Consider the following 56623-nt stretch of genomic DNA (forward strand, 5'->3'; position numbering starts at 1 on the left):
CTACCTGGTCGACCAGGACGCCGCGGAGATCATGGCCAAGGAGGCCATCGATGCCGTGCTCGATCTGGAGAAGATGGGCCTGCCGTTCAACCGGACGCCCGAAGGCAAGATCGACCAGCGGCGTTTCGGTGGCCACACCCGTGACCACGGCAAGGCGCCCGTGCGTCGTGCGTGCTACGCGGCCGACCGCACCGGCCACATGATCCTCCAGACGCTGTACCAGAACTGCGTCAAGCACGACGTGGAGTTCTTCAACGAGTTCTACGTGCTGGACCTGATCCTGTCCGAGGGCTCCAATGGTCCCATCGCGACCGGTGTGGTGGCCTACGAGCTGGCCACCGGCGAGCTGCACGTCTTCCACGCGAAGTCGATCGTGTTCGCCACCGGTGGTTCGGGTCGTATGTACAAGACCACCTCCAATGCCCACACCCTCACCGGTGACGGCATGGCGATCGTGTTCCGCAAGGGACTTCCGCTGGAGGACATGGAGTTCCACCAGTTCCACCCGACAGGTCTCGCGGGCCTGGGCATCCTGATCTCGGAGGCCGTGCGTGGTGAGGGCGGCATTCTGCGTAATGCCTCCGGTGAGCGCTTCATGGAGCGCTACGCGCCGACCATCAAGGACCTGGCGCCGCGTGACATCGTCGCGCGTTCCATGGTGCTCGAGGTGCGCGAAGGCCGTGGCGCGGGTCCGAACAAGGACTACGTGCTCATCGACGTCACCCACCTCGGCGCGGACGTGCTGGAGGAGAAGCTCCCGGATATCACCGAGTTCTCGCGCACCTACCTGGGCGTGGACCCGGTCGTGGAGCCGGTGCCGGTCATGCCGACCTGTCACTACGTGATGGGTGGCATCCCGACCCGTATCCGCGGTGAGGTGCTGCGCAACAACACCGATATCGTCCCGGGCCTGTACGCCGCCGGTGAGTGCGCCTGTGTCTCCGTGCACGGCGCCAACCGTCTGGGTACCAACTCGCTGCTCGACATCAACGTGTTCGGCCGTCGCGCCGGCATCGCGGCCGCCGAGTACGCGCAGCGCGCCGACTTCGTGGAAATGCCGGAGAACCCGGCGCAGATGGTGCAGGACTGGCTGGCCGGGCTGCTGTCGGACCACGGCAACGAGCGCGTCGCCGATATCCGCACCGAGTTGCAGAACGCGATGGACGACAAGGCCGGTGTGTACCGCACCGAGGAGTCGCTGAAGTCGATGCTCGAGGAGATCCAGGTGCTCAAGGAGCGCTACTCGCGGATCACCGTGCAGGACAAGGGCAAGCGCTACAACAGCGACCTGCTCGAGGCCGTCGAGCTCGGCTTCCTGCTGGAGCTGGCCGAGGTGACGGTGGCGGGTGCGGTGAACCGCAAGGAATCCCGCGGCGGCCACGCACGCGAGGACTACCCGGATCGCGACGACGTCAACTTCATGCGCCACACCATGGCGTACAAGACGAGCCCGGAGCTCATCTCCGAAATCCGTCTCGACTACAAGCCGGTCGTGCAGACCCGTTACGAGCCGATGGAGCGTAAGTACTGATGACTGCCACACTCGACCAGGCGGCTCCGCAGAAGCCCGCTCCGGTGCCGGACGGCTCGACCATGATCACGGTCAAGGTCGCCCGCTTCAACCCGGACGACGACAAGGGCGCGCACTGGGACGAATTCAAGGTGCCGGTGCTCCCCACCGACCGGTTCCTGAACGTGCTGATCTACATCAAGTCCTACCTGGACGGCACGCTCACCTTCCGTCGCTCCTGCGCGCACGGCGTCTGCGGCTCGGATGCCATGCGCATCAACGGCGTCAACCGTCTGGCCTGCAAGATCCTCATGAAGGACATGCTGCCCAAGAACGGCAAGGACATCACCATCACCGTCGAACCGATCCGCGGCCTGCCGCAGGAGAAGGACCTCGTGGTGAACATGGAGCCGTTCTTCGATGCCTTCAAGGCGGTCAAGCCGTACCTGATCACCTCCGGCAACGAGCCCACCTACGAGCGCATCCAGTCCCAGCACGACCGCGCCCGTTTCGATGACACCACCAAGTGCATCCTGTGTGCCTGCTGCACCACCTCCTGCCCCGTGTACTGGAGCGACGGCAGCTACTTCGGCCCGGCCGCGATCGTGAACGCGCACCGCTTCATCTTCGACAGCCGTGACGAGGGCGCCCGCGAGCGTCTCGACATCCTCAACGACGTCGAGGGTGTGTGGCGCTGCCGCACCACCTTCAACTGCACCGACGCGTGCCCCCGTGGCATCGAGGTCACCAAGGCGATCCAGGAAGTCAAGCGCGCCCTGCTCTTCGCGCGCTAGACCGGCTCCCGGGACTCGAAAGCCGCCCCCGTCTTCGGATGGGGGCGGCTTTCGTTCTGCCCGGCTATGGTTCGGACGTGGATGCGAGGGGGCGGCGATGGTGAAACGGGCCGGCGGGATGTGGGCGCGGCTGTTGCTGGCCGCGGTATTCGCCGTGAGCGGCTGCGGAATCGCGGGCAGCGCTTCGGATACCGGGCTGGAGCGGTTTTATGGGCAGCGGGTGGAGTGGGGGTCTTGCGAGGGGTTCGCGGGGGCCGAGGGGTTGGCGGAGTGGGGGTTGTCGTGTGCGCGGGTGCGGGTGCCGTTGGATTATGCGGATCTCGGGGGTGCGACCGCGGAGATCGCGGTGTCGCGGTTGGCGGCGCGGGGGACGAAAGTCGGGTCGTTGCTGACCAATCCGGGTGGACCGGGTGGGGCGGGGTTGACGCGGCCGTTGTTGCTTGCGGCTTCGCCGGTTTCGGAGCAGTTCGATGTGATCGGGATCGATGTGCGGGGAGTGGGGGCTTCGACGCCGAAGGTGGTGTGCCGGACGGCGGAGGAGTTCGCGGCGGAGCGGAACGATGCGGACCTGGATTATTCGGCGGCGGGAATCGCGGCTACCGAGCAGCGGCGGAAGGAATTCGTCGCCAAGTGTGTGGAGCGCACGGGGGTCGAGGTGCTGTCGCATATCGGGACCCGGGAGACGGCGCGGGATATGGATGTGATCCGGGCTGCGTTGGGGGACAAGAAGATGACGTATCTGGGGTCGTCGTACGGGACGCGGATCGGGTCGACCATGGCCGAGCTGTTCCCGGAGCGGATCCGGGCGATGGTGCTCGACGGCGGGATCGACGCGACCGCGGATATCGATGACGCGGAGCGGCGGCCGGCGGCCATGCAGCGGGCCTTCGACGCCTATGCCGCCTGGTGTGTGCGGACGGCGGGCTGCCCACTCGGCACCGATGACGCTCGGGCGACGGAAGCCTTTCGCGCCCTGGTGAATCCGCTGCGGGACCGGCCGGCCACGGGGGTGGGGCGGACGCTGGGATACAAGGACGCGGTGAGCGCGGTGAAGGTGCTGCTCTACAGCCCACTCTCCTGGCAGACCATCAACACCGGATTGGCCGAACTGGCTCGTGGGCGCGGCGACATCCTTTTGTACTGGGCCGATTTCGCCGCCACCGGCACCGCGGACCGGGATCTGCAAAAGGCGGTGCTGTGCCGTGAGGAGCACATCGCCACCGATCCGGCCACGGCCGCCGAACTCGACCGTCGCACTCGCGCGGCCGCGCCCGCCTTCGACGACGGCCGCTCCACCGGCCGAGTTTCCTTGGACGCCTGCGCTTTCTGGCCGGTGCCCGCCGCCTGGCTCCCCCATCAGCCGAAGATCTCACACCTGCCCAAGGTGGTCGTGGTAGCCGCGACCGGAGACCCCGTCGCCCCCTACGACGGCAGCGTGGCTCTGGCACGTGAACTCGGCGGGGACCTGATCACCTACGAAGACCACCGGCACGGGGTGGTCGGTGTCGGCTCGACCTGCGTGGACGAAGCCGTGGCCCGCTACCTGAACGTCCTGACCCCGCCCCCGGCCGGGCTGCGCTGTCCCGCGGCTTGACCGGTTCGGACCGCTCTCCGGCCTGGACGATGCGGTGACTCAAGCGTCTTTCTCGGAGTCATGGTGCGGGGCAAGGGATTCCCAGGACCAGGTCAGGGTTCCCGCGGCCAGGTCGGCGACTATGCCTTCGACATAACGTAATTCGGCCGCGTTGACGGCGCGCAGGTATTCGTCTTCCAGTACGACCACGCGCGGCAGGTGCAGCTGCTGGGCCTGCGCGGCGTCCGCTTCCATCTCCTCGGCTTGTGCGCGTAGCGCTTTCGCACGCCGCTCCAGCTCGACGCGCGCGCCGTCGGGGCCGAGCAGCATCAGGAAGGACAGGGCGGCGGGGAACTCGGGGAACTCGTTGCGCGGCTTGGAGATCATGTCGGCCAGCCAGGCGCCGCAGGCGGTGCGGCCGGCATCGGTGATCTCGTAGACGGTGCGTTCGGGGTACTGCTGATCGCGGCCGGTTTCGCGGACCGCGACCAGACCGGCCTCCTGAAGCCGGGCGATCGTCTTGTAGAGCTGGGCGCGCGCGCCCACATTGACGACCTTGTCCTTGCCCCATTCCTTGATACGGCGCTGGATGGCGTACGGGTGCATCGGCTCCAGGTGCAGTATCCCGAGCACCGCCACGGCCAGGGGGGAGCTCTTGATCTGCGTCGATGCCGTCATACCCCCATCCTACTAGGTTTCCGAAAACTAGATTCATGCAAACTAGTTGCCAAGAAACTAGTCTCTGTGCCACCATTGAGGAGCAGGCGAACTCGACCACACCGAATCCGAAAGGACCGAGGCGATGCACACCACCAAGCCCGTGAGAATCCACGTCGACCACGACAGCACCAAGCACCTGGGCGACTGGACCGACGCCGACCGCTTCGACGTCAAGGCCCGCTACGGCACGACCGTCATCGACCTGCGCTCGCCGCGCATCGCAGGCGACGCCGAGATCGTGATTCACGCCGACCTCGACCACGCCATGGTCAAACTGCTGGTGCCGGACGACGCCGTCATCGACCAGTCGGAGCTGGAGTGGACCGGTCGCGGCCGGGTCAAGGACTTCGCCCGGCCCGCGCACGCCGCCGGCCGCGTCATCCGGCTCACCGGCACCGCGAAGACGAGCGAGTTCCGCGTGCATCGCGCCGGTATCGCCGTGCTGTCGGCATTGTTCAGCCGTGAGTTCTTCGAAGACGCCAAGCGCGCCCGCAAGCAGGGCCGCACCCCGACGCTGGCCGACCCGGCGCACGCCCCACGCTGACTTCCGGCGTATCGTCCTCGGCTGCAACCGATTTCGATACCGGCGGAACGAACAGCACAGCACCGCCGCCCCGCGGTGCGCAACGGATCGCCCGCGTCATCGGACGCGGGCGAACCTCGCATTGCCCGGTGCATGATCGGAGCGCGAGCGGGTATCGCCGCCAGCGGTGCTGGGCGTAGCCTGAACAAGACCAGGGCCTACCTATCGAGAGGAGGCCCGGGATGGAATCCACCGATCTGATCGTGGTCGGCGCGTCGGCCGGTGGGGTCGAGGCGCTACGTGAATTCGTGCGCGGACTACCCGGGGATATCGCGGCCGCGGTACTGGTGGTGCTGCATATGCCACCGCACGGGGTGAGCGCACTCGCGCCGATCCTCGGCCGGGCCGGGCCGTTGCCGGCGGTGCCGGCGCAGGACGGCATGCCGCTGGAGAACGGCCGCATCCACGCCGCCGTCCCGGATCACCATCTACTGGTCCGGGATTCGCGAATCATGTTGTCGCACGGCCCTTCCGAGAACGGGCACCGGCCGGGAGTGGACGCCCTGTTCCGTTCCGCGGCGGTCGAGTGGGGCCCCCGGGTGACGGGGGTGGTGCTCTCCGGTTCCCTGGACGACGGCACCGCCGGCCTGATGCTGATCAAACGCCAGGGCGGCCTGGCCGCGGTGCAGGATCCGGAGGAGGCGTTGTATCGCGGCATGCCCGACAGCGCCCTGGCCCATGTCGCGGTGGATCTGGTGCTGCCCGCCCGCGAACTCGGGGGCGCGGTGGCGGACCTGTTGAAGGAGCGCGGCACGCTGCCCCCGCCGCCGCCGCTCTCGGAAATGGATCGAATCGAGGCGAAGATCGATGCCGGTTCGCATACCGGCCGAGATGGGGTGGAGGCCATGGCATCGCCGTCCGGATTGAGCTGCCCCGACTGCAACGGCTCGCTCTACACCTTCGGCAACGGCCTGCGCTACCGCTGCCGGGTCGGGCACGCCTGGTCGGCCGAGGCGCTGCTGACCGAACAGCAGCTCGAGGTGGAGAAGGCGCTCTGGTCGGCACTGCGCGCATTGCAGGAGAAGCAGCAGCTGGCCGAGCGCATGCGCACCGACGCCAAGCGTTTCGGCGACGACGGCTTGGCGCGGCGCTACGCCGACCAGGGATCCGAACACGGGCATGCTGCGGAAGTTATCCGGAAGCTGCTGGTCGGGCGTGGAATCGAGGGTTCCGGCTAGTAGGTTGTGCGCTGTGGACCAGGAAAATGCGCCCCGCCCCGCGCACGGCTTCGAGGAGATCCTCCGGTATCTCAAGGAGGCTCGCGGTTTCGACTTCACCGGGTACAAGCGCAGCAGCCTGATGCGCCGGGTGGACCGGCGCCTGGCGCAGCTCGGCGTAGCGGACTACGTCGAGTATCTCGATGTGCTGCAAGCCAACTCGGATGAGTTCGCCGCGCTGTTCAACACCATCCTGATCAATGTCACCGGCTTCTTCCGCGATGCCGACGCCTGGGAGTACCTGCAAAGCCAGGTGGTGCAGACCATGCTGGCCGAGCGCGGCCCGGAGGAGCCGGTGCGGGTGTGGTGCGCGGGCTGCGCCTCCGGGGAGGAGGCGTACGGGCTGGCCATCGTGCTGGCCGAGGTGCTCGGCATCGACGAGTTCCGGCAGCGGGTGAAGATCTACGCCACCGATGTGGACGAGGAGGCGCTGGCCACCGCGCGGCACGCGGTGTACAGCGAGAAAGAGGTGCAACCGCTGGGGCAGGACCTGATCGCACGCTATTTCGAGCCGGTCGGCGGCCGCTATTCGTTCCGCAAGGATCTGCGCCGTTCGGTCATCTTCGGCCGCAACGACCTGGTGCAGGACGCCCCGATCTCCCGGATCGACCTGCTGGCCTGCCGCAACACCCTGATGTACTTCAACGCCGAGACCCAGACCAAGATCCTGGACAAATTCCATTTCGCCCTGGCCCCACGGGGAATGCTGTTCCTGGGCAAGGCGGAGATGCTGCTCTCGCACAGCCGCATCTTCGATCCGGTGGACCTCAAACGCCGGGTGTTCCGCAAGGTGCCGACCTCCCGGGTGGATGTCGGTTCGGTGTTCGGCCGCGCGTTCATGCCGGACCGCCGGGATCTGGAACAGGTGGAGACGTTGCGCAGCATGGCCTTCTCGACCGGCCCGGTATCGCAGGTGGTGCTGAACGGTGACGATGTGGTGGCCCTCGCCAATCAGCAGGCGAAGCACCTGTTCGGCCTGAGCGATCGCGATATCGGCCGCCCGCTGCGGGATCTGGAGCTGTCGTACCGGCCGGTGGAGTTGCGCGGCTATATCGATCAGGTGCGAACCGAGCGACGCGCGCTGCGCATCAAGGACATCGAATGGCAGCGCGGTCCGGGCGAGGTGCTGGCGCTGGAGGTGCACGTCAGCCCGCTGATCGCCGATGACGTGGCGCTCGGCGTCTCGCTGGTCTTCCACGATGTGACCGCCACCCGGCGGCTGCTGACCGAGTTGAATCGCGCCAACCAGCAACGGGAATCGGCCTACGAGGAGCTCCAGTCCACCAACGAGGAGCTGGAGACCACCAACGAGGAACTCCAGTCCACGGTGGAGGAGCTGGAGACCACCAACGAGGAATTGCAGTCCACCAACGAGGAATTGGAGACCACGAACGAGGAGCTGCAATCCACCAATGACGAGCTCCAGACCATCAATCACGAATTGCGCGAGCGCAGTGCCGAACTCGACGAGGTGAACGAGTTCTTCGCCGCCGTCATGGGTTCCTGGTCGGCCGGGGTGGCCGTGGTCGACAGCTCCATGCGCATCGTGGTGTGGAACAGCGGGGCCGAGAACCTGTGGGGCATGCGCTCGGACGAGGCCGAGGGTGAGCATCTGCTCAATCTGGATATCGGATTGCCGGTGGCGGAGCTGCGGCCGATCGTGCGCCCGGCGCTCAGCGATCCGGCGTACCGGGCCGAGGTCAAGATCGATGGCGTGAACCGGCGCGGGCGCGGCATCACCGTGCGCGTGGTCTGCACCTCGCTGCGCGATCGCGCCGGTGCACCCAGCGGGGCCATCCTGGTGATGGAGCCCTGCAACGGCGGCGACCCGGAAGCCGGTGCGGCGCAGGCCCTTTGATATCAGTGCGACAGGCGTCGCGAGGTGGGCAGCACCGCCCACACCACTTTGCCGACGGGCCGGCGCGGCGCACAGCCCCAGGTGCGGGCCAGCCGCGCCACCACGTGCAGCCCGTAGAGCCGCGGTGAACCCGGGGTCGGCTCGCGCAGCACGGCCTCGCGTGGATCGGCGTCGGCGACCGCGACGGTGAACAGGTCCTCGCGCATTTCCAGCCGCAGTTCGAGATCCGCGTCCGCCCGGCTGTGCAGGAAGGCGTTCTCGACCAGCTCGGTGACGATCAGCAGCGCGTCGCCGCGGATATCGGGCAGTTCCCAGCGTTCGCACACCTGCTCGACGACGCGGCGGGCGCGCTGGGCGCTGTCGGCGGCGCTCGGCAGCTCCACACTGACCCGGCGGCGTGCCGGCGGGGTGCCGACCGTCGCGAGGGCCTGCGACAGCGAAGGGTAGACGGGCACGAAGCGGCGCACGGCGCTGGCACGCAATCGAGCGAACCGGTCGTCATCGTGCATCACGAGCAGAATCGGGACCCCGGGCCAATCGCCGACGCGGATCCAGGCGCTGGTGAATGCGGTGTACAGCGGTTCCGAGGCGATGACCAGGTCGTCGAGTACGACGATGACCGCCCGCGGTTCGTCGACCGCGAACTTCACCAGATCATCGATGAATCTCCGATAGACGCCCGCATCCAATTCGCCGCGCGGGCTGACCACCGCACAGCCCTGCGTTTCGACCCGATCCCAGTGGATCTCCGGCCCACCCGGCGCTTTCCCCACCAACATCACTTCCGCAAAGTATTCGCGCACCGACCGCGGCGTCCCGCATGACCGCGGTGGCTCGCACCGGGAAATGGCAACCAGAGCGCCGGTTCCCTGCCATCCCGCCGACGGCTTTGTCGCGCGGGCAATTCGAAAAATCCTCGGTCGTGCCGTCGAATGTACCGGCCGTCTTTCACCGATTCACCCGGCCCACGCTGATGACTTACCCCGCCGGGCGGAGAGCAATCGGAATTCGATCATCGGGATGTGGCGGGGTGGCTCGGGCGGGCGGTGATCGGCGGGGCCGGGCGCGGTTTCCGATGTTGTGCCCATTGCATAGCCGCACCGGAATACACGCCTGTCACCAAGACCCATCCACCGGCTCAACTAGGCAGATTGCCCAGCCGTGCGCGGGTTCGTTGTCTAGCTCACAATGCGGTGATTGCATCGAGGTATGTTCACCGAAGCTCAGCTGTACTCCCCCGTCAGCAAGGGGGCTGACGGCGACGTGACCGTGCATCTGAGCGACGAGCATCCCGGTGTGCACGATCCGGCGTACCGCGCCCGCCGCAATGCCATTGCCGCTCTCGCACTGAACTACCGAACCGGCGAACCGGTCCCGCACATCGAATACACCGCGGAAGAAGAGCAAGTCTGGCGAATTGTCGCCGCCGAATTGGCCCGTAAGCGGGAGCGTTACGCGTGCGCCGAGGTGATCGAGGCGGCGGACCGGCTGAGCTTACCCGCCGATCACATTCCGCAATTGTCCGAGGTCTCCGCGAAATTGGTGCCGCTCACCGGATTCCGCTATGTGCCCGCCGCCGGACTGGTGCCGTTGCGTGAATTCTTCGGGTCCTTCGCCGACCGGATCTTCCACTCCACTCAGTACATTCGGCACCATTCGGCCCCGTTGTACACACCGGAGCCGGACGCGGTGCACGAAATCCTCGGGCACGCCAACCAATTGGCCAGCCCCCGGTTCGCCGCCCTGTACGAGACGGTGGGCGCGGCGGTCGCCCGGATCAGCACCGAAACGGCGCTCAAATTCCTGGCCGACGTGTTCTGGTTCTCGATGGAATTCGGCGTCCTCCGCGAACACGGCGAAGTCCGTTGTTACGGAGCCGGATTGCTCTCCTCGTACGGGGAGATCGAGGAGTTCCGGGCGGCCGAGCTGCGGCCGTTGAACATTCGGGAGATGGGCACCCGGGCCTACGACATCACCCACTATCAGCCGGTGCTGTACTGCGCGGAGTCCGTCGACGAGATCGAAGAGGTGGTGGGCGGGTTCTTCGCCACCATGACCGACGATTCGGTGGCGGAGCTGGTGGAAACCGTCTAGATCGGCAGGCCCGCGGCCAGGAAGTCGAGCACCCGCGTGATCTGGCCCTCGCCGTAGGGGTCGTCGTCCATCAGCACGAACATGGCTCCGGTGATCGCCCCGGCGAAGGCCCGCAGTTCGAAATCGTCGGTGGCGCGGCCGGTGTAGCGGGCTCCGATCTCGACCATGATCTGGGTATTGCGTTCCAGCTCCCGGGCGATCACGCCGCGTAGTTCCGGCACCGCCCGGATGAGGGCCATGCGTTCCCGTTCGAAGTCGAACTCCTCCTCCGATACCTCGGCCAGCGCATCGAGGGTGGCCTGGCGGATCGCCGCCAGCAGCGGCATACCCGGCGGCTGCCTGTCGATCGCCCGGAACATGTACGGGTCCAGATCGTCGGCCAGCACCACCTGCTCCTTGGACGGGAAGTATCGGAAGAAGGTGCTGGGCGAGATCTCGGCGGCCTCCGCGATCTGCTCCACGGTGGTCTCGTTGTACCCCTGTTCCCGGAAAAGGCGGAACGCCTCGGTGCGAATGGTGCGCCGAGTGCGTTCCTTCTTCCGCTCCCGCAGCGTGGGCTTCGGCCGGGACGCGGATTCCGCGGCGATCAAGGCGTTGGTGGACTCAGCCGACATGCACCGATTGTGCAGCATCGGCCTCGGGCTCCGGTGCCGCCGGCTGCCGGGTGCGCAGCGCGGCCAAGGCGGTCGCGGCTGCGCAGGCGGCGGCACAGACCCAGAGCATGGCGCTCATACCGTCGACGAAGGCGCTCTGCACGTGGTGCAGGACCGCCGGGTCGCCGAGCTTGCGGGCCACTCCGACACCGGCATTGACGCCGTCGGCGATCGGGTCGTGGTTCAGCTCGCCCAGGCTCGACCGGTACCGCGTGGACAGCACCGTGCCCAGCACCGCGACGCCGATGGTGCCCGACGCCTGCCGAAGCGCTTGCAGCAGCGCCGATCCCGATCCGGCGCGGTCCGCGGTCAGTTCGCCCATGGCCAGCCCCATGGCGGCCGGCATCACCAGGCCCATACCGAAACCGAGCAGCGCGATGGCCACCGCCGCGAACCAGTACGCGCCGTCCACGGTGATCAGCGCGCCCAGCCCGAGCCCGAGCGCCAGCACCGCGAAGCCGGTGGTCAGCACCGCCCGCAGCCCCGCCTTGGGCAGCACCTTGTCGACGATGCGGGAGCCCACGGCCAGTCCGCCGATGAGCGGCAGCAGGCGCAGCCCGCTGCCCAGGGCGTCGGCGCCCAGCACCGCCTGGAAGTACTGCGGCATGGTGAAGAGCAGGCCGAACATCGCGAAGTTCACGATCACCAGATAGACGGTGCCCCAGCGGAATCCGGGGGCGGCGAAGAGCCCGACGTCGATGAGCGGCTGGGCGGTACGGCGCTGCCACAGCAGGAACGCGCCGAGCACCAGCACCCCGGCCGCCACGGCGGCCCAGCCGAGACCGTTGCCCCAGCCCCTCTCACCGAGCCGGATGAAACCGTAAGTGAGCCCGAGCATTCCGGTGGCGGACAACGCCACACCCGGCAGGTCGATACGGAAGTCGTTGTCGCTGCGGGATTCCGGGACCAGCAGGGCGACGGCGGTCGCGCCGATGACGACCATCGGCACATTGAGCAGGAACACCGAACCCCACCAGAAGTGCTGGAGCAGCCAGCCGCCCACGATCGGGCCGAGCGGCAGTCCGATGGCGGTGGAGGTGATCCAGACGGTCAGTGCGCGTTGCCGTTGCGCCGGATCCGGGAAGAGTCCGGGCAGCACGGCCATGGACAGCGGCATCATGGCCGCGGCCGCCACGCCGAGCACGACGCGGGCCGCGATGAGCTGGCCCGAGGAGGCCGCGAAGGCGCAGGCGAGGGAGGCCGCGCCGAACAGCAGCAGCGCGGCGAGCAGGAACTTCTTCCGGCCGTAGCGGTCGCCGAGCGCGCCCGCGGGCAGCATGACGGCGGCCAGGGCCAGGGTGTACGCGCTGCTGAACCATTGCAGCGCGGCGGTGTCGGCGTGCAGGTCGACGGCGAGCGTGGGCAGGGCGACGGTGAGCACGGTGACATCGAGGCCGATGGTCAGCATGGCCACGGCCAGTGCGCCGAGGGCCAGCCAGCGGCGCACTCCGGGATCATTCATGACAGTTCCAATCAAGTGGTTGTTACTCGATAATGAGAGAGTCTCTCATTTGCAATCAACTGTCAATTCTTGACGCGACATGAAACTTGCGGCCTGCTACCGTGCACCGGATCGTTTTTGAATGTGCCGACCCCGCAACGGGTCTGGGATCGTGAGGCTCGAAATGACAACTGAAGCAACCGAACCCGTCGTCGCCCCCTTGCACCTGCAAGGACGCGATGCCGTGATCGCCGCCGCCGCCCCGGAGGACTGGCGCGAGGGCGCCCCCGATTACCACTTGAGCGCGCAGGTGATTCCGGTCGAGCGCTCCACCCAGCACGCCCCGGATTCGCTGGAGCACATCGTCGAAGAGCTCGTGAAGGTCTTCGAGATGGAGGTCTCGCACAAGAAGGATCCGGCCAAGTGGGTGTCGCTGGTGGCCGAGCACTACCGCGGCCGGGTCAACGGCGGGCCGTGGCAGGACGCCGAGGAGTTCGCCCGCATCGGCTCCTACAACATCCTGATCGGTGAGAACCCCTACTACGACGTCGCGGGCGAGACCTTCGAGTCCTCGCACCACATCTTCCACACCGCCTTCCCCGGCGGGTTCTTCTGGGAGGTCCTCGAAGTCCTCGCGGGCCCGCCGACCGTCACCTTCAAATGGCGGCACTGGGGTCGCTACACCGGCGAGTACAAGGGCCACCACCCCACCGGCGAGCTGATCGAGATGACCGGCATCACCATCGCCAAGGTCTCCGAGGATCTGCGCATCCTGGAGCTGGAGCACTTCTACGACAACAACAAGCTGCTCGGCCCGCTCGCCCACGGTTGCCCGGTCCAGCACCGGAGCTGATCACACTCGCGCGGCGGGTCGCATTTAAGCTCATGATCGATGAGCATCCGCAGGAGTAACCGCGCCTCGCTTCGCATCGCCGCCGTGGTGGCGGTGGGCCTGTCCGGCTTCGCCGGAATTTCGATCGCACCGCTACCCGGTGCGGCGTACGGCCAACCGTCCACCACGACAACGCCTTTCACCACCCCGAATACCGACGGGTGCCCGCAGAAGACCACTCCCCCGCCGCCCATCGACACCTCCGAGGTGCCCGCGCCGGGCCAGAGCGCGCCCGCGCCGCTGCCGGTGCCGAGCTCGCCGATCGGCGGCAAGGATCTGGGCGGCTGCGGGCTGGTGCTGCCCAAGGGCGCGCCCGCGGTACCGGAGGGGATCTCGGCCACCGCGTGGATGGTCTCGGATCTGGACACCGGGAAGGTGCTGGCCGCCAAGGACCCGCACGGGCGGTACCGGCCGGCCTCCACCATCAAGGTGCTGCTCGCGGATGTGGCGCTGCGCGTGCTGGATCTGAACAAGACGGTGACCGGGACGCAGGATGACGCGAACGCCGACGGCACCCGGGTGGGGATCGGGCCGGGCGGGAAGTACACCAACCGGCAGCTGTTCCAGGCGTTGATCATGGCCTCCGGAAACGATGCGGCGCATGCCATCGCGACGCAGCTGGGCGGGGAGGAGGCCGCAGTCGCCAAGATGAACGAGCGCGCGAAAGCGTTGCAGGCGTTGGATACTCGCGCCGCCACTCCGTCCGGGCTGGACGGGCCGGGGATGAGCACCTCGGCCTACGATCTGTCCGCCATCTTCCGCGATGCCATGACGCTGCCCTTGTTCGCCGAGTTGATCCACACCGAGGAAGTGCAGTTCCCGGGATTTCCGGCGGACCCGAAAGACCCCGAGGACAAGGATCATCCGGGATATCCGATCGCCAACGACAATCACCTGCTGTACGAGTACGACGGGGCGATCGGCGGCAAGACCGGGTTCACCGACGATGCCCGGCAGACGTTCGTGGCGGCGGCCCAGCGCAACGGTCGCCGGCTGGTGGTGACCCTGCTGAAGGCCGATGTGCGGCCCTTCCGCCCGTTCGAGCAGGCGGCCAAGCTCCTGGACTACGGGTTCGCGCTGCCGTCCGGTTCGAACGTGGGCGCGCTGCCCAGCGGTTCCGACAAGCCCGGCAGCGCTCCGGAAACCGTTGTGGCGCTTGCCAGCCCGCCGCAGTCGACCGGCGGGGAGGCGAGCGGACCGAGCTCGGACCATCACGATCTGCGCATCACCCTGATGGTCGGCGGCGTGATCCTGGTGCTGGTTTTACTGGCCGGTGCGCGGCGGCTGAATCGCCGCCGCTGAACCTGCGGCCGTTGCGGGTCAGCGGCGGCGCAATGCCGAAACCAGCGCTCCCGCAACCGCTCCCACCATTGCACCGGTGCCCAGCAGCACCGCTCCCACCCCGGCCGTGACCGCCGGACCCGCCACCCGGGGTTCGATGACGGCCGGGGCGGGCGGCGGAATATCGGCCGGCACTTCGTTTTCCGCGGCGGTGGCGGCCCAGGCGGTGGCGAACAGGATGATTCGCGCGGTGATGTAGCTGAAGACCATCAGGCCGATGATCGGGCCGAAGACCGCGCCCGCGGGGCCGGTGACCACCGATTTCAAGATGATCGAGGCCAGCTGTTTGAACGCCTCGAAGGCGATGGCCGCCAGCAGCGCCGCCCGCGCGGCACTGCGGAAGGTGACCGGATGGCGCGGCATGCGGGCGATGATCCACACCAGCACGGCCCAGTTCGCCCCGATCGCCAGCAGCAGCGACAGCAGGGTGAGCAGCACTGTGATCCAAGGCGATTCGGTGATGCCGTAGTTCTTCAGCAGCGTGCGGATCAGCCCGCTGGAGGCCAGCACCGACAGGCCGATCGAGACGCCGATGGCCAGGAACAAGCCCAGCAGCGCCAGCAGATCCGACAGCTTGCTGACCACGAAATTGCGCGGCTGGGCGGGCTGGTCCCACTGTTCGGTGAGCGCGGCGCGCAGGTTCGCGATCCAGCCCAGACCGGCGTACGCGCCGGTGAACAAACCGATAACGCCTACGCCGGTGCGCGATTCCACCGCCTGGTCGATCAGGTCGTTGACCGAATCACCCGCCGAGCCGGGAATGTTCTCGACGATCTTGTCCTGAATGTCGGTGAGCCACTCCGGGTTCCGCGCCAGCACGAAGCCGGCCACCGCGAAACCCACCATCAGCAGCGGAAACAGCGACAGCACCGTGAAATAGGTGATGCCCGCGGCGTAATAGTCGCCGCGCCGGCGCTGATACCGGCCCGCCGCGCGCACCACATGGTCGAGCCACGGCCGCCGCTGGATCTGCCTCTCGATCCACGCCTTGACCGACCCGACGATCTTGCCGAACAACCCGCACACCTCCGCACTTCGGCGCGGCGGCGACCGGATCAGCGGGCCAGGAACCCGACCCGGTCGTACACCTGCGCTAGCGTCTTCCCGGAAACCTCTCGGGCCCGCTCCGCGCCGGCGGCGAGGATGCGGTCGAGTTCGCCCTGGTCGGACATGTATTCTTCCACCTTCGCGCGCAGCGGAGTGACGAACTCGACGAGCGCGTCGGCGGTATCCGACTTGAGGTCACCGTAGCCTTTACCGGCGTAATCCTGTTCGAGCGTGACGATCGGGGTGTCGGTGAGCGAGCTGAGAATCACCAGCAAATTGCTCACGCCCGGCTTGGTCTCCGGATCGTATTTGATCTCGCGCTCGGTGTCGGTGACGGCGGAGCGGATCTTCTTGGCCGAGACCTTGGGATCGTCGAGCAGGTTGAGCAGGCCGGCGTCGGTATTGGCCGACTTGCTCATCTTCGAGGTCGGATCCTGTAGGTCGTAGATCTTGGCGGTGCCGGTGGTCATGTACGGCTCCGGCACCAGGAAGGTCTTCTTGTAGCGAGTGTTGAAGCGCTGCGCCAGGTTTCGGGTCAGCTCCAGGTGCTGGCGCTGATCCTCGCCGACCGGCACCAGGTTGGCGCGGTAGAGCAGGATGTCGGCGGCCATCAGCACCGGGTAGGTGAACAGGCCCACGGTCGCGTTGTCCGCGCCCTGGCGGACCGACTTGTCCTTGAACTGGGTCATGCGGCTGGCCTCGCCGAAGCCGGTGATGCAGTTCAGCACCCAGGCCAGCTCGGCGTGCTCGGGGACCTGGGACTGCACGAACAGGGTGGATTTCTTGGGGTCCACGCCGAGGGCGAACAGCTGGGCGGCTGACAGCTTGGTGCGCTTGCGCAGTTCCTTCGGGTCCTGCGCCACCGTGATGGCGTGCAGGTCCGGAATGAAGTAGAAGGCGTCGTAATCGTCCTGGAGACGCACCCAGTTCTGAAGTGCGCCAAGGTAATTGCCGAGGTGGAACGAATCACTGGTCGGCTGGATCCCCGACAGGACCCGCTGCTTGCGTTCGGCGGCTGGTACAGGACTCGACATGCCCCGATCTTCGCATGTCGGTTACGCGGAGTGTCGGTCCACCCGGTTGCGCGGGTCCACGCCCGGCATGCTCGGCTTGCCGGCGCCCACGAGCTGCTGTTCGCGGCGGGTGGCGAGCTTGTAGAGGGGATAGCTGGGGCCGGTCATCGGACGGGTGAGCGGGCTGCCCACCAGCGGTGGTTCCAGATGCGCGGTTCGCACCGCCCGCGCGAGTCCGCGGAAGGCGAGTTCTTCCTTGATGCCCCAGTTCAGCCGGTACATCTCCCGCACCCGCTCGGGCAGGCTGCCCTGCACCAGCAGGGCGAAACCGGACATGGCCTGCTGCAAGGGCAATGGCAGCGGATGCGCGACCCGCTGGCCCATCAGATATCCGCCGACCAGCCGGGCTTCGTCGGTGAGGAAGGGTTCGTCCGAGGCCAGATACCCGTCGAAGTACGCCCGGAATTCGCGATAGGTGGGCGGCGCGGCCTCGCGCCGCATCCCGAACAGCTCACCCCATCGGATGTAATCCTGGTACAGCCCTTCGCGTTCGGTCGCGGTCAGCCTGCGCACCAGCAGATCGTGCATGACCTCGGCGGAATCGAAGGTGAATGCCATGGTCATGAACATCAGGTGCGGATCGTGCGCCGAGTAATCGGTCCCCGCCGGATTCCGCTCCCCCGCGTCCTCGGGCAGCTTCCCCTGTACCGGTGCATGCCGTTTACGTGTGAAGGCCCGCGCCCGATCGGCCTCGTCCCGGGTGCCCAGCGAAACCGCCTCGAACAACCGCCCGGTCAACGCGAGCCGGGTGTAGGGCGTGGTCCGATGCTGCGTGTTCTCCGCCGTTCCCACATACAGCAGCGGATGCACGGCCCCGATCACCAACGCCCGCTGCCCGTAGGTCAGCCCGACCGCCCGCCGGCGCATGACGCGCCTGATCATCGAGTCCTCACCGAAGTAACCGGCCTGCGCAGGCATCGTTGCCTCCCAAATACAGCTGTGACGCACGTCCCAGCACATCTGAAAACAGAGTCCCCCACCATCCCCATTCTGGCAACCCCTACTACCAGAATTGCTGCCATGCCAGAATCGATCCGTGACCGGCCAACGGACCTACGGCGGCATCTCCGCCGAAGAACGCCGCACCCAACGCCGCGCGGCCCTGCTCGACGCCGCCCTCGACATCCTCGGCACCCAGCCCCTGGAGAAACTCACCGTCGCCGCCCTCTGCACCCGCGCCGGCCTCAACGAGCGCTACTACTACGAGAACTTCGACAGCCGCGAAGCGGTCCTGTCCGCCGTCTTCGACGCCATCGCCGAAGAACTCGCCTCCGCCCTGATAGTCGCCGTCCAATCGGCCCCCTCCGACACCCGCGCCAAAGCCCACGCCGCCATCACCGCCGGCATCCACGTCCTCACCGACGACCCCCGCAAAGCCCGGGTAGCCCTCCTCGTCTCCTCCGCCACCCCCGAATTACGAACCCGCACTACCCACACCATCCGAGCCTTCGCCAACCTGGTCGCCGCCGAAGGCATCGACTTCTACGGCCTCACCGCCGCCGACCCCGACCCCGTCATCAACTTCCGAGCCACCTACCTCGTAGGCGGCCTGGTCCAAACCCTCACCACCTGGCTCCAAGGCGACCTCCCCATGACCCGGGACGCCTTGATAGACCAAACCACAGACGTTTTCGTCCTCCTCGCCGAAGACCTCGCCCGCCGATACTGATCGGTTGGACTGCCGCCGCGCGGCTGGATATCGTCGCCCCGAGGAACGGAGCGGGGGGCGATGAATCAATCGACGCGGGCGGCTACGCCATCGGAAGCGGTGCTGGTGTCCGCAACGGTTGTCGCGGACACGGATTCGGGATTGCGGCTGAGCCGGGCGGCGGCGGTGGCGCGATGGCGGTCACCGGCGTCCCTGGGGTTCGTCGCGGCGGTTCCGTTGATTCTGATGGGCCGGCAGATCTTCAATGTCGTGTCGGCCGCCAGCCGTTCGGACGCCTGGGTCACAAAGCTGATCGGACTGTATTTCGGACTGCTGGCCGTCACGGTCGTCATCGGGTTACTGCTGACCGTCGTGCAGATGTTTCTGCGTAATCGCAGGGTTATGGCGTATGCCTCGCCCGGTGCCGCGATGTCGATTCGCTACCTGCGGGATTCGATGGAAATCGGATTGGCGACCGGGACCACCGTGATCGCCTACGACCAGGTCCGGGATTTCTTCGCCCTCGGCGGAACGGTGTTTCTGCGGGCACGGGGCGCGCACGGCGTGGCATTGCCGCGTCAATTGTTTCCGGAGCCGGCGCTGGAGCTGATCGGGCGGCGCCCGGAGGGAGGCGGAGCCGGGGGACGGCGAGCGCTGGTCCTCGGTGGCGCGGTGGTGGTTGCGGCGCTCGTGGCTTCGCTGGGGATATTGATTCCGAACTATCACCACAGCAACGCGGTCGGCGCCACACCCACTGTGCGCAAGCGGATTCCGCTCGAGGTGCCCTCCTTCGCCTTCGCCGCGTACGCGGACACCGTGTATGCGGCCGCATGGGATGACAATGTCCGGTTCATCGATACTCGTACCGGGTCGGTGACGGCCACGATTCGGGTCGGTTCCAGCGCGTACGGAATGGCATTCGATCCGGCGACCCATCGGCTGTATGTGTCGAGCAACGGGGAGAGTGCCACCGAGGGCAGGATCACCGTGATCGACACCGACACGAAGTCCGTCAGCGCCACGATTCCGTTCGTGCAGCGGGTGTGGAAACTCGCGATCGACGCTGCGGCGCAACGCCTTTACTTCGGAGAGATCGGCGATCGCTCGACATCGGATCCTCGGGACTCGATCGGGGTCATCGATACCGCGTCGAACAGCGTGGTCGGCTCGATATCCGTCCCCGGCGATGCCTACGACATGGTGATCGACCCGGCCACCCATGTCGTGTACCTCGGATTCGAAAGACGCGCTTCGGTTTACGTCATCGACGGTGCGCGGATGGCGGTGACGGCCACGATCCCGTTCGGCGATCGGATTCGCGGGCTGGCGCTCGATGCGGCGGCGCACACCCTGTATGCGATCGGCGACGAGAAATCGAGTTCGGTCGACGAATTCCGAGTTCTGAAAACGATCGACACCGCGAGCGGAACGATTCGATCCACCGTGCGGCTGTCGGAGTCGGCGTGGGGCGTCGCGATCGATACCGCCGACCACAGTCTCTATATCGCCGAGCAGACCCAAGGCCAGGGCGATCAGAATCCACGTAAAGGGTGGGTGCGCGTGCTGGATACCCGGACCAGCGCGGTCACCGCATCGGTCACCTTCGCTTCGGGCGATGCCGTCGGCACGGTGGAAGGCGTGATCCTCGATCCCGTCACCCATCGCGTCTATGCGATCGAAGCCGATGCCATCCACCAGATTTCGCGCTGAGCGGTGCTGGTCAGCGAACCACGGCGGTCACTTCGGAAGCGGAAGAGGCCAAGTATGCGTGCGATTCGCCGACGGTGAAAGGCAGATCCGGTGAGGGGTCGTCGACGATCCGGGACCATCGGGGATTGCCGGTGCGGGCGTCTATGGCGCGCAGAGTGTTCGCGGCCAGGAAATAGCAGGCTCCGGAGTCGAGGTAGCCGGCGGCATTGTGGGCTTCGGCTTTGTCGGAGACGGTGAGGGTCCACAGGACCGTGGCTTCGGCGCCCGGGCGGAGGGCTTGGAGTTTGGTGCCGTCGCAGCGGTAGTAGGTGTCCGCGGCCGAGAAGACGGCATCGGCGGGAGTGGCCAGCTCGGCCGTTTTCCAGAGGAGTGCACCGGTTTTCGGGTCCAGGCCGGAGATGGTGCGGGAACCGTCGGCGGCGAGGATGACGCCGGAGACGAAGCCGGTGCCGATGGTGGTGGAGTGGATGGCGGAGTCGTCTTGTCTCGACCAGGCTGTCGCGCCGTTGTTTTCGATATCCAGGGCGAGGAGGTCGCTGCCGTTGTCACGGGAGCTGTAGATCAGCGAGCCGGCGGGCGGGATGTACAGGGAGGTGTTCTCGGTGGGACAGGCGACGGTCCACCGGACGGTGCGCGCGGAGGCATCGACGGCCGCGATTTCCCGGTGGCCGGATCGGCTGGAAATAATGAGGTAGACGATGCCGTCACGGCTGCCGTGGACGCCCACCAGGGTGGTGTCGCCGGGGGCGTCGAACGACCATTTGCGTTGGCCGGAAACCACATCCAGGGCGATGACGCGCTCACCGTCGGGCTCGGTGCCGCAGGCGTAGACGATGCCGTCGTCTGTAAAACCCATCGCGCCGGGACCGACTATCGGGGTCTGCCACAGTTTCTTGCCGGTCTCGGCATCGATGCCGGTGATACCCGCGCTGGTTCCCGCGAGCACCACCCCCTTGCCGTAGCGCAGGGCCAGGAGCTGTTCGTTCTCCAGCCCGTAACGCCAGGCGATGGTCCCCGAAGCGGAGGTCTCGCCCACCGCCGCGACCGGGCCACAGGATGTCGCGGAGAGGCCGCCTGCCAGCAGAAAAGCACTGTTGATCAGTAGTTTTCGACGGCTGAGCAGTGAAACTGCAACAGGTTCTAGCACGGCCTGACTATATGAGGGCCACCCGCATACGCAGTCCCATTTCGCCGAATTGCCTGATCCTGACGGTCAATCGGCGAGCGTCAAAGCGACCGCGTCGAGCCCGGGCGGAGTGGCGTCCTGAAGCACCACCCGGAACACCACGCCCTGCTTCGCCCAAGCCGCCGCCGCATCGGTCATGGCCTCGGCGAACCAGCCGCGATCACCGGGCTCTTCGTCCAGCAGCAGCGCGGCATTGCGCACCACGACCACATACCCCCGCGCCGCCCCGACGAATTCGTCCAGATCGCGCAGACATTCATCGAACGCATCCTTGTTCTCCCCGAAGTAATAGGGGAACTGGAACGCGGCCGCGAATTCGTCGAACACCTCCGCGACCGTCCGCATACGACGGCCACGAACTTCACGGGCCAGATAGTCCGACGGAATGCGACCACGAACACCAGAGAACTCGGCCGCCCCGATCGGCAGGACCCCCAGCACCGAGGCGGGCGCGGCAGCGCCGACACCGGAATCAGCTGAGGCGGAGAGGAACTGCGAAAGCGACATGGGCTTCGACATCAGCGCATCCTCGTAAAAGTCCGGTAGTGGTCGGCGGTGTACCAGGCGGTCCCGTCGGACCCGGTGACAATCCGCTCGGCATCCCGATCCTGCCCGCGCTTCTTCGGATTGACGTCCCATTCCTGATAGGTGATGCGTTTCCCCGCGGAATCCTGAGTGGGCAGCGTCCGGTCGCGATTCATCCAGGTGTCACCGCCCTTGGTGCCGGGCGCACCGGCGGAATCCGGCCAGCGGCCCGCGTCGATCTCGGCGAGCGTCGCATAAGCCTTGTCCGGCACCCCGGGCGCACGCGAAGCGACCGCCCCGCCACCGGGTTTGGCGGTCGCCGCGGGCGACTTCGCATCGGTTCCCGGTTTCGGTGCCGTAGAGGTAGCGGTCGCCTTGGTGTTCGAGGGTGCCGCGTTGTCCTTGTCACCACCGCGCGACACGAGCACGGCGACCAGCAGCATGGCGACCGCGACGCCCAGCAACAACCAGGCGCGCAGCTTCGGGGAGATCTTCACTTGCGCTCGAAGCGATCGGTCATGACAGACGAATCTACGTCACCGGCGTGACAGCTTGCCGCCGCCGGACCGGAGCGGCGGTGTCTCGGCGTCAGACCGCGCGCAGGCGAGTGCGGCTCGCATAGACGTGCTCGGCGATCAGCGTGGCGATGCGATCCGGCGCTTCCAGCATCGGCACATGCCCGACGTCGTGCACCAGGATGCGATCGGACCAATCCGGTAGCTCCTCCAGGAACCGCCGCGCGTACACCCGGTTGGGGATCACCCGATCGTGTTCGCACATGAGCAGCCGGACAGGCGTTTTCAGCGTGGACAGGTCCTCCAGCGCCGGATACCGCAGCGACCCGGCCAGCATCGGCAGCATGGCCTTGCAGTTCATGGCCGAGGTGATGGCCGCTTCGATACCGCGGCGTGGTGCGTTGCTCCCGTTCTTGCTCAGGATCATCGCCACCGCCTGCCGCACCGGCGCGCTGAACGCGATGGCGTGCGGCAGATGCTTGCCGATCTCCACGAACGGCACCAGCGACAGGAATTTGGCCCCGACCCGGAACTGGATCAGCGAAGGCGATTGCCAGCCGCCCGCCGGCGCGATAGCGGTGAGCGTGCGGGCGCGTCCCCGCCGGGCCAATTCGAACCCAACCCAGCCGCCGAGCGAATTGCCCGCGATATGGCAGGTGCGCCAGCCCAATTCGTCCAGCTGGTCCTCGACCCGGTCGGCAAGGGTACTGACATCGAGATACCAGCCCTCGAAATCGGGTCCGCCCCAATGCCCGGTGAAGGCCGGAGCGAACACCTCGCAATGCCCGGCCATGCGTTGCGCCACCTGCTCCCAGCAGTGCGGCGACATCATGAACCCGTGCAATAGGAGCAGCGGGTCTCCGGACCCGGTGTGAATCGCCTTCATGGGCGCGAGCGGGGGTGTGGGCGGTGTGGTGCCTGACGTCATCGTCGTCACCCCTTCCTGGACCTCGATGTCCGCGGAGAAGTGTGGATGACCGCATTGTACGGTCGTAGGGTGGCCAATATCCTGAGTACAGTCAACGTGAACGGGGTCCGTGCGGCGGCAGGTAAGGGACTGCTGCCCTGGCTAGCGGCCACCGAAGCCGATTTCATCTGCCTTCAAGAGACCCGCGCGACCGACGAGCAAACCCGTAGCGCGCTGGCTCCCGCCCTGGATGCCGGCTGGATTCTCAGCCACGCCGAACCGGGCGTGAAGGGCCGCGCGGGCGTCGCCATCCTCTCCCGCCGCGAACCGGAAGCCGTCCGGGTCGGCGTCGGCATGGAGATCGACGGAACCTGGACCCCGGTAACCGAATTCGCGGAGACCGGCCGCTACATCGAAGCCGACTTCGGCGATCTCACCGTCGCCAGCGTCTACGTCCACACCGGCGAAGCCGACACCCCCATGCAGGACGAGAAGTACCGCTTCCTCGACGCCGTCGGCGCCCGCATGACCGCCATCACCCGAGATTTCGTGATCAGCGGCGACTGGAACATCGGCCACACCGAGCTCGACATCAAGAACTGGAAGGGCAATCTCAAGAACGCCGGCTTCCTCCCCGGCGAACGCGCCTGGGTCTCCTCGATGCTCGAAGCCGGCTACCGCGACGTGGTCCGCGACCTCCACCCCGGCATCCCCGGCCCGTACTCCTGGCACTCCTACCGCGGCCGCGCCTTCGACAACGACGCCGGCTGGCGCATCGACTACCAGCTGGCCCGCGGCGAAATCGCAACCCGCGCCAAACAAGCCGTCGTCGAACGCGCCGCCACCTACGCCGAGCGCTGGTCCGACCACGCCCCCGTGACGGTCCAGTACCGCTGAATCCCCTCACGATCCCCGGCGCGGTCGCAATGCGCCGGGGGATCATCGTGCATAGGTCTCTTCCGGATGGACCGTCACCACATCCAGCTGCCGCACCAAAGCCTCCGGAATCTGCCCACTTTCGAAATGCTCAGGTCCCGGAACGATGACCGCCTCGGCATCCAACCGGCTGGCCTGCGCTCTCAACCGCGCCAATGGCGGCCGCCCCGACCGCGGGTCGAAAACGACGATCCCCGCGAAGTCGTACCCCAGCCGCTCGGCGAGGCAACGGATCCGACTCTCGTCCCAAAGCTGAGCTACCCCGGACACATCGACCCGCAAGTAGCCGAGACACGTTGGCTTGTAACGCATTACCGACGCGAACATTCGAACAAAGATGAGTGCCCGCAGCTTTTCGCTGCGGACAGCGGCTACGTAGTGGTCGCTTGGAAGACGGATCGGACTGAAATCGTGGAGATTCCACATGCTTTGCTGGGGTTCCTCGAAAAGAACACCTACTTGGACGTGCACCTGAGCGATACCGGCCGGGGTACCTTCGCACTTACCGGCAAACCGGTGACGGACCCGGGTTCGTTCGAGACCTCACGGCACGACAGGTATCCGTGAGTCGCCTACGGGTGCTTACGGTTCCGCACAGAGAACGGTCGCTCACCTGGCGGGGCGGCGGTAAGTACTGATCCCGAGCTGGTGTCCTACTGCCAGCGGACCAGAGAGCGTCTCTGGGCGCTGGCTACACCGTTGGCAGAATACGTGCGGTGACCAGTTCGGTTCAGGAGCAGCGGGAAGCTCTCGGTAAGCGACTCCGTGAGATGGGTGAGCAGGCCCTCTACACCAGCAGGAAATGAAATCTCTTGTCGCGCACATTCGGCACTGATCAAGTCATGATCGGCCAGCTGGACAGGCTGTACTCGATTCTCGGTATGCCACGCGTAACCCTGGGCATGCCGGCCAGTCCGTGACCGGCGATGCTGCCCGCGCACTGATCCGCAGGGCTCTCGAAGAGCGGAGCGAATAGCCTTCCGGGGCACGGGATCGGCCGGGCGGATGCACCAGGCCGATCCCGGCATTGCGACTACTGCGCGAGCAGGCCCTTGGCGACGTGCGTCACCTGGATCTCGTTGCTGCCCGCGTAGATCATCAGGGACTTGGCGTCGCGGGCCAGCTGTTCGACGTGGTACTCGGACATGTAGCCGTTGCCGCCGAACAATTGCACCGCTTCCATGGCGACCTCGGTGGCGATCTCCGAGCAGTACAGCTTCATGGCGGAGGCCTCGGCCAGCGTGGGCGGTTTGCCGGCGCGGGAACGTTCCAAGGCCATGAAGACCATGTTCTGCACGTTGATTCGGGCTACTTCCATTTTGGCCAGTTTGAGCTGTACCAGTTGGAAGCGGCCGATCTCCTGGCCCCAGAGTTTGCGGTTCCTGGCGTAATCCACACAGCGCCGGTGGCATTCGTTCACGATGCCCAGCGCCATGAAGGCGACGCCGATGCGTTCGGCGGTGAAACTCGAGCGGGCGCTTTCCCGGCCGTCGCCGCCCTTGTGCTCCTCGGTCTCACCGAGCAGGCGGTCTTTGCCCAAACGCACATTGTCGAAGAACAGTTCGCCGGTGGGTGAGGCGTGCAGGCCCATCTTCTTGAAGGGCTTGCCCTGGGTGAAGCCCTCCATGCCCTTGTCGAGCACGAAGGTCAGCACCTTGCGATCGCGTTTGTCGGCGCCGTCGCCCTCGTCGAGCTTGGCGTAGACGACCACGGTGTCGGCGTAGGGGCCGTTGGTGATGAAGGTCTTCTGGCCGTTGAGGATGTAGTCCTCACCGTCGCGGCGCACGTAGGTCTTCATGCCGCCGAAGGCATCCGAGCCCGAGTCGGGTTCGGTGATGGCCCAGGCCGCCACCTTCTTCATGGTCACGATATCCGCCACCCAGCGTTCCTTCTGGGCGAGCGTGCCGCGCCCGAGGATGGTGGTGGCGCCGAGACCGATGCTCACGCCCATGGCGGTGACCAGGCCCATGCAGACCCCGGACAATTCGCTGACCAGCACCGCCATCAGCGATTCCTGGCCGGAGAAGGCGCCGTCTCCGCCGCCGGACTTCCTCTCCGGCAACGGTTCTCCCGCCGCCAGTGCTTCCTCCCGCTTACGCTGCCTGGCCAGCAGTTCGGTGACCGACTCCTCCCCCAGGACGTCGATCCCGAACTCGCTGAACAGCTTCCGGATGATCGGGTACGGCAGCATCTCGCCGCTGTCCAGGGCATCCAGGTGCGGGCGGATCTCCTTGTCGATGAAACCGCGCACCGCGCCGCGGATCATTTCATCGGTCTCGGACCATTCGAACATCGTTGTTCTCCAACCTGATTCAGGGCAGGCGCGCGCCGATATCGTCGACGGTCCACGGGCCTTCGGTTTCGATGGTCTTCACGTCGTGCCAGCCCGCCAGCTCCGAGATGGCCCCGCCCTGCACCGCGAAGACCTTGCCGGTGATCGGGCACTTCTCGGTGGCCAGGTAGGCGACCAGCGGGGAGATATTGGCGGGGCTGAAGGCATCGAACTCGCCCTCCTCCAGGCTCGCCTCCTGCGCCTTCATCATGTCGCCCATGCCCGGGGTGGCCAGGGTGAGCCGGGTGCGGGCGATGGGCGCGATGGCGTTCACGCGCACCCCGTAGCGAGCCAGTTCGTCCGCCGCGACCAGGGTGAGCGCGGCGATACCGGCCTTGGCCGCGCCGTAGTTGCCCTGCCCGGCATTGGGCACGGTGGTGCCGGACGCGGAGGCGGTGTTGACGACCGCGGCATTGGGCTGATTGCCCGCCTTGGACTGTTCCTTCCAGTACCCGGCGGCGTGACGCAGGACGGCGGCGTGGCCTTTGAGGTGCACGGCCACGACCGCATCCCATTGCGCCTCGTCCATGCCCGCGATGAAGGCGTCGCGCAGAATGCCGGCGTTGTTCACCACCACGTCCAGTCGGCCGAACTCCGAAACCGCCTGGTCGACAAGGTTCTTCGCGCCCTGCCAGTCCGCGACATTGTCCCCGTTGGCGATCGCCCGCCCCCCTGCGGCGGTGATCTCCGCGACGACCTCGTGCGCCGGGCCGCTGTCGGCGCCCACGCCTTCGTTGCTGCCGCCCAGATCGTTCACCACCACGGCCGCGCCTTCGCGGGCGAACAGCAGCGCGTGCTCACGCCCGATGCCGCGGCCCGCGCCGGTGATGATGGCTACCCGTCCGTCGAGTGCACCCATGAAATGTCTCCTAGGAAAGAATCAGTCGGCGAGCACGGCCAGGCCGTCGCCGAGAACTACGTCGTCACCGCGTACGGTGCGGAAGGCGTAAGTGGTTTCCCCGTCCTTGCCGCCGGTCGCCCAGATCTGGGTGGCCAGGTCGTCGCCGGGGAAGACCATCTTGGAGAACCGGACCGCGAAACGCTTGAGCCGCTGCACATCCGAGCCGCCGACCGCGGTCAGCACGGCCCACGAGGACATGGCCATGGTGCACAGCCCGTGCGCGATGATGCCGGGCAGCCCGGCGTCCTTGGCCACCTGCTCGTCCAGGTGCAGCGGCACCGGATCGCCCGACGCCGGGGAGTACCGGTACGTCTGATCCAGGTCCACATGCGCCGGAACCGTCGCCAGCGCAGGCTGTTGCGTGAGCTCCGCGTCCAACCGGTGCGCGGGCGCGCTGTCACCCACCCGCTCACCGATATCGATATTGCGGAAGAACGCGGTCAGGTACTGCTCGTTGACCAGTTCCCCGTCCTCGGCCCGGCATTCGATGAGAATGGTGATGGTGGACCCGTTCGGCTTGCCCTCGTAGCCGATCGCCTTGGCGCGCGAGACCAGCTTGTCTCCGGGCCGGATCGGGCGATGGAAGTGGAAGTCCTGCTCCCCGTGCACGACCCGGCCGAAGATGTCCATCGGCACCACTTCGAGCACCGGCATCATCATGGCCTCGAAGACCGGGACGATGCCGAAGATCGGCGGCGCCACTTCACCTTTGAGATGCGCTTCGATGGGATCGTTGGTGGCCGCGGCGTATTCGGCGATGCGCTCCGCGGTGACCTCGAACCGTTCCTCGTCGCTCCAGACGTTCAGTCCGGCGGGATCGAAGCGAATGACCTTGTCGGTCATGGTGATCGACCTTTCGCCGTCAGGCCGCGGTGGCCAGGGCGTCGAGGGCGGTGAGGGTGCGGTCGAGCTGGGTCAGCCCGTCCTTCTCGACGGCCTTGCCGAGCGCGCCCTTGATCAGCGCGCCCTCGAAATCACCGGAGACCGAGAACTTGGAGCCGGCGCCCTCGGGGGCGATGTCGAAGCCGAACTGCACCTTGACCCCGGCCATGCCGGTTCCGCTGAGCACCAGTCGATTCGGGGCGTCGACGCTCTCCACCACCCATTCGATCTTGTTGGCCATGCCGAGCATCAGGATCTTGGCGGTCAGCTTCGCACCCGGCGCCAGCACGGCCGGCGGCTCCTCCATCCAGCGCTCGTGGATGGAGAACCACTTGTCCCAGGTCTGCGGATCGGAGACGACGGCCCACAGGGCGTCGGGGCTGGCATTGAGTTCACGGCTGGCTTCGATATGTCCCATGATGGTGCTCCTTCTGCGAAGTGGAGATTCGAGTCCCGGTGCGGATCAGCGATCCGCGCGCTGGTAGGCGGTGACGACGGCCGCGCCGCCGAGCCCGATGTTGTGCTGGAGGGCGGCGGTGACGTTGTCGACCTGCCGCTTGTCGGCGGTGCCGCGCAGCTGCCAGGTGAGCTCGCTGCACTGCGCCAAACCCGTTGCGCCCAAAGGATGTCCCTTGGAGATGAGCCCGCCGGACGGGTTCACCACCCACTTGCCGCCGTAGGTGGTCTGGCCCGCGTCGATGAGATGACCGGCCTCGCCCTCCTTCGCCAGGCCCAGTGCCTCGTAGAGCAGCAGTTCATTCGCCGAGAAGCAGTCGTGCAGCTCGATGACCTGGAAGTCCTCGGGGCCGAGACCCGCCTGTGCGTAAACCTTCTCGGCCGCTTGCACATTCATGTCGTAGCCGATGAGGTTCTTGGCCGAACCATCGAAGGTGGAGGCGTAGTCGGTGGTCATGGTCTGGCCGACGATCTCCACCGCCTGCGCCGCCAGCTCGTGCCGGTTCACGAACTCCTCGGAGGCCAGGATGACCGCGCCGGAACCGTCGGAGGTCGGCGAGCACTGGAGCTTGGTGAGCGGGTCGTAGATCATCCGCGAGCCCAGGATGTCGTCGAGCGAATACGCGTCCTGGAACTGCGAATACGGGTTGTTGACCGAGTGCCCGTGGTTCTTGAACCCGATCTTGGCGAAGTGCTCGGCGGTGGTGCCGTACTTCTTCATGTGCTCGCGCCCGGCCGCGCCGAACATCCACGGGGCCACCGGGAACAGCACTTCGGAGATCTCGGCCAGGGCCATGATGTGCTTGGCCATCGGCTGCTCGCGGTCGTCCCAGGTGGAGCCGAGCGAGCCGGGCTGCATCTTCTCGAAGCCGAGCGCCAGGGTGCAGTCCGCCAGGCCGCCCCGGATCGCCTGCGCCGCAAGGTAGAGCGCGGTCGAACCGGTGGAGCAGTTGTTGTTGACGTTCACCACCGGGATGCCGGTCATGCCCAGTTCGTAGACCGCGCGCTGGCCGGAGGTGGATTCGCCGTAGACGTACCCGACGTAAGCCTGCTCGACCTCGCGGTAGTCGATTCCGGCGTCGGCGAGGGCCTTGGTCCCGGACTCCCGCGCCATGTCCGGGTAGTCCCAGTCGCTGCCGTCTTCGTTCTTGCGCCGCCCCGGCTTTTCGAACTTCGTCATGCCGACGCCGACGACGTAGACCTTGTTCGTCATCGAACTCCCTCAGATCAGGGTCGGTCCCCCTGGACCGAACAGAAACAAACATACAAAGCTGTATGTAAACACGCAAGAGTGCGTTCGGGGTCGACGAAGATCAGTTATCTACGCAGGGAAATCCCGCCTGTAGCGATACATACAGGCGGCAGGGTGCCGATCAGGCGAAACGGGTCAGGGGTGCACGTTCAGGCCGGGCGCGGAGACCTCGGCCAGCCGGCGCAGATGCGCGGCGGCCCGCTGCCAACGGCGCTGGGCACGATCCGGATCCGGGGAGATGAAGTTGGACATCAGGATTCCGCGCATGATGTCCATGGCCGTGTAGACCAGATCGCGAGCTTCCTTGCGCCCCATGCCATCCGGCACCAATTGCGCCACCGCGACCAGCACCGCGTTATTGACGAACGGTTCGACCTTCTCCATCTCGGCGGCCAGCAGCGGATCCGTCCGCCCCGCCACCCAGAGCTCGATGGCCGCGATGAACAGCGGCCCCTGATGCAGCTCCCACATGAACTCGAGCGCCGCGTCCAGCGGATTCTCGCCCGCGCGCACCCGCTCCAGCTCCTGCATGGCGGCCTGGGTACGCCGCTGCGCGAGATGACTGATGGCCGCCACGACCAGATCCGTCTTCGACCCGAAATGATGCACCTGCGCACCCCGGGTCACCCCGGCCCGCTCGGCCACCCGCGGCGTCGTCGTCCCCGCGTACCCGTACTCCACCAGGCATTCGATGGTGGCGTCCAGCAGCCGCACCCGCATCTCGTTGCTGCGCTGCTCTTGCGTGCGGCGCTGCGGTTTCGAGACGTCGGACCTGGTCATGCGACGATCTTACACTTACATACAGACGTGTATGTTCACGCCCGCTGATGAATCAGGGCGTCACCGGCGATCCCCTCGATTACCATGAGCGGTGCCGCGGCCGGGGCGGACGCGGATGATCGACCACGGCCGGGGTAGTCATGAGCGTATTGGCCGGGGCGCCACTGCATTCCACCGTCATCGCCGCGCTTCGCACCGCGGGCGCACGGATTTCACACGCCGTCGATACCCGCGACCTGCTGGTGGCGCTGATCCGAGTCGACGAACCGAGCCGCTGGTCGCGCATCGAGGTGCAGGCGGGCGAGGTCGAGGTGCTCGCGGCCGGAGTCGCGCTCGATCCGGTCAATCGCAGCACGGCCGACTGGTCCGGCATCCCCCTCACCGGCACCTGCGCCACCGCCCTCGACATCGCCGAACGTCTGGCTCGGCACTACGACCTGTGGCCGCTGCCGCCCGGAATCCTGGCGCTCGGCTTGATCGCCGACGAAACCAGCGCCGCCGCAATGGTTCTGGGCGAAGAGCTGGAGCGCGGCGAGCTGCTGCGGCTGATCCAGGACAAAGTGCTCGGCGTCGCCCTCCATGGACTCGACGCCCGGTTGCCCGGGATCGTCGCCGAGGCGCGGTCCATACAGCGGCAGCCAGTGGTGGCGAAGCCGACGGGCCCGCGCCGCTGGGCTTCGATTCGGAAGGCAGCCGCGCCGAAACCGGTCCTGGAGCCGCCGATCCCGCCACGGCCGGCGCCCTTCGGCTGGGTGCCGCCGGGTACCAGGCTCTACTGCGCGATCTGCGGATCGACGCCGGCGGCGCATATCGGTTTCAACCGCCATCAGGGCCTGTTGCTGTACATGCGGTTCATCTCGCTGTCGGGAACGTTCTGCCGGGACTGTGGGCTGGCGACCTACCGATCGGAGACCACCAAGAGCCTCTGGCAAGGCTGGTGGGGTCCGCTGTCGATGTTCATCAACGGCATCACGGTGCTGTCGAATCTGCACGGCCGCAGCGTCGCCCTGCGGCTGCCGCCACCCATCCCCGGCGCGCCCGGTACGCCATTGGATCCGGGACGTCCGCTGTATCGGCGTCCGATGGCCGTCTTCGGCTTGCTCTCGCCGATCCTGTTCGTACTGGCCGTCGGCATCAATATCGAAGTGCACGAACGCTCGGACCGCGCACAGACCTCGAGCGTGGCGGAAACACTCTCTCCGTACAGCGCTCGGATCGGCGACTGCTTCGATCTGCCGGCCTTCACCATCACCGGAAGCGCCGTCGGGCTCAAGCGGGTGCCTTGTTCGGATTCCGGCGCGTACAGCGAGGTGGCAGCCCGCCTGCCCGCCTCGGTGACCGACGACCGAGCCGCGTGCTCGGCGCGCGGGGCGCAGGGATACTTTCGAGCCGCAGACGCCGTCGTGTGCGTGAAGAGCAGATGAACCGCCGCCCGCCGGGCCGCGCCGGCAGGATGGGTGAATGACGAGACTGACCGGGAAGCAGATTGCGGATGCGGAGCTGGACGGGTGGGTTCACGTACCCGGCGGATTGCAAACACGGATCAGGACAAAGGGTTTCGCGGGCGGGCTGGCGATCGTGAACGCGATCGGGGCGGTGGCCGAGGAGCTGGATCATCACCCTGACCTGAATCTGCGGTACAGGTTCATCGACGTCCGGCTGAGCAGTCATGACGTGGGCGGGGTCACCGAGCGCGATATTCGGTTGGCGCGCAGGGTTTCCGCGATCGCCGCCGACGCCGGGGCAGTACTCGAACCCGAGCGGGTGTCGCGGCTCGAGCTGGCCCTGGATACGCCGGAGCGGGCGGCCGTACTGCCGTTCTGGGCTGCGGTTTTCGGGTTGGAGCCGCAGTCGGGGCCGGGCCCCGAGGACGAGATCTCCGATCCGGCCGATGTTTTGCCGACCCTCTGGTTCCAGCAGTCGGGCAGTGCGGAGCCGCGCCAGCGCTGGCATCCGGACATCTGGATCGATCCGGCTCAGGTGCGGTCGCGATTGAACGCCGCGCTCGCCGCCGGCGGACGGCTGGTCAGTGCCGAGGCCGCGCCGAGCTACTGGGTGCTGGCGGATCCGGAAGGGAATCGGGTCTGCCTGTGCACCTGGCAGGATCGCGAACCACCGCAGAGCGCATGAGCTCCGGAAGCGGCTATGCGGTCGCCCGGGTGCGCCGGGCCAGCGTCACGGTCACGGTGAACAGCAGCACGCCGAGAATCGCCAGGCCCGTGCCGACCAGGGCGGGGGCGGTGTAGCCGAGCCCGGCCGCGATCACCAGCCCGCCCAGCCACGCGCCCGCCGCATTCGCGATGTTCAAGGCGGCGTGATTGAGCGCCGCGGCCAGGGTTTGCGCGTCGTGCGCCACATCCATCAGGCGGGTTTGCAGGGCCGGGCCCAGCGAGGCACCGGACGCGCCGACGAAGAAGGCGGCGACCGCCGCGGTGAACGGATTATGCGCCGCCGCAATGAAACCGGCCAGGATCACCACCATGGCCAGCAGCGATACGAATACCGCGCGGTCCACGCCGCGATCGGTCAGCACGCCACCGGCGATATTGCCGGCCACCATGCCCAGGCCGAAGAGCATCAGGACCAGCGGGACCAGGCCGAGGGACATGCCGGCCACATCGGTCAGGGTGGTGGTGATGTAGGTGTAGATGGCGAACATGCCGCCGAAGCCGACCGCACCCACCAGCAGGGTCAGCAATACCTGCGAACGACGCAATGCACCAAGTTCGGTGCGGGGGTCGGTGAGGGTGATGCCGGTCAATTCGGGGACGAAACGACCGATGGCGGCGACCGTGGCGGCGCCGATCACCGCGACCACGATGTAGGCGTCCCGCCAGCCCAGATGCTGGCCCAGCCAAGTCGCGGCGGGAACGCCGACAACGTTGGCGGCGCTCAGACCCAGCATAACCGCGGCAATCGCCTTGGCCCGCTGACCCACCGGCGCCAGCGAGGCCGCGGCCAGCGAGGCGACACCGAAGTACGCGCCGTGCGGCAGGCCGGAAACGAATCGGGCCGCGGTGAAGGTCAGGAAGGTCGGGGCCACCACCGAGGCGGCATTACCCAGGGTGAACGCGGCCATCAGCACCATCAGCAAACGCTTGCGCGGGACTCGCGCGCACATTGCCGCGATCACCGGGGCGCCGATCACCACACCCAGCGCGTAGGCCGAAACCGCATGCCCGGCACTGGGTTCGGAGACATCGAAGGCTTTCGCGATATCGGGCAGCAAACCCATGGTCACGAATTCGGTGGTGCCGATACCGAAGCCGCCCAGCGCCAGCGCCAGCATGGCGGGCACATGCCAGCCACGCCGGTCGGCCACCGCCGAATCAGTGGATTCGGCGGGCGACACGGTTGTCACGGGCACGGATACGGAATTGGGCACGACCAATCGCAACATCCGGGCGAACCCGCCCGATACCCCCGAGCCCGGTGATCTCACTCACGACCGGCCCGGGTCGCGAACTCGCGCGACCAGGCGCACAATCCCGGACCCCGGTCAGTCCTCGAAGATTCGCTCCACCGGCGGACCCGCCAGCAAATCGACCCCGGCCTCGAACGCGGCCAGCAGATGCGGACTGTTCATATGCGCCTCGAACGCCGCGCGCGACTCCCAGCTCTCCACCACCACCCACTCCCCCGGACGAGTCGGATGCTGGTACGGCTGATAGCTGACGCACCCGGGCTCGGCCAGCGTCGGTTCGACCAAGGCCAGCGCCTGCGCCCGCACCAGGTCTTCCTTGCCCGCACGGGCCTGGAATGTCGATACAGCGGTAAGAGTCACCCGCCGCACAACCGCACGGCGGACACCGGCATTCCCGCAGCGGGACAGGGCGATTCGCTTTGGCCGGCCGTACCTCGCGGACCCGGAGTGACGACTGTCCGCGCCCAGCCGGATCAGGCGGTGTGCTCGATCGTCGTCACCGCGGGGTCAGCGGCCAGGACCGGGAAGCCGGCGCGGAAGGTCGAGCGCGGGTCGTATTTGTCCTTGATCTGCTGAAGGCGCGCGAGGGTTTCGGGAGCGAAGGCCGCTGCCGCGGAATCGCCGGAATCCAAATAGGTCAAGGGTTTACGGCCGGAGAGCTGGGAGCGCAGGGCGGTGGTGACGGCGTCTTGGCGGGCCGTGACCACCGCGGCCAGTTCCGGGGTCGGGATGGGACCGAGCAGGGAGAGCAGGTAGGGCTCGGGGAGCTGACCGGCACAGCCCGCATCGGCGACCGGCCGGGCGATCGCGCCGCCGAGATGCCGGATCTGGGCCAGCGCCAGCGGAGCGGGAGTGCCGCCGGGAACAACCGCGTCCAGCAGCGTGGCGGAAGTTTCCGGGCACAGATCGGTGAGGAGTTCACCGCGGATGCGGGCCGGGGAGGGTGCGGTGGGCTCCATGCAGATGGAGCCGATCTCGGTGGGCAGCAAAGGACGACGGGTATCCAGGACCAGGCCCGGAACCTCGTCGAACCAGCGCAGCGGGGAGGTGACCGCGCCCTGGGCCAAGAGATCGACGGCGATCATGGCGCGGCCGCGCAGCAACTCGGGAAGTTGTGGGAAGGGCGGGAATTGGATGAGGGTGCACCAGATGCTCAGGCCCTCGGGGGCTTCCACGGTGGCGCGCCGGAAAGCGGCGAGCACCGCCGACGCCTGCTCGCTCGGCCACAGCATGCGGCCGCCGGAGAGCGAATTCGCTTCGAACAGTTCGAGTTCCAGCTCGGTGACGAGCGCGAAATCGCCGCCGCCGCCGCGCAACGCCCAGAACAGGTCCGGATCTGCGTCCGCGCTCACCCGGGTCCGCGCGCCGTCGGCGGTGATCACCTCGAACGAGCGCACCATATTCGCGGCGAACCCGTGGCTGCGCGCGAACCAGCCCACACCGCCACCGAGCGTGTAGCCCGCCACCCCGACCACATCCGAGCTGCCGACCGCGCCGGTCAAGCCGTGTTCGGCGGTCGCGCCCAGGACATCCAGCCACGGCATGCCCGCCCCGATCCGGGCGACGCGCTCCCCCGCATCGACCCGAACACCCCGCAGCGCACGAGTTTTGACCAAGATCGTCCCATCGGCCGCGGTGGACGCGCCGTGCCCGGTGGTCTGCGTGCTCACCGCCAGCCCGGTCCGCCCGGCGTACCGCACCACGGCCGCCGCGTCGTCGGCGTCGGCGACCTCCACCACCGCCACCGGCTGCTGCCGGACCGCCACATTCCACGCCATCCGGGCCTGCTCGTACCCGTCCTCCCCCATCGCGACAACCCGCCCGCGCACCGCGTTCCGCAGGTCGTTCCCGATTCCCGTCATGATCTCTCCTTCGATCCCGCCGTCCCCCGCGCCGGTTTCCCGGCGGACAGCGCCCGTTCCCGAATTTCCGCACACCGGATCGGCCTGCGCGGCAAGCGTTTCAGACCTGCCGCCCGGTTATCACCCAGCCACCGTCGCACGTTAACCACAACCCATCGGCGACCACCCGGCTCATCCTGGCGAACCCCGCGTGACCATTTCATGACCGCCCCCGGAAACCAGTTCGGGCACCCGCCCACCCATCCGATTCGATGGGGGCAGGTGCCCGTGCGGAGCGCGGCGGACCGATGGTTCTGGCCGGGACGGTGGTCCCGGCCGCCATCGTTCGCCGCTGCGGCGCTGTTCACGTTGCATCAGCGCATCCCGGAGTGCAGGGGTTTCAGGGTTTCGCCCCTGAATCTCCCTACCCCTTCCGGGGTTTCAGGGGCTCGCCCCTGAATACTTCTACTTTCCCCGTCAGGGGAGCTCAGCGCAGCTCACGCGCCAGGTTGGCATCCAGCACGCCGAGGAATTCCTCGGTGGTCAGGTAGCCCTGGTCGCCGCCGACCAGCAGCGCGAGGTCCTTGGTCATCTGCCCGTCCTCGACGGTCTTGATGACGACCTCTTCGAGCGTCTGCGCGAAGCCGATCACCTCGGGGGTGTTGTCCAGCTTGCCGCGATGAGCCAGACCACGAGTCCACGCGAAGATCGAGGCGATCGGGTTGGTGGAGGTGGGCTTGCCCTGCTGGTGCTGACGGTAGTGACGGGTGACGGTGCCGTGCGCCGCCTCCGCCTCACAGGTGCGGCCGTCCGGGGTGAGCAGCACGGAGGTCATCAGACCCAGCGAGCCGAAGCCCTGCGCCACGGTGTCGGACTGCACGTCGCCGTCGTAGTTCTTGCAAGCCCAGACGTAGCCGCCCTCCCACTTCAGGGCGGACGCGACCATGTCGTCGATCAGGCGGTGCTCGTAGGTCAGACCGGCCGCGTCGAACTCGTCCTTGAACTCGGTCTGGTACACCTCCTCGAAGGTGTCCTTGAACATGCCGTCGTAGGCCTTGAGGATGGTGTTCTTTGTCGACATGTACACCGGGTAGTTCTGCTGTAGGCCGTAGTTGAGCGAGGCCCGCGCGAAGTCCCGGATGGACTCCTGGAAGTTGTACATGCCCATCACCACGCCGCCGTCTTCCGGCATGCGCACGACCTCGTGCTGGATCGGCTCGGAGCCGTCCTCCGGCGTGAAGGTCAGGGTGACGGTGCCCGCCTGGTGCACCTTGAAATCGGTGGCACGGTACTGGTCACCGAAGGCGTGGCGGCCGATGATGATCGGCTTGGTCCAGCCCGGAACCAATCGCGGGACATTGGAGATGATGATCGGTGCGCGGAAGATCGTGCCGCCGAGGATGTTGCGGATGGTGCCGTTCGGCGACCGCCACATCTTCTTGAGCCCGAACTCCTCGACTCGCGCCTCGTCCGGCGTGATCGTCGCGCACTTCACGCCGACGCCGTGCTTCTTGATGGCGTTCGCCGAGTCGATGGTGATCTGATCATCGGTCTTGTCGCGCGACTCGATGCCGAGGTCGTAGTACTCGAGGTTCACATCGAGATACGGGATGATCAGCTTGTCCTTGATGAACTGCCAGATGATCCGGGTCATCTCGTCGCCGTCGAGTTCGACGACGGTGCCTTCAACCTTGATCTTGGACATGGATCTTCGTGTCCTCCTAGGAAGGTGGTGCTCCCATTGCACGGCCGGCGAGCACCGCTTGTAGCGGACCCCAGCTGTTCAACAGACAACGTATACGCCCGGCGCCCGGCCGGGGCCTCTGGTACCAGGTCCACGTCCGATGTGGCGTCAAGCAAGACAAGCGTACTGCTGGTCCCGATCTCACCGCGCGCCCAGCCCCCGCTGTGCGGGAACCCGCCTTCAGTTACTCGCAAGTAGGTTGCCAGTGACGCAGCCCACTCTCCCCCAGTATGCCGACTGAAACCCCGGCGACCGACCCAGGGGCGAAAGGGAACCGGCCGCGGCGCCCGTCGGGGCGAACCGCGGCCGGTTCCATGAATCGCCGGGCCCGGAGCCCGGATCGGATCAGACGCCTACGTGTGCGGGGTGTTCCGCTCCTTCGAGGAGGTGCTCCGGCTTGTCCCGGATCATGAAGGCGACGATCGGGATGCAGGCCAGGAAGAAGCCCGCGCCGAGGTAGAACGCGACGTCGTAGCTGTGGATGGCGGCCCGGGCCACCACATTGTCGATGGTCGGATGGTTGCCGGCGTAGCGCTCGGCGGCCTGCACCGACAGCGTGGTCAGCAGCGCGGTGCCGATGGAGCCGCCGACCTGCTGGGCCGCGTTGAGCAGGGCGCTGGCGACGCCGGAGTCCTTCTCCTCGACCTGATGCAGGGCGGTGGTCTGCATGGCCACGAACAACCCGCCCATGCCGAGGGCGATGAGGATCATGGCGGGCAGCAGGCTGGCCGCGTAGCCGTCACCGAATTCGAGCTGGGCCATGTAGATCAGGCCCGCGCCGCCGAGCACGGCGCCCGCCAGCATGATCGGCCGCGGTCCGATGCGGGGCAGCAGCGTGCTGGCGATCCCGGCCGAGACCACGATGCCCGCCGGGAACGGCAGGAACGCCACGCCCGCCTTCAGCGCCGAGTAGCCCAGCGTCATCTGTAGGTAGAAGCTGAGGTTCAGGAACATGGCGAACATGGCGATGGGCACCAGCAGCGCCACCAGGAACGAGCCGCCGCGATTGATCTCACCCGGAATGCGCAGCGGCAGTAGCGGATTCGCGGTGCGCGCCTCGATGACCACGAACGCCACCAGCAGCGCCGCGCCGACGATGAGCAGGGCGAGGGTGCTGCCCGCGCCCCAGCCGTCGGAGGCCGCGCGACTGAATCCGTAGACGATGGAGATGAGGCCGAGCGTGCCGGTGACCGCGCCGGGCAGGTCGTAGCCGCCGGTGCGCGGGGCGGGCACATCTTTGATCACGAAGGCGAAGGCGCCGGCCAGGGCCAGCAGCGCGATGGGGGCGTTGACCAGCAGGCTCCAGCGCCAGTTGGCGTATTCGGTGAGCGCGCCGCCGGCGATCAGGCCGATCGCCGCACCGCCCGCCGAGACGCCGGCGAAGACGCCGAAGGCCCGGGCGCGCTCCTTGGCCTCGGTGAAGGTGATCGACACCAGCGACAGCGCGGCGGGGGCCAGCAGCGCGCCGAACGCACCCTGGAGACCGCGGCCCGCGAAGAGTTCCGCGGCGTTCTGCGCCAGCCCGGCCAGCGCCGACGCCCCGGCGAAGCCGATCAGGCCGATCATGAGAATGCGGCGGCGGCCCAGGTAGTCGGCGAGCCGGCCGCCGAGCAGCAGCAGGCCGCCGAAGATGAGCGTGTAGGCGGTGAGCACCCACTGTTTGTCGCCGTCGCTGATGTGCAGGTCCTGCTGCGCGAACGGCAGGGCGATGGTGACGATGGTGGCGTCCAGCACCACCATGAGCTGGGCCATGGCGATCACGGCCAAGGCCCACCAGCGTCTGGAATCGCTTGTCCGACCGAACTTTTCGTCGGATTCGAGTATTGCTGTCCCAGCGGACATGAGCTTCTCCTCAGGGTTCGAACAGCTGCGTCCATCGTGGCACCAGCAGACATTTGGCGTCAAGAGAAAAATGTCTTACTGCGACAGTTGGCCCAATCGGACACTATCGCGCGGGATCGGTCTAAAATGGGGCCATGTTCGACTCGTCAACGCTGACCGCGCGCCCGGGCCTGCGCGAACGCAAGAAGGCGCAGACCCGCACGCGCATCATCGACGTGGCGCTGAACCTTTGCGACACACAGGGTTTCGACGCCACCACCGTCGAGCAGATCGCCGCCGAAGCCGACGTCTCCCCCCGCACCGTGAACCGGTACTTCGCGAGCAAGGAAGACATCGTCATCGCCCCGGTGGAGGACTGGGGTCAGGCGCTGGCGGATCAGTTGCGCGCCCAGCCGGTCACCGGCAACGAGCTACAGGCCCTGCTCGACTCGTTCCTGATCGTGGTCGAAGAGATCATGGACACCGGCCATCCGGTGCCCTTCCGCTGGTTCCAGCAGATGCAGCGCATCACCCGCGACAATGTGACCGTGCGCGCGCAGAGCATGGAAGCCGCCGACACCAAGACCCGGTCGATGACCCTGGTGCTCGCCGAACGCCTGCACACCACCCCCGACGCCGCCCCGGTGCGCATGATCGCGGCCACCTGGCACGCCATCGTGCGGGTCGGCATGGAGTGCGAATTCGACGCCGACTCCGAGTTCCCGGACTGCACCACCGCCACCTCGGCCCGTCAGCTGGCCGACAATGTGCGCGCCGCATACGACGAATTCGTCCGGGTCTGTGCCGCGCCGACTGTGGTCGGCCCCACTGCCGAGGGTGCGTCCGCACACCGTTAGAATCTCGCAACAGGTCAAGAGCATCAGTGCCAAGCCCCGGCTCGCTGATCGGCAACCCTCCAGCTGCGGTGGGGTGCTCCGGGTGAAGACCGGGCGCTCGATGGCCGAGCGCAAGCGCACCGTAGGAGGTCTACCGAAATGTGTTGTTGTCGAAGCCTGTTCGCCTTCCGATAACGTCAGAATTCCGCCATTCGGCGACCTTGTTTTCCTGGAGCAGCACATGAGTGACTCGACCGCGCCCATCGACCCTGCCACCTGGTCCTTCGAGACCAAGCAGATTCACGCCGGTCAGGCCCCCGATCCGGCCACCGGCGCGCGCGCCCTGCCCATCTACCAGACGACTTCCTACGCCTTCCGCGACACCGACCACGCCGCCGCGCTCTTCGGGCTGGCCGAGCCGGGCAATATCTACACCCGCATCATGAACCCCACCCAGGACGCGGTGGAGCAGCGCATCGCGGCCCTCGAGGGCGGGGTGGCGGCGCTGCTGCTGGCCTCCGGGCAGGCGGCGGAGACGTACGCGATCCTGAACCTGGCGCAGGCCGGCGATCACATCGTCGCCAGCCCGCACCTGTACGGCGGCACCTACAACCTGCTGCACTACTCGCTGCCGAAGCTGGGCATCGAGGTCAGCTTCGTCGAGGATCCGGACGATCTGGCGCAGTGGCAGGCGGCGGTGCGCCCGAACACCAAGGCTTTCTACGGTGAAACGGTCGCCAACCCGTCCAGCTCGATCCTGGATATCCCGGGCATCTCGGGTGTGGCGCACGCGGCGGGCATTCCGCTGATCGTGGACAACACGGTCGCCACCCCGTATCTGATTCAGCCGCTGGCACAGGGTGCGGACATCGTCGTGCACTCGGCGACCAAGTACCTGGGCGGGCACGGTTCGGCGGTCGCGGGCGTGATCGTGGACGGCGGCACCTTCGACTGGACGGTCACCGACGCCGACGGCGTCTCGCGGTTCCCCGGTTTCACCACCGCGGATCCCAGCTACCACGGCGTGGTGTTCGCCGACCTCGGCGCGCCCGCCTATGCGCTCAAGGCGCGCGTGCAATTGCTGCGCGATCTCGGCGCGGCGGTCTCACCCTTCAACGCCTTCCTGATCTCGCAGGGCATCGAGACGCTGAGCCTGCGTGTCGAACGGCATGTCGCCAATGCCGAAGCGGTGGCGGAGTTCCTGACCCAGCAGCCGGGCGTCGAGAAGGTCTACTACGCGGGGCTGCCCAGCTCGCCCTGGTACGAGCGCGGCAAACAACTGGCTCCGAAGGGCGTGGGCGCGATCGTGTCCTTCGAGCTGGCCGGCGGCGTGGACGCGGGCAAGAAGTTCGTGGACGCCCTGGTGCTGCACAGCCATGTCGCTAACATCGGGGATGTGCGTTCGCTCGTCATCCACCCGGCCTCCACCACCCATTCCCAGCTGACCCCCGAGGAGCAGCTCGCTTCCGGCGTCACCCCTGGTCTGGTGCGGTTGGCCGTGGGCATCGAGGGCATCGACGACATCCTGGCGGATCTGCGCGCCGGACTGACGGCGGCAGCGTCTTGACCGTGAACATCGAATCCAGCACCTCCCGTCCGGCGGCCGAGCGTCTGCTCCCGCCGCCGGACGGGACGCTCGGCAGCATCGCCATCGGGGAGGTGGCGCTGGAGAACGGCGCCGTCATCCCCGAGGTGACGTTGGCCGTGCAGCGATGGGGCGAACTCTCGGCGAACGCGGACAATGTGGTGCTGGTCGAGCATGCGCTTACCGGCGACTCGCATGTGGTGGGCGGCGTGGACGTGCATCACGCGCAGCCCGGCTGGTGGGACGGCATCGTCGGACCGGGACTGTCCATCGACACCCGGGAATGGTGCGTCATCGCCACCAATGTGCTGGGTGGTTGCAAGGGCAGCACCGGCCCGGCCTCGCTGGCCGCGGACGGGAAGCCCTGGGGCGCACGGTTTCCCGAGATCTCCATCCGTGATCAGGTGACCGCCGAGGTCAAGTTGATGGACCTGCTCGGCATCGACCACCTGGCCGCCATCGTGGGCGGATCCATGGGCGGTATGCGGGTGCTGGAGTGGATGGTCGGCCATCCCGACCGGGTCGGCTCCGCGCTGGTGCTCGCCGTCGGCGCGCGCGCCACCGCCGATCAGATCGGCACCCAGACCACCCAGATCGCCGCCATCCAGGCCGATCCGGATTGGCAGGGCGGGAACTATCACGGCTCCGGGCGCGCGCCCATGGCCGGGATGGGGATCGCGCGGCGCATCGCGCACCTGACCTACCGCACCGAATTCGAGCTCGACCATCGCTTCGAGAACCATGCTCAGGGGGACGAGAACCCTTGGGCGGGTGGGCGTTACGCGGTGCAGAGTTACCTGGAGTACCAGGCCGACAAGCTGGTCTCGCGCTTCGATCCGGCGACCTACGTGCTGCTCACCGAGGCCATGAACCGGCACGATGTGGGGCGCGGGCGCGGCGGCATCGAGGCGGCGCTGGCGGCCACGCCGGTGCCGTGCGTGATCGGCGGCGTGGATTCGGACCGGCTGTACCCGCTGCGCACCCAGCAGGAGCTGGCGGAACTGCTGCCCGGCTGTAAGGGTCTGGAGATCGTCCGCTCGCGTGACGGGCACGACGGATTCTTGACCGAGACCGAGGCGGTCGGCAAGCTGATCACCGAGACCATGGATATGGCGCGCGCGGCGCGTGCGGAGCGAACCTGACCGCACGGTCGGATCGGTTTGGCGGCGCGTCCCGAGTGTCGTGTCTGTTTCATCCGAATTGTTCTGAGCCGCTGCCGGTTTCGCGGAGGTGACACCTCCGTAACCAGCAACCGGAATCCGCGCGTACCGCGCCGCACAGCCGTAATGTGTCAGTTATGCCAGCAGCATTCGATGACATGGATCTCCGCGACCTCGTCGACTTGCTCTCCGACGACGAGCAACGTGAACTACGACCGGCGATACTGCGAGTCCTCAACCGTCTACCCGCGCAGGAAGTCCTCCGGCGCGATTTAGGACGCCGTCTGACGCGAGCCTGAGCGACCGCCTCGAATCCCCGATACCCCTAATCGATGAACCCCGTGGTGGGCCGCCCAGCGCGCCACCCACCACCCCGTTCTAGGTGACGCCCAGGCTGCTGATCGTCGCGGCCAGCACGATGATGGCGCTGCCCAGCACGGTCAGCCAGATCACGTCGAAGGTCTTGCCGCGCACCGCCAGCAGTCCGACCCGCTCGGCCGGCAACACCATGCGCAGCGCGGCCGCCAGTAGCGTCGCGCCGCCGAAGAAGAACGTCCCGCGCCGCCAGCGATCCCACGCCAGGAACACCACGGCAACCACCAGCACGGCCGCGATCAACAGCATCGGCAGGTTGTCGCGCACGAACTCACCGAATCGGCTGCTCCGGCTCTCGGGTGCGGCATGGGCTGGGCTCACGCGCCGAGTCTAGCCACCACCCGGCCACCGCACCGCCCGCCCCGGCCTTCTGAGATGCTGGTCCCCGTGTTCCATCTGGTGTTCTTCGAACCGCGCATCCCGCCCAATACCGGTAATGCCATCCGCCTGGCCGCCGGTACCGGCTGCCAGCTGCACCTGATCGAACCCCTCGGTTTCGATCTGTCGGAACCCAAACTGCGCCGCGCCGGGCTGGACTATCACGACCTGGCCGTGGTCACCGTGCACCGGAACCTGGCCGCCGCATGGGATTCCATCCGGCCGGAGCGGGTCTTCGCCTTCGCCGCGGGCGCCACCACCCGCAGCACCGACATCGACTACCGGAAGAACGATGTGCTGTTGTTCGGTCCAGAACCGACCGGCCTCCCCGAAGAAGTGCTCACCGACCCCCGCATCACCGACCGCCTCCGCATCCCCATGCTCCCCGGTCGCCGCTCCATGAACCTCTCCAACGCCGCCGCCGTCGCCGTCTACGAAGCCTGGCGGCAACTGGGTTTCCCCGGCGCGGTGTAGCCCGCTCAGTCGGCGATCTCGAAGCGTTTGAAGCGGGAGGTGGCGCCGGCGGTGAGGGTGATGGTGGATTTGGGGACGGCGAAGTGGGTGGCCAGGAGTTCGATGGCGGCCTTGTTGGCCTTGCCTTCCACGGCGGGGGCGCGGACGTAGAGCTGGAGGGTGCCGTCCTCGAGGGTTTCGACCAAGGGCCCCTTCTTGCTGTTGGGTTTGATGGTGGCCCGGATGACGGTGGGCACGGGGCTCCCTTCTCGATGGACTGTCCATTGTCCCGGTTTCAGCGGAAGTCGCGGGAGCGGCCTTCGATGCGGAGGTCCATGCGTTGCAGATGGTCGGCGACGATGGTGACCGCGCCCTCGGCGTTCTGGACGCGGCCGCGCACCAGCAGGGCCGGGGCGGATTGGGCGAGGCGGCGGTAGCGGGCCCAGAGGCCGACCGAGCAGACCACGTTGATCATGCCGGTTTCGTCTTCGAGGTTGAGGAAGGTGACGCCGCCCGCGGTGGCGGGGCGCTGGCGGTGGGTGACCGCGCCGCCGACCAGAACCCTTGTCCCGTCCCGGATGTCGAGCAGGTGGGCGGCGGGGACGACACCGAGCGCGTGCAGGCGGTCGCGCAGGAATTCCGTCGGATAGCTGCCGGGTGAGACGCCGGTGGCCCAGACGTCGGCGGCGGCCAGTTCCAGATCGCTCATGCCGGGCAGGGCGGGGGCATCGGTGGCGGCGCCGGTGCCCGGGAGGCGGTCGGGGCGCTCGCCCGCCGCCGCCCCGGCCGCCCACAGCGCTTGCCGGCGGGTGATGCCGAGGCTGCCGAGCGCGCCCGCGGTGGCCAGTGATTCCGCTTGCGGGACAGTCAATTCCACGCGGCCGGTGAGATCCACGAACGAGGTGTAGGGGCCGTGCAGTTCGCGGGCGTCGACAATGCGTTCGGCCAGTTCGGTGCCGATCTGGCGGACCGCGGCCAGGCCCATGCGGATCTGCATGCCGCGCGCCTCCAAGGTCGCCTCGGCCAGGCTGTGATTGATGTCCGGGCCGTGCACCACCACCCCGTGCCGCCGGGCATCGGCGACCAGCGACTGCGGGGAGTAGAAGCCCATCGGCTGCGCGCGCAGCAGGCCCGCGCAGAACGCCGCCGGATGATGCAGCTTGAACCACGACGAATAGAACACCAGCGAGGCGAAGCTCTGCGAATGACTTTCCGGGAAGCCGAAATTCGCGAACGCGTACACCTTCTCGTAGATGCGGTCGGCGACCTCCCCGGTGATGCCGTGCAGTTCGTACATGCCCTGATAGAAGCGGGCGCGCAGGCGTTCCATCTTCTCCGTCGAACGTTTGGAGCCCATGGCCCGGCGCAGCTGATCGGCTTCGGCGGCGGTGAAACCGGCGATATCCACGGCCATCTGCATGAGCTGCTCCTGGAACAGCGGGATGCCCAGGGTGCGTTCGAGCGAATTCTCCAGCGCCGGATGGTCGTACACGACCTCCTCCTGCTCGTTGCGGCGGCGGATATAGGGGTGCACGGAGCCGCCCTGAATGGGGCCGGGGCGGATCAGCGCCACCTCCACCACCAGGTCGTAGAAGTTGCGGGGCTTCAAACGCGGCAGGGTCGCCATCTGGGCGCGGGATTCCACCTGGAAGACGCCCACCGAGTCGGCGCGGCACAGCATGTCGTAGACGGCTTGTTCGGTGAGGTCGAGGCGATACAGTTCGACGGTCTCGCCCTTATGCTCCTGCACCAGGTCGATCATGTAGTGCAGCGCGGAGAGCATACCGAGCCCGAGCAGGTCGAACTTCACCAAACCCGCTGCGGCACAGTCGTCTTTGTCCCATTGCAGGACGCTGCGCCCGGCCATGCGCGCCCATTCGGTCGGGCAGACATCGGCGATGGGCCGGTCGCAGATCACCATGCCGCCGGAGTGAATCCCCAAATGCCGCGGCAGCCCCTCCAATTCACCGGCGAGCGCCAGCACGTCGGCGGGGATATCGGTGTTCTCCTCTTTCGCCACCCCGCTCCAGCGGCTCACCTGTTTGCTCCAGGCATCCTGCTGTCCTGGCGAAAACCCCAGCGCGCGTGCGGCATCGCGCACCGACGAGCGGCCGCGATAGGTGATCACATTGGCCACCTGCGCCGCGTACTCGCGCCCGTATTTGGCGTAGACGTGCTGGATCGCCTCCTCGCGCCGATCCGATTCGATATCCACATCGATATCGGGCGGCCCGTCCCGCTCCGGCGACAGGAAGCGCTCGAACAGCAGTTTGTTGGCGACCGGATCCACATTGGTGATGCCGATGGCGTAGCAGACCGCGGAATTGGCCGCCGAACCCCGGCCCTGGCAGAGGATGTCATTGTCCCGGCAGAAGCTGACGATATCGTGCACCACCAGGAAGTAGCCCGGAAACTTCAGCTCGGCAATGACTTTCAGCTCGTGCTCCAGCTGCTGGTACGCCTTCGGATTGCCGGCGCGCGGGCCGTAACGCCGGGCCGCACCGGTCATGGTCAGCTCGCGCAGCCACGAGTTCTCGTCATGCCCCTCCGGGACGTCGAAGGGCGGCAGCTGCGGTGCGATCAACCGCAGATCGAACGCGCATTCCCGGCCCAGCGCAACGGCATTGGCGACCGCCTGCGGGCAGGCCGCGAACAGCCGCGCCATCTCCGCGCCGGAGCGCAGATGCGCGCCTCCGGTCGGCGCCAGCCACCCCGCCATCTCGTCCAAGCTCTGCCGGGCGCGAATCGCCGCCAGCGCCATGGCTCTTCGCCGCTGCGGCGGGGCCGCGAAATGCGCTCCGGTGGTGGCGAGCACCGGCAACCCCACCCGATCGGCGACCGCGATCAACCGCGCGTTGCGTTCGTCGTCCTCCGGAATCCCATGGTGGGTCAGCTCCACGCTCACCCGTTCTCGCCCGAAGCGCTCCACCAACTCCAGCAGTTCGGCCTCGGCCGCCGCCTCGCTCTGCAAAAGCCCCTGCCGCACAGTTCCTTTCCGGCATCCGGTGAGAATCTGCCAATGCCCGCCCGCCGCCTCGGTCAGCCGATCCAGGTCGTAGCGCAGAATCCCCTTCTCCCCCGCCGCCATATGCGCCGCCGCCATCTCCCGCGACAGCCGCCGATACCCCTCCTGCCCGCGCGCCAGCACCAGCAGATGCGGTCCGGCCGGATCGGGCGCACCGGTGCGCGGGGCGGAATCGTTCCAGCCGGACCTGTCCGGCGGCACCAGGGCGGGCTGGGCCGCGCCGGACTGCCCATCGAGGTCACGTCGCCCGCCCCACGGCTGAGTCGCGCCCGCCCCGCGCCGGCCACGCCCGCGGGGCACGAGGTGCGCGCCGGGCCGGGCAGCGGTGCCGAGGGAGAGTTCCGCGCCGAAGATGGTCGGCATGCCCCATTCCCGGGCGGCTTCGGCGAAGCGGACGACGCCGTAGAAGCCGTCGTGGTCGGTGAGGGCGAGGGCCTCCAGGCCCAGGCGGACGGCTTCCTCGACGAGCTCCTCGGGCTGGCTCGCGCCGTCGAGGAAGCTGTAGGCGGAGTGGGTGTGCAGTTCGGCGTAGGGGACGGCCGGTTCGGCGGGGCCGTGCACTTCGCCCGCCCGATACTTCTCCCGCTTGCGGGACCAGGCCGGGCTGTCGCCGCCGTCGCCGTCGATCTCGGGACGTTTCCGGGCCGGGTCGGGGCGGCCGGAGAGCACGCGCTCCAATTCCGACCAGGTCGGGGGGCCGTTGTGCCAGCCCATCGACGCACCTCCTCCCACGACAGACGACCGCTCGGTATCGAACATACATTCGATACCGAGCGGTCTCTACGGGGAGGTGCGCCGAACACTCGAATCCACGCTGGCCGGTTAACTTACTTTGGAGTAAGTTCTAGGCAATTCATCCTTCGAGGGAGCAGCGATGACTGATACGGACAACGGCTCCGGCTACCTGGCTCGCCGGCGCGCCCGGCGCGATCTGACCGGTAAGCACGTTCTCATCACCGGAGCCTCCTCCGGCATCGGCAAGACGGCGGCGCAGGCCGTCGCCGAGAAGGGCGCGACGGTCATCCTGCTGGCCCGCCGCGGCGACGAATTGGCCACCGTGGTCGACAAGATCAAGGCCGACGGCGGCGAAGCCTACGGCTATCAATGCGATGTCACCGACGCCGAATCCGTCGACCGCGCCATCACCCTCATCCTCGACGAGCACGGTCACGTCGACATGCTGGTCAACAATGCCGGCCGCTCCATCCGCCGCGCCGTGCACCGCTCCACCGATCGCATGCACGACTTCGAAAGGACCATGGCCGTCAACTATTTCGGCGCGGTCCGCATGACCTTGGCGCTGCTGCCGCAGATGCGGGAACGCAAAGACGGTCACATCGTGAACATTTCGAGCGCCGGCGTCCAGGTCGCCACCCCGCGCTTCGCCGCCTACCTGGCCTCGAAAGCCGCCCTCGACAAGTTCGCCGAGGTGACCGCCGCCGAAATGCTCGCCGACAACATCACTTTCACCACCATCCACATGCCGCTGGTGCGGACGCCGATGATCGCCCCGAGCGGCGACCAGGGCGCACCCACCCAGTCCGCGGAGTGGGCGGCGGCACTGATCGTGCGCGCCCTCACCGAACGCCCGCGCCGCATCGACGTCCCGCTCGGCACCCTGGCCGAGTACGGGAACCTGGTCGCGCCCGCCATCAAAGAGCGTGTGCTGCACCGCTATTACCGCGCCAACCCGGATTCGGCCGCCGCGAAGGGTGAAGCCGCGCCGGAGGCGACCGACGTGGAAGTCATTGCCCCGAAACGGCGCCGCCGTCCGGTTCCGCCCGCCGTGCGCGTCACCGGTACGGCATTGCGCCGCGCCGCGCGATTGGTGCCTGGCACGCACTGGTAGCGCCGTCCGCGTACGCGAAGTTGGAGTTTTGCTCCACTTTCACCTGCCTCCGGTCAGTTTCCTGACGGACGGGCGGTAGAAGTGGAGCAAAACTCCAATCGACGTGTACGTTGAATTGACTGTTGGGTAAATTACCCGGTAATCAGTTCGAGGGCAGGAGGGTGCGGTGGCGGTTCGATCTTGGTGGGGGTGGGGCACCGATGCGGACGCGATCGCCGGGGGTGAGCGGTCGACGCTGCTGGAGCGGGTGAGAACGCTGCTGCCGCAGGCGGAACTGGTGGATCATCGGCCGCCGGAGCTCTCCGAGCTGGGGCTGCCCGCGCCACGGGTCAGTCCGCCCGAGGCGCTGGCGCGGCTGTGCTCGGCCGAGGTCGCCGATCGGGCGGCGCATGCGCACGGAAAGGCGTTCCGGGATGTGGTGCGGAATCTGCTGGGCGAACTCGACGCCGTGCCCGATCTGGTGGCGCGGCCGGAGTCGGAGCAGGACGTGGTGGATCTGCTCGACTGGTGCGCGGCGGCTGGAATCGCCGTAATTCCCTACGGCGGTGGCAGTTCCGTAGTCGGCGGGGTGGAGCCTCGGCAGTTGCACGATACGTACCAAGGTGTGGTGACGCTCGATCTCGGGCGGCTCGACCGGGTGCTCGAGGTGGATCGCATCAGCCGGGCCGCGCGGATCCAGGCCGGGGTGCTCGGGCCCGCGCTGGAAGACCAATTGCGGCCCGCCGGACTGACTTTGCGGCACTTCCCGCAATCGTTCGAGTTCTCCTCGCTCGGCGGCTGGCTGGCGACCCGGGCCGGTGGGCATTACGCCACCGTGCTCACCCATATCGATGATCTGACCGAGTCGATGCGGGTCGTGACGCCTGCCGGGGTGAGCGAATCGCGGCGGCTGCCCGCATCCGGGGCGGGGCCGTCGCCGGATCGGATGTTCCTGGGATCGGAAGGGACGCTGGGGATCATCACCGAAGCGTGGATGCGATTGCAGGATCGGCCGCGGTGGAAGGCCGGGGCATCGGTGCTCTTCGACGATTACGCACGGGCCGTGGACGCCACCCGGGTGATCGCGCAGTCCGGGCTGCGGCCCGCCAATTGCCGGTTGCTGGATCCGGTCGAGGCGTTCATCAATGCCGGGGTCGACGCGGCGGGCGGGGTGCTGGTGCTGGGCTTCGAATCGGCGGTGGCGCCGGTGGATTCGGCGCTCGAATCGGCCCTCGAACTCTGCCGTGAATTCGGTGGCAAGGCACAGCGATCCGCGGCCGAGCGCAGTGAAGAAGCGGCCGCCGATACCTGGCGTTCATCGTTCCTGCGCATGCCCTATCAACGCGATGCGCTGGCCGCGCACGGCATGATCGTGGAGACCTTCGAAACCGCCTGCACCTGGGATCGATTCGCGGAGCTGCGGGAGGGGGTGCTGCAATCCGCTTACGCCGCAATGGGATCGGCGGGAGTGCAAGGCGTGGTGACCTGCCGCTTCACCCACGTCTACCCGGACGGCCCGGCGCCCTACTTCGGCATCTACGCGAGCGGGCGCTGGGGCTCCACCGTGCAGCAGTGGGACGAGATCAAGCAGGCGGTGTCGGAGGCGCTGCTCGCGCACGGCGGCACCATCACCCACCATCACGCGGTGGGGCGCGACCATCGCCCCTGGTACGACCGGCAGCGGCCGGAGGTGTTCGCGGCGGCGCTGGACGCGGTCAAGACCCGGCTCGACCCGGCCGGGATCCTCAACCCCGGCGTGCTCATCGACCGCCGATAGGGTTGCCCCATGCCGGCCGCCACCGCCGCGGGCGCCAAGCGCACCGCGGGCACCAAAGGAGTCGCCCGCCCCGAGCGGGAGGCACAGATCCTCGATATCGCCACCGACCTGTTCGGGCGGCACGGGTATGCCGGGGTCTCCATCGCCACGGTGGCGGCCGCGGCCGGCATCTCCAAACCGCTCGTCCACACCTACTTCTCCAGCAAGTCCGGGCTGTTCATCGCCTGCGTGCAGCGGGTCGGCAATGAACTCGCCGCCGCCATCGAGGAAGTCATCACCGGCAGCGACGCCGACCTGAGCATGGCGACCTCCACCCTGCACGCCATCTTCACCACCCTCGAAAAGCGCCCGCACGGCTGGAATGTCGTCTTCGACCGCACCATCCCGGAGGGCAGCGAAGCGGCGGCCGCCGCGCGCGCCGTCATCGACCACGTCCAAACCCAAGGCGCCCGCGGCGTTTCCGCCGTCCTGTCCGCCGCCGGCCTGCGCGACCCGTTGGACGCCTCCGCCCTCACCCGGGTCTGGATCAGTTCCGTTACCGCCCTGGTGAACTGGTGGCTCGACCATCCGGATCAAACCGCCGAGCAGATGACCCGGCGCAGCGCCCGCCTCATCGCCGCGATCAGCGCACCCGCCTGACACAACCGCCACACCCGGCGGGAATCGGAGGCCGACGCCGCTCGCGCAGTGGATCGAAGAGTGCCGCCGGGGCGGAGTCAGCGCAGTCGGCGGACGGTATCGGCGACGATCGCGGTGGCAGGCTTCGGCGACGCCCCGCAGCTGGCCTGACGGGGTGTGTGCGCTTCGGTGCGGGCGGTGACCAGCCAGCGTCGGCCGTCACGGTGGGTGACCAGCGCGGCGCCGGCGAAGGTAGCGGGGTCGCGCTCGGTGGCGCTGCCCTCCGGCGCGGGTGTGACCAGGAGGTTCTCGACGTCCGCCGAATCAGCCACGGCGGCGGGCGAGACCGCGGCGGTGGGGTGACGGGTGAAGGTCTCGTCCGTGAGTTCTTGGCGGACAGCGATTTCCGCGACCTGTTCGACGGGGCTGTAGCAGCTGCGGCCGCGGAAGCCGGTCAGTTCGACTTCGCCGTGCCGGGCGGCTTCGACCACTCGGGCGGCCGCATCACCGTCGAGGCGGCCGTAGGTCAGGCCGGTGGGGAGGACGACCATGGCGGGGGCGAAGCGGTGGCCGCCGGTGTGCGAGCACTCCCAGACCTGGTCGGGGAATGCATCGGCCAGGCGGGCGGCGATGGGGCGGCCGAGCAGGGCGCAGCATTGGTCACGTTTGCCGTGGGCGCAGACCAGGATCAGCGGATCCCGCACGGCCGCACCGATTCCCGGCGCGGGGCCGTTGACCAGATGCAGATCGATATCGAGGAGTTGCTTCAGGTCGGTGATGGCGATCCGTTCGCACCAGGAACCCTCGGGGCGCGAGGCGGCGAGCAATACCGTTCGGATACCGGTGAATTCGTTGCGGCCCGGGCGGCGGATGAGGGTGGGGCGCACCTGCGCGGCCTTGGTGCGGGCGGCCAGTTCGGCGGTGATCTCGGGGCCGAGCACCTCGTCGCCGATCACATCGCGGCCCCAGGCGCCGGGCTGCTCCACGCACAGCCAGCCGGTGACGCGGGTCGCGCTGCCGGGTAGCGGAATATCCTGCGCCGCAGCCGAACACGACAATCCCTCGTACGGCGTCACAGCGGCTTCCCGTCGATCAATTTCCGGATCATCTGCTCCAGCCGCCGTGCCCGCGTCTCCGGGCGGGCCGCACTGCTCAGGTGATAGCCGGCCGCGTAGCGGGACAGCGGCGGCAGGGTCTCGAAGAACGCGGCGGCTTCGGGATATTTGGCCAGTTCGTCCAGGAAGTCCTGCGGCACATCGCGTTCCTCGGCATTCGCCCAGCGGCCGTCGGCTTTGGCCTGATCTATCTCGGCTTGCCCGGCCGGATGCATCAACCCGTGCGCGATGAGCTCCTCGGCCACGGCCGCGTTCCGCGTCGACCACGGACTGTTGCGCCGGCGCGGAGTGAACCCCTGCACCGTGAACTCGTCCTCGGCGCGCCGCGCCTGCCCGTCGACCCAGCCGAAGCACAGCGCCTGCCGGATCGCCCCGTCATAACTCAGCGATTCGACGCCCGGATCCTTGGCGAACTTCACCCAGATGCCGTCCACGGCGGCGTGGTTGGCGGCCAGCCAATCCCGGAACGACTGCTCATCCGGGAAGAACAGGACCGGGCGCTCGAGTGCGGACACCGCTTCACTGTAGAAGCACGCAAACCGCCTGCGTGCGGCGGTCGTGGCATTTCACCGGCGCACCTCGCCGCGGGCCCGATCCGAGCGGCCGGCCGGGCCGGAGAGCCGGGCCGCGGCGCACCCGGTCAGTGGCCCAGGAACGGCAGGACCGCGGCCTCGAACTCGGGGTAGCGATCACGGTGGATGCTGTGGCCGCAGGTGAAGGCGCGGACCGTGCAGTCGGGAACGGCGATGCGCAGGTGATCCAGCTTCTCCGGATCCACCATGCCGCCCGGCCCGCCGCGCAGGAACAGGGTGGGCGCGGCGATCTCGGCCAGCCCCTCCCACCATTCCGGATACGGTTTGCGGAACTGCTCCAGCGCGGTCCCGGTCATGGATCGGTCGAAGGCCCACACCGCGCGCGGATGCCGCAGCAGGCTGGTGGTGGCGTGCCACAGCTCCGGCACCGACGGCAGCCGCCGGGTGAAGGCGACCTGTTCGTCGCCGGAGCGCAGCGGCAACGGCTGCTCCTCGATCACCAAGCGGCGCACCAGCTCCGGGCGCTGCATCGCCACCCAGGACACCGCGTAACCGCCGAGCGAATGCCCGACCAGATCCACCCGCGCCAATTCGAGCCGCTCGCACAGGCGCAGCACATCCGCGCCGAACTCCGGGAAAAGATATGAATCGGTGTGCGCGCTGCGGCCGTGCCCGCGCAGATCCGGGATGATCACCCGCCGGCCCCGCCGCACCAGTTGCGCCGCGAATCGGTCCCAGGTGTGCCCGTCCCCGCCCATGCCGTGCACCAGCACCACCGGTGGTTCGGAGTGCCCGGCCGCCGCCCCCGAATCCCGGTAGGCGATGTGCGCGTCCCCGACCGCGACCCTGCTGACCGTCAACTCCACGAAGAACCAGGGTACGGACCGGTCCGGCGCGCCGCCGCAGGATGTGCGCACCGCCATAAACCCGCGACCTGCGCGCAACAAATCGGACCCGAGTCCGATCGTTCGTGTCGAATACTGCCCGGGCGGCGAAAAGACGTTATGACAAAGCCTTTCATCACCCAGGAACGGGATGTCGAAGCAGTGGGCTCACTCGTACAAGCCCTCCACATGCCAGGTGTGGTTGTAGCCGAGCAGCAGCAGGGCGCGCAGGCGGCTGTGGTCGTCGGTCGCGTCCAGCTGGACTTGGGCGCGGGCGGCGTAGCCGTGCTGGAGTTGGTGGGTCCACCAGCGGTCGTCCAGGGGCCAGGGGCCGGCCCAGCCGGTCAGGCGCCAGGAGCTGCGGCCCCAGTGCAGCAGGGCCGGGTCGGCGGTGAACAGGCCGCGGTCGGACACCCAGACCGGGGAACCGTCGGCGGCTTCGAGCCGGACCGCCGGGCGGTTCGTCATGATCATGGTCGGCGCGGGTTCGGGCAGGCGGCCCGGCCACGGCTGCGCGGGATCGGCCGCGGGGACCGGTTCATCGCCGAGGTTCACCATGGTGATGCGCTCGTCCGGGCCACGGCCGCCGCTGAGCACGCCCATCCGCACGGCGTCGCCGCCCAGCAGGCCCTGCACCCGGATCAAGGCCCGCCGCGCCCGCTCCTCGTCCTCGCCGACCCCACCCCACAGTCCGAGTTGCAGGGCACCGGCGGAGACCACTTCGATCGGCTCCAGCCGCAGCAGGGTGATCGCCCCGCGTTCATCCCAGTCCTCTTGCTCCGCACCGGCATTCGAGCGTGGCTCCGCGCCGCGACCGAAAATGCCGCCCCGCGCCGCACCCGTATCTGCCCCGGGACGCGACACCGCGCCGAGACCCGTTCCCGGTACGGCGTCCTGTGCGGGCGCGCCGAAAGCCCGGCGGGCGTGGCTGTTCCGCAGGGCGCGGCGGGTGAGCCAGCCGTCGAGTTGCCAGCGGATGCGGTCGGCGGTGCTGTCGGGGGTGAGGGGTTCGGCGCAGCGCCAGATACGGGAGAGTTGTTCTCCGGTCTCGGTTTCGGCGTAGATGGCCAGGCGGGTGCAGGCGACCGAGGCGGCGGAGAGGTGCTCGTGCAGGCGGGCGGCGAGGCGGCGGCCGGCGAAGGCGGCCATGTCGACGCGTTCGATCGGCGGATCGCAGCGGTCCTCCACCACCAGATCCGGGGAGGGGGGCCGGGACGAGGGCGGGCGTTCGGGTTCGGCGCGCGAACAACGGTGCGCGGCAATGGCATCCTTGCCGAAGCGCGAGGACACCTCGGCCGGGGTGAGCGCGGCGAAATCGCCGATGCGCCGCAATCCCAGCCGCCACAGCAGGTCCACCAGGTCCTTGCGCTCCGGACCGGCCAGCGACGATTCGCCTGCCAGCTCCGAAACCGAGAGCGGGGCAAGGAATTCCGCACCTTTACCGGTGGGCACCAGGGTCGCGTGCCGGGCCGCGAACACGGCCGTCGACAGTTCGTCGGCAATGCCGACCTGGCACTCCACCCCGACCGCCGCCACCGCATCGACGAGCCGCTCCGCCGCCGCCTCCTCCGATCCGAAGAACCGTGCCGCGCCGCGCGCCGTCAACGCCAGCACCCCGGGCCGCAGCACCTCCACCCCCGGCACGGTGGCATCGACGGCCGCCACCACCGGTTCGAACAAGCGCGCATCCCGATCCGGATCCGCCTGCGCCACCACCAGTTCCGGGCACCGCCCCTGCGCCTCCCGCCGCCGCAGCCCGCGCGTGATCCCCTCGGCCCGCGCCACCGCCGAACACGCCACCACCCGATTCGCCGAGAACACCGCGACCGCCCGCGTCACCGGCACCCCGGCTTCCGCGCCCGCCGCCACCGCGGGCCAATCCGGGCACCACACCACCAGCACCCGCGACCGCGCCTTCACACCTGCTCCATCCCCACGGCGCCACCGCCTGTCCGAATCGAAACCCGCTGCCCTACAACCCGCTACCGCCCATCAGCACGCCGCAGGTGCCGAAGCGGGAACGGATACCCGGCGCGGCCGCGCCCATGCCCGGGGGCGGGGCGGTCAGGAGACCGCATGGCGGGTGCGGGGCAGGGACTGCGGGGCGGAATTCGTGGCTACCCATTCGACGCGGCCGTTGCCCGGGCAGAGATCGAGCTTGCCGCGGCGGTCGTGGGCGGAGCGGCCCCGGATGGCCACGTCGAGGCGGACGGTGCGCAGGCGGCCGCAGCCGCGGCCGAGGCCGGTGTAGCCCGAGACCCGGGTGTCGATGCGCAGGGCGGGCGCGGCCCAGTTACCGCCGGTGACAACGAGAGTGGAGTTCTTGCCGCGGGCGCGCGCGGCGAGCACCCGGGTGCGGGTGGCGGGGACGGAGAGACCGTTCAGACCGAGAACAACCAG

The 56623-nt window shown here is 67.8% G+C and carries 52 protein-coding genes, 1 pseudogene and 1 riboswitch (1 of these 54 cut by a window edge); of the genes and pseudogenes, 22 read left to right on the forward strand and 31 right to left on the reverse strand.

What is annotated here, in order from left to right:
* The 3 genes from sdhA to NI1_RS12095 form a co-directional block, all read left to right on the forward strand.
* Nucleotides 1-1531 (forward strand): succinate dehydrogenase flavoprotein subunit (sdhA, locus tag NI1_RS12085; RefSeq protein WP_067818669.1); only part of this gene is annotated, 1531 nt, incomplete at its 5' end.
* Nucleotides 1531-2304 carry a succinate dehydrogenase iron-sulfur subunit gene (locus NI1_RS12090; protein WP_067720640.1) on the forward strand — a complete coding sequence of 258 codons (774 nt, stop codon included), beginning with the start codon at nt 1531-1533 and terminating at the stop codon, nt 2302-2304. The genes sdhA and NI1_RS12090, both read left to right, overlap by 1 nt.
* A 97-nt stretch (nt 2305-2401) precedes the next feature.
* On the forward strand, nt 2402-3898 hold the full coding sequence (locus NI1_RS12095) for an alpha/beta hydrolase (protein ID WP_084523048.1): 1497 nt from the start codon (nt 2402-2404) through the stop codon (nt 3896-3898).
* Between the two features lie 39 nt (nt 3899-3937).
* Here NI1_RS12095 and NI1_RS12100 read toward each other — a convergent pair whose 3' ends face one another.
* Nucleotides 3938-4555 (reverse strand): PadR family transcriptional regulator, encoded by a 618-nt coding sequence (locus tag NI1_RS12100; protein ID WP_067818672.1) that lies wholly within the window; start codon nt 4553-4555, stop codon nt 3938-3940.
* Between the two features lie 124 nt (nt 4556-4679).
* Here NI1_RS12100 and NI1_RS12105 point away from each other — a divergent pair, with 124 nt between their 5' ends.
* The 3 genes from NI1_RS12105 (at nt 4680) to NI1_RS12115 (ending at nt 8255) form a co-directional block, all read left to right on the forward strand.
* A complete protein-coding gene (locus NI1_RS12105; RefSeq protein ID WP_067818675.1) occupies nt 4680-5141 on the forward strand; it encodes a hypothetical protein in 462 nt (153 codons plus the stop codon).
* 221 nt (nt 5142-5362) lie between these two features.
* Entirely contained in the window at nt 5363-6358 is a 996-nt protein-coding gene (locus NI1_RS12110; protein WP_067818678.1) for a chemotaxis protein CheB, read from the forward strand.
* A gap of 13 nt (nt 6359-6371) precedes the next feature.
* Nucleotides 6372-8255 carry a CheR family methyltransferase gene (locus NI1_RS12115; protein ID WP_067818682.1) on the forward strand — a complete coding sequence of 628 codons (1884 nt, stop codon included), beginning with the start codon at nt 6372-6374 and terminating at the stop codon, nt 8253-8255.
* Between the two features lie 2 nt (nt 8256-8257).
* Here the strand turns inward: NI1_RS12115 and NI1_RS12120 are convergent, their stop codons facing one another.
* A complete protein-coding gene (locus NI1_RS12120) occupies nt 8258-9034 on the reverse strand; it encodes an ATP-binding protein (RefSeq protein ID WP_067818685.1) in 777 nt (258 codons plus the stop codon).
* A 430-nt stretch (nt 9035-9464) separates the two neighbouring features.
* On the opposite strand from NI1_RS12120, the gene NI1_RS12125 reads away from it, so the two are divergent.
* Nucleotides 9465-10349, forward strand: a complete 885-nt coding sequence (locus NI1_RS12125) for a phenylalanine 4-monooxygenase (protein WP_067818689.1) — start codon at nt 9465-9467, stop codon at nt 10347-10349.
* Here the strand turns inward: NI1_RS12125 and NI1_RS12130 are convergent.
* Together NI1_RS12130 and NI1_RS12135 are read right to left on the reverse strand one after the other, a co-directional pair.
* Complete coding sequence (locus NI1_RS12130) at nt 10346-10963, reverse strand: TetR family transcriptional regulator (protein WP_067818692.1); 618 nt, start codon at nt 10961-10963, stop codon at nt 10346-10348. The two genes, NI1_RS12125 and NI1_RS12130, sit on opposite strands and share 4 nt — an antisense overlap.
* Nucleotides 10953-12464: an MFS transporter gene (locus NI1_RS12135; RefSeq protein WP_067818695.1), complete on the reverse strand. Its 1512-nt coding sequence runs from the start codon at nt 12462-12464 to the stop codon at nt 10953-10955. Before NI1_RS12135 ends, NI1_RS12130 begins: the two co-directional genes overlap by 11 nt.
* 163 nt (nt 12465-12627) lie before the next feature.
* Between NI1_RS12135 and NI1_RS12140 the strand changes: the two genes are divergently transcribed.
* Together NI1_RS12140 and NI1_RS12145 are read left to right on the forward strand one after the other, a co-directional pair.
* Nucleotides 12628-13296, forward strand: coding sequence for a nuclear transport factor 2 family protein (locus NI1_RS12140; RefSeq protein ID WP_067818699.1), 669 nt, complete (start codon nt 12628-12630; stop codon nt 13294-13296).
* 39 nt (nt 13297-13335) lie between these two features.
* The gene (locus NI1_RS12145) at nt 13336-14637 is read left to right on the forward strand and encodes a D-alanyl-D-alanine carboxypeptidase family protein (protein WP_067818702.1); all 1302 of its coding nucleotides are present in this window, start codon (nt 13336-13338) and stop codon (nt 14635-14637) included.
* 18 nt (nt 14638-14655) lie between these two features.
* Here the strand turns inward: NI1_RS12145 and yhjD are convergent, their stop codons facing one another.
* The 3 genes from yhjD to NI1_RS12160 are packed head-to-tail and all read right to left on the reverse strand — an operon-like array spanning nt 14656 to nt 17714.
* A complete protein-coding gene (gene yhjD / locus NI1_RS12150) occupies nt 14656-15693 on the reverse strand; it encodes an inner membrane protein YhjD (protein WP_245663182.1) in 1038 nt (345 codons plus the stop codon).
* Nucleotides 15694-15731: 38 nt separating this feature from the next.
* Entirely contained in the window at nt 15732-16757 is a 1026-nt protein-coding gene (gene trpS, locus NI1_RS12155) for a tryptophan--tRNA ligase (RefSeq protein WP_067818706.1), read from the reverse strand.
* Between the two features lie 21 nt (nt 16758-16778).
* The gene (locus tag NI1_RS12160) at nt 16779-17714 is read right to left on the reverse strand and encodes an oxygenase MpaB family protein (RefSeq protein ID WP_067818709.1); all 936 of its coding nucleotides are present in this window, start codon (nt 17712-17714) and stop codon (nt 16779-16781) included.
* Nucleotides 17715-17832: 118 nt separating this feature from the next.
* Here NI1_RS12160 and NI1_RS39840 point away from each other — a divergent pair, with 118 nt between their 5' ends.
* Nucleotides 17833-18465: a TetR/AcrR family transcriptional regulator gene (locus tag NI1_RS39840; RefSeq protein WP_067818712.1), complete on the forward strand. Its 633-nt coding sequence runs from the start codon at nt 17833-17835 to the stop codon at nt 18463-18465.
* Nucleotides 18466-18525: 60 nt separating this feature from the next.
* Nucleotides 18526-20154, forward strand: a complete 1629-nt coding sequence (locus NI1_RS12170; RefSeq protein ID WP_067818715.1) for a YncE family protein — start codon at nt 18526-18528, stop codon at nt 20152-20154.
* A gap of 10 nt (nt 20155-20164) precedes the next feature.
* Here NI1_RS12170 and NI1_RS12175 read toward each other — a convergent pair whose 3' ends face one another.
* The 4 genes from NI1_RS12175 to ephH form a co-directional block, all read right to left on the reverse strand.
* On the reverse strand, nt 20165-21301 hold the full coding sequence (locus tag NI1_RS12175; protein WP_084523052.1) for an outer membrane protein assembly factor BamB family protein: 1137 nt from the start codon (nt 21299-21301) through the stop codon (nt 20165-20167).
* A 66-nt stretch (nt 21302-21367) separates the two neighbouring features.
* A complete protein-coding gene (locus NI1_RS12180; protein WP_067818721.1) occupies nt 21368-21859 on the reverse strand; it encodes a barstar family protein in 492 nt (163 codons plus the stop codon).
* Complete coding sequence (locus NI1_RS12185; RefSeq protein ID WP_067818724.1) at nt 21859-22362, reverse strand: guanyl-specific ribonuclease; 504 nt, start codon at nt 22360-22362, stop codon at nt 21859-21861. Before NI1_RS12185 ends, NI1_RS12180 begins: the two co-directional genes overlap by 1 nt.
* 91 nt (nt 22363-22453) lie before the next feature.
* The gene (gene ephH / locus NI1_RS12190) at nt 22454-23308 is read right to left on the reverse strand and encodes an epoxide hydrolase EphH (RefSeq protein WP_067818727.1); all 855 of its coding nucleotides are present in this window, start codon (nt 23306-23308) and stop codon (nt 22454-22456) included.
* 69 nt (nt 23309-23377) lie between these two features.
* Between ephH and NI1_RS12195 the strand changes: the two genes are divergently transcribed.
* Nucleotides 23378-24184 (forward strand): exodeoxyribonuclease III, encoded by an 807-nt coding sequence (locus NI1_RS12195; RefSeq protein WP_245663183.1) that lies wholly within the window; start codon nt 23378-23380, stop codon nt 24182-24184.
* A gap of 42 nt (nt 24185-24226) precedes the next feature.
* Here the strand turns inward: NI1_RS12195 and NI1_RS12200 are convergent, their stop codons facing one another.
* Complete coding sequence (locus NI1_RS12200) at nt 24227-24550, reverse strand: hypothetical protein (protein ID WP_245663184.1); 324 nt, start codon at nt 24548-24550, stop codon at nt 24227-24229.
* A 282-nt stretch (nt 24551-24832) separates the two neighbouring features.
* On the opposite strand from NI1_RS12200, the pseudogene NI1_RS40105 reads away from it, so the two are divergent.
* Nucleotides 24833-24943 (forward strand): annotated as a pseudogene (locus NI1_RS40105) (DUF6879 family protein); the annotation flags it as partial.
* Nucleotides 24944-25256: 313 nt separating this feature from the next.
* Here NI1_RS40105 and NI1_RS12210 read toward each other — a convergent pair.
* The 6 genes from NI1_RS12210 to NI1_RS12235 form a co-directional block, all read right to left on the reverse strand.
* Nucleotides 25257-26516 (reverse strand): acyl-CoA dehydrogenase family protein, encoded by a 1260-nt coding sequence (locus NI1_RS12210; RefSeq protein WP_067818736.1) that lies wholly within the window; start codon nt 26514-26516, stop codon nt 25257-25259.
* 19 nt (nt 26517-26535) lie between these two features.
* Nucleotides 26536-27414 carry an SDR family oxidoreductase gene (locus NI1_RS12215; RefSeq protein WP_067818739.1) on the reverse strand — a complete coding sequence of 293 codons (879 nt, stop codon included), beginning with the start codon at nt 27412-27414 and terminating at the stop codon, nt 26536-26538.
* Nucleotides 27415-27435: 21 nt separating this feature from the next.
* On the reverse strand, nt 27436-28299 hold the full coding sequence (locus NI1_RS12220; RefSeq protein ID WP_067818742.1) for a MaoC/PaaZ C-terminal domain-containing protein: 864 nt from the start codon (nt 28297-28299) through the stop codon (nt 27436-27438).
* A gap of 19 nt (nt 28300-28318) precedes the next feature.
* Nucleotides 28319-28756: a type II toxin-antitoxin system Rv0910 family toxin gene (locus tag NI1_RS12225; protein WP_067818745.1), complete on the reverse strand. Its 438-nt coding sequence runs from the start codon at nt 28754-28756 to the stop codon at nt 28319-28321.
* Nucleotides 28757-28801: 45 nt separating this feature from the next.
* Nucleotides 28802-30007: a lipid-transfer protein gene (locus tag NI1_RS12230; protein ID WP_067818748.1), complete on the reverse strand. Its 1206-nt coding sequence runs from the start codon at nt 30005-30007 to the stop codon at nt 28802-28804.
* Nucleotides 30008-30181: 174 nt separating this feature from the next.
* The gene (locus NI1_RS12235) at nt 30182-30826 is read right to left on the reverse strand and encodes a TetR/AcrR family transcriptional regulator (protein WP_067818751.1); all 645 of its coding nucleotides are present in this window, start codon (nt 30824-30826) and stop codon (nt 30182-30184) included.
* A 140-nt stretch (nt 30827-30966) separates the two neighbouring features.
* Here NI1_RS12235 and NI1_RS12240 point away from each other — a divergent pair, with 140 nt between their 5' ends.
* The gene (locus NI1_RS12240; protein WP_067818754.1) at nt 30967-32250 is read left to right on the forward strand and encodes a hypothetical protein; all 1284 of its coding nucleotides are present in this window, start codon (nt 30967-30969) and stop codon (nt 32248-32250) included.
* Between the two features lie 37 nt (nt 32251-32287).
* The gene (locus NI1_RS12245) at nt 32288-32956 is read left to right on the forward strand and encodes a 4a-hydroxytetrahydrobiopterin dehydratase (protein WP_067818757.1); all 669 of its coding nucleotides are present in this window, start codon (nt 32288-32290) and stop codon (nt 32954-32956) included.
* A 13-nt stretch (nt 32957-32969) separates the two neighbouring features.
* Here the strand turns inward: NI1_RS12245 and NI1_RS12250 are convergent, their stop codons facing one another.
* From NI1_RS12250 to NI1_RS12270, 5 genes are all read right to left on the reverse strand, one after another.
* Complete coding sequence (locus NI1_RS12250) at nt 32970-34226, reverse strand: MFS transporter (protein ID WP_067818760.1); 1257 nt, start codon at nt 34224-34226, stop codon at nt 32970-32972.
* 99 nt (nt 34227-34325) lie between these two features.
* On the reverse strand, nt 34326-34610 hold the full coding sequence (locus tag NI1_RS12255; protein ID WP_084523054.1) for a putative quinol monooxygenase: 285 nt from the start codon (nt 34608-34610) through the stop codon (nt 34326-34328).
* A 113-nt stretch (nt 34611-34723) separates the two neighbouring features.
* Nucleotides 34724-36112 carry an FAD-binding oxidoreductase gene (locus NI1_RS12260; RefSeq protein ID WP_218026739.1) on the reverse strand — a complete coding sequence of 463 codons (1389 nt, stop codon included), beginning with the start codon at nt 36110-36112 and terminating at the stop codon, nt 34724-34726.
* 466 nt (nt 36113-36578) lie between these two features.
* Complete coding sequence (locus NI1_RS12265) at nt 36579-37796, reverse strand: NADP-dependent isocitrate dehydrogenase (RefSeq protein WP_067818766.1); 1218 nt, start codon at nt 37794-37796, stop codon at nt 36579-36581.
* Between the two features lie 384 nt (nt 37797-38180).
* Entirely contained in the window at nt 38181-39677 is a 1497-nt protein-coding gene (locus tag NI1_RS12270) for an MFS transporter (RefSeq protein WP_067818769.1), read from the reverse strand.
* A 134-nt stretch (nt 39678-39811) separates the two neighbouring features.
* Here NI1_RS12270 and NI1_RS12275 point away from each other — a divergent pair, with 134 nt between their 5' ends.
* The 3 genes from NI1_RS12275 to metX all read left to right on the forward strand — a co-directional run bounded on the left by NI1_RS12275 (nt 39812) and on the right by metX (nt 43219).
* Entirely contained in the window at nt 39812-40513 is a 702-nt protein-coding gene (locus NI1_RS12275; RefSeq protein WP_067818772.1) for a TetR/AcrR family transcriptional regulator, read from the forward strand.
* Nucleotides 40514-40525: 12 nt separating this feature from the next.
* Nucleotides 40526-40636, forward strand: a riboswitch (SAM riboswitch).
* Nucleotides 40637-40733: 97 nt separating this feature from the next.
* Nucleotides 40734-42059 carry a bifunctional o-acetylhomoserine/o-acetylserine sulfhydrylase gene (locus NI1_RS12280; RefSeq protein ID WP_067818775.1) on the forward strand — a complete coding sequence of 442 codons (1326 nt, stop codon included), beginning with the start codon at nt 40734-40736 and terminating at the stop codon, nt 42057-42059.
* Nucleotides 42056-43219, forward strand: coding sequence for a homoserine O-acetyltransferase MetX (gene metX, locus NI1_RS12285; protein WP_084523056.1), 1164 nt, complete (start codon nt 42056-42058; stop codon nt 43217-43219). Before NI1_RS12280 ends, metX begins: the two co-directional genes overlap by 4 nt.
* Nucleotides 43220-43615: 396 nt before the next feature.
* Here the strand turns inward: metX and NI1_RS12290 are convergent, their stop codons facing one another.
* Nucleotides 43616-43861, reverse strand: a complete 246-nt coding sequence (locus tag NI1_RS12290; RefSeq protein WP_067819287.1) for a DUF3017 domain-containing protein — start codon at nt 43859-43861, stop codon at nt 43616-43618.
* A 126-nt stretch (nt 43862-43987) separates the two neighbouring features.
* Between NI1_RS12290 and NI1_RS12295 the strand changes: the two genes are divergently transcribed.
* The gene (locus tag NI1_RS12295) at nt 43988-44464 is read left to right on the forward strand and encodes a tRNA (cytidine(34)-2'-O)-methyltransferase (RefSeq protein WP_439957252.1); all 477 of its coding nucleotides are present in this window, start codon (nt 43988-43990) and stop codon (nt 44462-44464) included.
* A 5-nt stretch (nt 44465-44469) separates the two neighbouring features.
* On the opposite strand, the gene NI1_RS12300 is transcribed toward NI1_RS12295, so the two are convergent.
* Together NI1_RS12300 and NI1_RS12305 are read right to left on the reverse strand one after the other, a co-directional pair.
* On the reverse strand, nt 44470-44700 hold the full coding sequence (locus NI1_RS12300; protein WP_067818779.1) for a DUF167 domain-containing protein: 231 nt from the start codon (nt 44698-44700) through the stop codon (nt 44470-44472).
* A gap of 38 nt (nt 44701-44738) precedes the next feature.
* Entirely contained in the window at nt 44739-48182 is a 3444-nt protein-coding gene (locus tag NI1_RS12305; RefSeq protein ID WP_067818782.1) for an error-prone DNA polymerase, read from the reverse strand.
* Between the two features lie 160 nt (nt 48183-48342).
* Here NI1_RS12305 and NI1_RS12310 point away from each other — a divergent pair, with 160 nt between their 5' ends.
* The 3 genes from NI1_RS12310 (at nt 48343) to NI1_RS12320 (ending at nt 51712) form a co-directional block, all read left to right on the forward strand.
* On the forward strand, nt 48343-49317 hold the full coding sequence (locus tag NI1_RS12310; RefSeq protein ID WP_067818785.1) for an SDR family NAD(P)-dependent oxidoreductase: 975 nt from the start codon (nt 48343-48345) through the stop codon (nt 49315-49317).
* A gap of 166 nt (nt 49318-49483) precedes the next feature.
* Nucleotides 49484-51073 carry an FAD-binding oxidoreductase gene (locus NI1_RS12315; protein ID WP_067818787.1) on the forward strand — a complete coding sequence of 530 codons (1590 nt, stop codon included), beginning with the start codon at nt 49484-49486 and terminating at the stop codon, nt 51071-51073.
* Nucleotides 51074-51082: 9 nt separating this feature from the next.
* A complete protein-coding gene (locus NI1_RS12320; RefSeq protein ID WP_067818789.1) occupies nt 51083-51712 on the forward strand; it encodes a TetR/AcrR family transcriptional regulator in 630 nt (209 codons plus the stop codon).
* 77 nt (nt 51713-51789) lie between these two features.
* Here NI1_RS12320 and NI1_RS12325 read toward each other — a convergent pair whose 3' ends face one another.
* From NI1_RS12325 to imuA', 5 genes are all read right to left on the reverse strand, one after another.
* Entirely contained in the window at nt 51790-52767 is a 978-nt protein-coding gene (locus NI1_RS12325; RefSeq protein WP_067818791.1) for a ferredoxin family protein, read from the reverse strand.
* Nucleotides 52764-53321 (reverse strand): YdeI/OmpD-associated family protein, encoded by a 558-nt coding sequence (locus NI1_RS12330; protein WP_067818794.1) that lies wholly within the window; start codon nt 53319-53321, stop codon nt 52764-52766. Before NI1_RS12330 ends, NI1_RS12325 begins: the two co-directional genes overlap by 4 nt.
* Nucleotides 53322-53446: 125 nt before the next feature.
* Nucleotides 53447-54262, reverse strand: a complete 816-nt coding sequence (locus NI1_RS12335) for an alpha/beta fold hydrolase (protein WP_084523058.1) — start codon at nt 54260-54262, stop codon at nt 53447-53449.
* 129 nt (nt 54263-54391) lie between these two features.
* On the reverse strand, nt 54392-56143 hold the full coding sequence (locus tag NI1_RS12340) for a DNA polymerase Y family protein (RefSeq protein WP_067818797.1): 1752 nt from the start codon (nt 56141-56143) through the stop codon (nt 54392-54394).
* Between the two features lie 144 nt (nt 56144-56287).
* Nucleotides 56288-56623 carry the 3' portion of a DnaE2-dependent mutagenesis accessory factor ImuA' gene (gene imuA' / locus NI1_RS12345; protein WP_067818799.1) on the reverse strand. The gene runs 399 nt beyond the window's last position, so only the last 336 of its 735 coding nucleotides appear in the window; the start codon falls outside the window, past its right edge — the gene reads right to left on this strand; it ends in the stop codon at nt 56288-56290.

This window comes from Nocardia inohanensis NBRC 100128, assembly GCF_001612945.1.
Lineage (GTDB): Bacteria > Actinomycetota > Actinomycetes > Mycobacteriales > Mycobacteriaceae > Nocardia > Nocardia inohanensis.

What these genes read in the sequence shown, in the direction of transcription:
- NI1_RS12100 (WP_067818672.1), bottom strand. Translation starts at nt 4,555, where the DNA reads ATGACGGCATCGACGCAGATCAAGAGCTCCCCCCTGGCCGTGGCGGTG.
- trpS (WP_067818706.1), bottom strand. Translation starts at nt 16,757, where the DNA reads ATGTCGAGTCCTGTACCAGCCGCCGAACGCAAGCAGCGGGTCCTGTCG.
- NI1_RS12180 (WP_067818721.1), bottom strand. Translation starts at nt 21,859, where the DNA reads ATGTCGAAGCCCATGTCGCTTTCGCAGTTCCTCTCCGCCTCAGCTGAT.
- NI1_RS12280 (WP_067818775.1), top strand. Translation starts at nt 40,734, where the DNA reads ATGAGTGACTCGACCGCGCCCATCGACCCTGCCACCTGGTCCTTCGAG.
- NI1_RS12230 (WP_067818748.1), bottom strand. Translation starts at nt 30,007, where the DNA reads ATGACGAACAAGGTCTACGTCGTCGGCGTCGGCATGACGAAGTTCGAA.
- NI1_RS12265 (WP_067818766.1), bottom strand. Translation starts at nt 37,796, where the DNA reads ATGTCCAAGATCAAGGTTGAAGGCACCGTCGTCGAACTCGACGGCGAC.
- NI1_RS12090 (WP_067720640.1), top strand. Translation starts at nt 1,531, where the DNA reads ATGACTGCCACACTCGACCAGGCGGCTCCGCAGAAGCCCGCTCCGGTG.
- NI1_RS12130 (WP_067818692.1), bottom strand. Translation starts at nt 10,963, where the DNA reads ATGTCGGCTGAGTCCACCAACGCCTTGATCGCCGCGGAATCCGCGTCC.
- NI1_RS12145 (WP_067818702.1), top strand. Translation starts at nt 13,336, where the DNA reads ATGAGCATCCGCAGGAGTAACCGCGCCTCGCTTCGCATCGCCGCCGTG.
- NI1_RS12320 (WP_067818789.1), top strand. Translation starts at nt 51,083, where the DNA reads ATGCCGGCCGCCACCGCCGCGGGCGCCAAGCGCACCGCGGGCACCAAA.
- NI1_RS12290 (WP_067819287.1), bottom strand. Translation starts at nt 43,861, where the DNA reads ATGCTGTTGATCGCGGCCGTGCTGGTGGTTGCCGTGGTGTTCCTGGCG.
- NI1_RS12140 (WP_067818699.1), top strand. Translation starts at nt 12,628, where the DNA reads ATGACAACTGAAGCAACCGAACCCGTCGTCGCCCCCTTGCACCTGCAA.
- NI1_RS12270 (WP_067818769.1), bottom strand. Translation starts at nt 39,677, where the DNA reads ATGTCCGCTGGGACAGCAATACTCGAATCCGACGAAAAGTTCGGTCGG.
- NI1_RS12310 (WP_067818785.1), top strand. Translation starts at nt 48,343, where the DNA reads ATGACTGATACGGACAACGGCTCCGGCTACCTGGCTCGCCGGCGCGCC.
- NI1_RS12305 (WP_067818782.1), bottom strand. Translation starts at nt 48,182, where the DNA reads ATGGGCTGGCACAACGGCCCCCCGACCTGGTCGGAATTGGAGCGCGTG.
- NI1_RS12295 (WP_439957252.1), top strand. Translation starts at nt 43,988, where the DNA reads ATGCTGGTCCCCGTGTTCCATCTGGTGTTCTTCGAACCGCGCATCCCG.
- NI1_RS12135 (WP_067818695.1), bottom strand. Translation starts at nt 12,464, where the DNA reads ATGAATGATCCCGGAGTGCGCCGCTGGCTGGCCCTCGGCGCACTGGCC.
- NI1_RS12095 (WP_084523048.1), top strand. Translation starts at nt 2,402, where the DNA reads ATGGTGAAACGGGCCGGCGGGATGTGGGCGCGGCTGTTGCTGGCCGCG.
- NI1_RS12200 (WP_245663184.1), bottom strand. Translation starts at nt 24,550, where the DNA reads ATGTTCGCGTCGGTAATGCGTTACAAGCCAACGTGTCTCGGCTACTTG.
- NI1_RS12225 (WP_067818745.1), bottom strand. Translation starts at nt 28,756, where the DNA reads ATGGGACATATCGAAGCCAGCCGTGAACTCAATGCCAGCCCCGACGCC.
- NI1_RS12105 (WP_067818675.1), top strand. Translation starts at nt 4,680, where the DNA reads ATGCACACCACCAAGCCCGTGAGAATCCACGTCGACCACGACAGCACC.
- NI1_RS12245 (WP_067818757.1), top strand. Translation starts at nt 32,288, where the DNA reads ATGACGAGACTGACCGGGAAGCAGATTGCGGATGCGGAGCTGGACGGG.
- NI1_RS12215 (WP_067818739.1), bottom strand. Translation starts at nt 27,414, where the DNA reads ATGGGTGCACTCGACGGACGGGTAGCCATCATCACCGGCGCGGGCCGC.
- NI1_RS12335 (WP_084523058.1), bottom strand. Translation starts at nt 54,262, where the DNA reads ATGGCGGTGCGCACATCCTGCGGCGGCGCGCCGGACCGGTCCGTACCC.
- NI1_RS12170 (WP_067818715.1), top strand. Translation starts at nt 18,526, where the DNA reads ATGAATCAATCGACGCGGGCGGCTACGCCATCGGAAGCGGTGCTGGTG.
- NI1_RS12220 (WP_067818742.1), bottom strand. Translation starts at nt 28,299, where the DNA reads ATGACCGACAAGGTCATTCGCTTCGATCCCGCCGGACTGAACGTCTGG.
- NI1_RS12120 (WP_067818685.1), bottom strand. Translation starts at nt 9,034, where the DNA reads ATGTTGGTGGGGAAAGCGCCGGGTGGGCCGGAGATCCACTGGGATCGG.
- NI1_RS12235 (WP_067818751.1), bottom strand. Translation starts at nt 30,826, where the DNA reads ATGACCAGGTCCGACGTCTCGAAACCGCAGCGCCGCACGCAAGAGCAG.
- ephH (WP_067818727.1), bottom strand. Translation starts at nt 23,308, where the DNA reads ATGACGTCAGGCACCACACCGCCCACACCCCCGCTCGCGCCCATGAAG.
- NI1_RS12240 (WP_067818754.1), top strand. Translation starts at nt 30,967, where the DNA reads ATGAGCGTATTGGCCGGGGCGCCACTGCATTCCACCGTCATCGCCGCG.
- NI1_RS12260 (WP_218026739.1), bottom strand. Translation starts at nt 36,112, where the DNA reads ATGACGGGAATCGGGAACGACCTGCGGAACGCGGTGCGCGGGCGGGTT.
- NI1_RS12275 (WP_067818772.1), top strand. Translation starts at nt 39,812, where the DNA reads ATGTTCGACTCGTCAACGCTGACCGCGCGCCCGGGCCTGCGCGAACGC.
- NI1_RS12250 (WP_067818760.1), bottom strand. Translation starts at nt 34,226, where the DNA reads ATGTTGCGATTGGTCGTGCCCAATTCCGTATCCGTGCCCGTGACAACC.
- NI1_RS12125 (WP_067818689.1), top strand. Translation starts at nt 9,465, where the DNA reads ATGTTCACCGAAGCTCAGCTGTACTCCCCCGTCAGCAAGGGGGCTGAC.
- NI1_RS12210 (WP_067818736.1), bottom strand. Translation starts at nt 26,516, where the DNA reads ATGTTCGAATGGTCCGAGACCGATGAAATGATCCGCGGCGCGGTGCGC.
- NI1_RS12110 (WP_067818678.1), top strand. Translation starts at nt 5,363, where the DNA reads ATGGAATCCACCGATCTGATCGTGGTCGGCGCGTCGGCCGGTGGGGTC.
- NI1_RS12160 (WP_067818709.1), bottom strand. Translation starts at nt 17,714, where the DNA reads ATGCCTGCGCAGGCCGGTTACTTCGGTGAGGACTCGATGATCAGGCGC.